At 70.6% G+C, this 56,867-nt stretch carries 52 protein-coding genes, 3 tRNA genes, 1 other RNA gene and 1 pseudogene (1 of these 57 running past the window's edge); 32 read left to right on the top strand and 25 right to left on the bottom strand.

The annotated features are described in order from the left end of the window. On the top strand, positions 1-620 hold the 3' portion of the coding sequence (locus ACFP3R_RS31355) for an NADP-dependent oxidoreductase (RefSeq protein ID WP_380641325.1). 310 nt of this gene lie to the left of the window's left edge; only the last 620 of its 930 coding nucleotides appear in the window; the start codon falls outside the window, past its left edge; its stop codon occupies positions 618-620. A 36-nt stretch (positions 621-656) separates the two neighbouring features. Here the strand turns inward: ACFP3R_RS31355 and ACFP3R_RS31350 are convergent, their stop codons facing one another. Then, positions 657-869 (bottom strand): hypothetical protein, encoded by a 213-nt coding sequence (locus tag ACFP3R_RS31350; RefSeq protein WP_380641323.1) that lies wholly within the window; start codon positions 867-869, stop codon positions 657-659. 191 nt (positions 870-1,060) lie between these two features. On the opposite strand from ACFP3R_RS31350, the gene ACFP3R_RS31345 reads away from it, so the two are divergent. Beyond that, positions 1,061-1,723 (top strand): hypothetical protein, encoded by a 663-nt coding sequence (locus ACFP3R_RS31345; RefSeq protein ID WP_380641321.1) that lies wholly within the window; start codon positions 1,061-1,063, stop codon positions 1,721-1,723. A 273-nt stretch (positions 1,724-1,996) separates the two neighbouring features. After that, the gene (locus ACFP3R_RS31340) at positions 1,997-2,710 is read left to right on the top strand and encodes a DUF6338 family protein (RefSeq protein ID WP_380641320.1); all 714 of its coding nucleotides are present in this window, start codon (positions 1,997-1,999) and stop codon (positions 2,708-2,710) included. Between the two features lie 62 nt (positions 2,711-2,772). Here ACFP3R_RS31340 and glnA read toward each other — a convergent pair whose 3' ends face one another. Beyond that, positions 2,773-4,197 (bottom strand): type I glutamate--ammonia ligase, encoded by a 1,425-nt coding sequence (gene glnA / locus ACFP3R_RS31335; protein ID WP_380641318.1) that lies wholly within the window; start codon positions 4,195-4,197, stop codon positions 2,773-2,775. A 192-nt stretch (positions 4,198-4,389) separates the two neighbouring features. Here glnA and ACFP3R_RS31330 point away from each other — a divergent pair, with 192 nt between their 5' ends. After that, entirely contained in the window at positions 4,390-4,848 is a 459-nt protein-coding gene (locus tag ACFP3R_RS31330; RefSeq protein ID WP_380641316.1) for an RDD family protein, read from the top strand. A gap of 94 nt (positions 4,849-4,942) precedes the next feature. On the opposite strand, the gene ACFP3R_RS31325 is transcribed toward ACFP3R_RS31330, so the two are convergent. Continuing rightward, positions 4,943-5,692, bottom strand: a complete 750-nt coding sequence (locus ACFP3R_RS31325) for a DUF4191 domain-containing protein (RefSeq protein ID WP_380641314.1) — start codon at positions 5,690-5,692, stop codon at positions 4,943-4,945. 63 nt (positions 5,693-5,755) lie between these two features. Here ACFP3R_RS31325 and ACFP3R_RS31320 point away from each other — a divergent pair, with 63 nt between their 5' ends. From ACFP3R_RS31320 to ACFP3R_RS31295, 6 genes are all read left to right on the top strand, one after another. Further along, complete coding sequence (locus ACFP3R_RS31320; protein ID WP_380641341.1) at positions 5,756-7,831, top strand: ATP-dependent DNA helicase UvrD2; 2,076 nt, start codon at positions 5,756-5,758, stop codon at positions 7,829-7,831. A gap of 599 nt (positions 7,832-8,430) precedes the next feature. After that, positions 8,431-8,655 (top strand): hypothetical protein, encoded by a 225-nt coding sequence (locus tag ACFP3R_RS31315; RefSeq protein WP_380641312.1) that lies wholly within the window; start codon positions 8,431-8,433, stop codon positions 8,653-8,655. 128 nt (positions 8,656-8,783) lie between these two features. After that, on the top strand, positions 8,784-9,182 hold the full coding sequence (locus tag ACFP3R_RS31310) for a WhiB family transcriptional regulator (protein WP_380641310.1): 399 nt from the start codon (positions 8,784-8,786) through the stop codon (positions 9,180-9,182). Beyond that, positions 9,179-9,403, top strand: a complete 225-nt coding sequence (locus tag ACFP3R_RS31305; RefSeq protein ID WP_380641308.1) for a hypothetical protein — start codon at positions 9,179-9,181, stop codon at positions 9,401-9,403. The genes ACFP3R_RS31310 and ACFP3R_RS31305 overlap by 4 nt, the downstream gene beginning before the upstream one ends. A 440-nt stretch (positions 9,404-9,843) precedes the next feature. After that, a complete protein-coding gene (locus ACFP3R_RS31300) occupies positions 9,844-10,764 on the top strand; it encodes a class I SAM-dependent methyltransferase (protein ID WP_380641306.1) in 921 nt (306 codons plus the stop codon). Then, complete coding sequence (locus tag ACFP3R_RS31295; RefSeq protein ID WP_380641304.1) at positions 10,761-10,952, top strand: hypothetical protein; 192 nt, start codon at positions 10,761-10,763, stop codon at positions 10,950-10,952. Before ACFP3R_RS31300 ends, ACFP3R_RS31295 begins: the two co-directional genes overlap by 4 nt. A 285-nt stretch (positions 10,953-11,237) precedes the next feature. Here the strand turns inward: ACFP3R_RS31295 and ACFP3R_RS31290 are convergent, their stop codons facing one another. From ACFP3R_RS31290 to ACFP3R_RS31275, 4 genes are all read right to left on the bottom strand, one after another. Beyond that, positions 11,238-11,795, bottom strand: a complete 558-nt coding sequence (locus ACFP3R_RS31290; protein WP_380641302.1) for a hypothetical protein — start codon at positions 11,793-11,795, stop codon at positions 11,238-11,240. Positions 11,796-11,875: 80 nt separating this feature from the next. Beyond that, complete coding sequence (locus ACFP3R_RS31285; protein ID WP_380641300.1) at positions 11,876-13,186, bottom strand: ABC1 kinase family protein; 1,311 nt, start codon at positions 13,184-13,186, stop codon at positions 11,876-11,878. A gap of 61 nt (positions 13,187-13,247) precedes the next feature. After that, complete coding sequence (locus tag ACFP3R_RS31280; RefSeq protein ID WP_380641299.1) at positions 13,248-14,282, bottom strand: ThiF family adenylyltransferase; 1,035 nt, start codon at positions 14,280-14,282, stop codon at positions 13,248-13,250. A 128-nt stretch (positions 14,283-14,410) separates the two neighbouring features. Further along, positions 14,411-14,566 (bottom strand): DUF5679 domain-containing protein, encoded by a 156-nt coding sequence (locus ACFP3R_RS31275; RefSeq protein WP_015098458.1) that lies wholly within the window; start codon positions 14,564-14,566, stop codon positions 14,411-14,413. Positions 14,567-14,762: 196 nt separating this feature from the next. Here ACFP3R_RS31275 and ACFP3R_RS31270 point away from each other — a divergent pair, with 196 nt between their 5' ends. Continuing rightward, positions 14,763-15,290, top strand: a complete 528-nt coding sequence (locus ACFP3R_RS31270) for a M48 metallopeptidase family protein (RefSeq protein WP_380641297.1) — start codon at positions 14,763-14,765, stop codon at positions 15,288-15,290. Between the two features lie 246 nt (positions 15,291-15,536). On the opposite strand, the gene ACFP3R_RS31265 is transcribed toward ACFP3R_RS31270, so the two are convergent. After that, on the bottom strand, positions 15,537-16,835 hold the full coding sequence (locus tag ACFP3R_RS31265; RefSeq protein WP_380641295.1) for a zinc-dependent metalloprotease: 1,299 nt from the start codon (positions 16,833-16,835) through the stop codon (positions 15,537-15,539). A gap of 80 nt (positions 16,836-16,915) precedes the next feature. On the opposite strand from ACFP3R_RS31265, the gene ACFP3R_RS31260 reads away from it, so the two are divergent. Next, on the top strand, positions 16,916-17,998 hold the full coding sequence (locus ACFP3R_RS31260) for a YlbL family protein (RefSeq protein WP_380641294.1): 1,083 nt from the start codon (positions 16,916-16,918) through the stop codon (positions 17,996-17,998). Positions 17,999-18,062: 64 nt separating this feature from the next. Here the strand turns inward: ACFP3R_RS31260 and ACFP3R_RS31255 are convergent, their stop codons facing one another. Next, complete coding sequence (locus ACFP3R_RS31255; RefSeq protein ID WP_380641292.1) at positions 18,063-18,605, bottom strand: PPA1309 family protein; 543 nt, start codon at positions 18,603-18,605, stop codon at positions 18,063-18,065. 106 nt (positions 18,606-18,711) lie between these two features. Between ACFP3R_RS31255 and ACFP3R_RS31250 the strand changes: the two genes are divergently transcribed. The 3 genes from ACFP3R_RS31250 to ACFP3R_RS31240 all read left to right on the top strand — a co-directional run bounded on the left by ACFP3R_RS31250 (position 18,712) and on the right by ACFP3R_RS31240 (position 22,207). Next, positions 18,712-21,702, top strand: a complete 2,991-nt coding sequence (locus ACFP3R_RS31250) for a UPF0182 family protein (protein WP_380641290.1) — start codon at positions 18,712-18,714, stop codon at positions 21,700-21,702. Between the two features lie 114 nt (positions 21,703-21,816). Continuing rightward, positions 21,817-21,890 (top strand) — tRNA-Met (locus tag ACFP3R_RS31245). Positions 21,891-22,133: 243 nt separating this feature from the next. Then, positions 22,134-22,207: transfer RNA gene (locus tag ACFP3R_RS31240), tRNA-Met, on the top strand. A gap of 42 nt (positions 22,208-22,249) precedes the next feature. Here the strand turns inward: ACFP3R_RS31240 and ACFP3R_RS31235 are convergent. After that, a complete protein-coding gene (locus ACFP3R_RS31235; protein ID WP_380641288.1) occupies positions 22,250-22,447 on the bottom strand; it encodes a hypothetical protein in 198 nt (65 codons plus the stop codon). Between the two features lie 377 nt (positions 22,448-22,824). Here ACFP3R_RS31235 and ACFP3R_RS31230 point away from each other — a divergent pair, with 377 nt between their 5' ends. From ACFP3R_RS31230 to smpB, 5 genes are all read left to right on the top strand, one after another. Beyond that, positions 22,825-23,325 (top strand): PadR family transcriptional regulator, encoded by a 501-nt coding sequence (locus tag ACFP3R_RS31230; RefSeq protein WP_380641286.1) that lies wholly within the window; start codon positions 22,825-22,827, stop codon positions 23,323-23,325. Between the two features lie 51 nt (positions 23,326-23,376). Then, entirely contained in the window at positions 23,377-24,477 is a 1,101-nt protein-coding gene (prfB, locus tag ACFP3R_RS31225; RefSeq protein WP_380641284.1) for a peptide chain release factor 2, read from the top strand. 79 nt (positions 24,478-24,556) lie between these two features. Continuing rightward, on the top strand, positions 24,557-25,246 hold the full coding sequence (ftsE, locus tag ACFP3R_RS31220; protein ID WP_380641282.1) for a cell division ATP-binding protein FtsE: 690 nt from the start codon (positions 24,557-24,559) through the stop codon (positions 25,244-25,246). A 40-nt stretch (positions 25,247-25,286) separates the two neighbouring features. Continuing rightward, entirely contained in the window at positions 25,287-26,189 is a 903-nt protein-coding gene (gene ftsX / locus ACFP3R_RS31215; RefSeq protein ID WP_380641280.1) for a permease-like cell division protein FtsX, read from the top strand. A 30-nt stretch (positions 26,190-26,219) separates the two neighbouring features. Next, a complete protein-coding gene (gene smpB / locus ACFP3R_RS31210) occupies positions 26,220-26,696 on the top strand; it encodes an SsrA-binding protein SmpB (protein ID WP_380641278.1) in 477 nt (158 codons plus the stop codon). 33 nt (positions 26,697-26,729) lie between these two features. Here the strand turns inward: smpB and ACFP3R_RS31205 are convergent, their stop codons facing one another. Both ACFP3R_RS31205 and ACFP3R_RS31200 read right to left on the bottom strand, forming a co-directional pair. Further along, the gene (locus tag ACFP3R_RS31205; RefSeq protein ID WP_380641276.1) at positions 26,730-27,374 is read right to left on the bottom strand and encodes a response regulator transcription factor; all 645 of its coding nucleotides are present in this window, start codon (positions 27,372-27,374) and stop codon (positions 26,730-26,732) included. Beyond that, positions 27,362-28,612, bottom strand: a complete 1,251-nt coding sequence (locus tag ACFP3R_RS31200) for a sensor histidine kinase (RefSeq protein ID WP_380641274.1) — start codon at positions 28,610-28,612, stop codon at positions 27,362-27,364. Before ACFP3R_RS31200 ends, ACFP3R_RS31205 begins: the two co-directional genes overlap by 13 nt. A gap of 176 nt (positions 28,613-28,788) precedes the next feature. On the opposite strand from ACFP3R_RS31200, the gene ssrA reads away from it, so the two are divergent. From ssrA to ACFP3R_RS31185, 3 genes are all read left to right on the top strand, one after another. Next, positions 28,789-29,161: a transfer-messenger RNA gene (gene ssrA / locus ACFP3R_RS31195) on the top strand. 111 nt (positions 29,162-29,272) lie between these two features. Then, positions 29,273-31,195 carry a hypothetical protein gene (locus ACFP3R_RS31190; RefSeq protein ID WP_380641272.1) on the top strand — a complete coding sequence of 641 codons (1,923 nt, stop codon included), beginning with the start codon at positions 29,273-29,275 and terminating at the stop codon, positions 31,193-31,195. A gap of 118 nt (positions 31,196-31,313) precedes the next feature. Beyond that, a complete protein-coding gene (locus tag ACFP3R_RS31185) occupies positions 31,314-32,108 on the top strand; it encodes an SDR family NAD(P)-dependent oxidoreductase (RefSeq protein WP_380641270.1) in 795 nt (264 codons plus the stop codon). Between the two features lie 100 nt (positions 32,109-32,208). On the opposite strand, the gene ACFP3R_RS31180 is transcribed toward ACFP3R_RS31185, so the two are convergent. The 3 genes from ACFP3R_RS31180 to hrpB all read right to left on the bottom strand — a co-directional run bounded on the left by ACFP3R_RS31180 (position 32,209) and on the right by hrpB (position 35,701). Continuing rightward, on the bottom strand, positions 32,209-32,838 hold the full coding sequence (locus ACFP3R_RS31180) for an alpha/beta fold hydrolase (RefSeq protein WP_380641268.1): 630 nt from the start codon (positions 32,836-32,838) through the stop codon (positions 32,209-32,211). Positions 32,839-32,862: 24 nt separating this feature from the next. Beyond that, positions 32,863-33,288, bottom strand: coding sequence for a hypothetical protein (locus tag ACFP3R_RS31175; protein ID WP_380641266.1), 426 nt, complete (start codon positions 33,286-33,288; stop codon positions 32,863-32,865). Positions 33,289-33,358: 70 nt separating this feature from the next. Beyond that, positions 33,359-35,701, bottom strand: a complete 2,343-nt coding sequence (hrpB, locus tag ACFP3R_RS31170) for an ATP-dependent helicase HrpB (protein ID WP_380641264.1) — start codon at positions 35,699-35,701, stop codon at positions 33,359-33,361. 41 nt (positions 35,702-35,742) lie between these two features. Here hrpB and ACFP3R_RS31165 point away from each other — a divergent pair, with 41 nt between their 5' ends. The 4 genes from ACFP3R_RS31165 (at position 35,743) to ACFP3R_RS31150 (ending at position 39,885) form a co-directional block, all read left to right on the top strand. Next, positions 35,743-36,843 (top strand): glycosyltransferase family 2 protein, encoded by a 1,101-nt coding sequence (locus ACFP3R_RS31165; RefSeq protein WP_380641262.1) that lies wholly within the window; start codon positions 35,743-35,745, stop codon positions 36,841-36,843. After that, positions 36,836-37,648, top strand: coding sequence for a GNAT family N-acetyltransferase (locus ACFP3R_RS31160; protein ID WP_380641260.1), 813 nt, complete (start codon positions 36,836-36,838; stop codon positions 37,646-37,648). The genes ACFP3R_RS31165 and ACFP3R_RS31160 overlap by 8 nt, the downstream gene beginning before the upstream one ends. A gap of 96 nt (positions 37,649-37,744) precedes the next feature. Then, positions 37,745-39,052 carry an MFS transporter gene (locus ACFP3R_RS31155; RefSeq protein WP_380641258.1) on the top strand — a complete coding sequence of 436 codons (1,308 nt, stop codon included), beginning with the start codon at positions 37,745-37,747 and terminating at the stop codon, positions 39,050-39,052. A 74-nt stretch (positions 39,053-39,126) separates the two neighbouring features. Then, positions 39,127-39,885: a DsbA family protein gene (locus ACFP3R_RS31150; protein WP_380641256.1), complete on the top strand. Its 759-nt coding sequence runs from the start codon at positions 39,127-39,129 to the stop codon at positions 39,883-39,885. Here the strand turns inward: ACFP3R_RS31150 and ACFP3R_RS31145 are convergent. Then, the gene (locus ACFP3R_RS31145; RefSeq protein WP_380641254.1) at positions 39,866-41,170 is read right to left on the bottom strand and encodes a phenylacetate--CoA ligase family protein; all 1,305 of its coding nucleotides are present in this window, start codon (positions 41,168-41,170) and stop codon (positions 39,866-39,868) included. The genes ACFP3R_RS31150 and ACFP3R_RS31145 overlap by 20 nt on opposite strands. A 122-nt stretch (positions 41,171-41,292) precedes the next feature. Here ACFP3R_RS31145 and ACFP3R_RS31140 point away from each other — a divergent pair. The 3 genes from ACFP3R_RS31140 (at position 41,293) to ACFP3R_RS31130 (ending at position 42,894) form a co-directional block, all read left to right on the top strand. Beyond that, a tRNA-Ala gene (locus tag ACFP3R_RS31140) sits at positions 41,293-41,365 on the top strand. A gap of 175 nt (positions 41,366-41,540) precedes the next feature. After that, positions 41,541-41,711 (top strand): hypothetical protein, encoded by a 171-nt coding sequence (locus ACFP3R_RS31135; protein WP_380641252.1) that lies wholly within the window; start codon positions 41,541-41,543, stop codon positions 41,709-41,711. 124 nt (positions 41,712-41,835) lie between these two features. Beyond that, positions 41,836-42,894, top strand: coding sequence for an IS630 family transposase (locus ACFP3R_RS31130; RefSeq protein ID WP_380641250.1), 1,059 nt, complete (start codon positions 41,836-41,838; stop codon positions 42,892-42,894). Positions 42,895-42,959: 65 nt separating this feature from the next. On the opposite strand, the gene ACFP3R_RS31125 is transcribed toward ACFP3R_RS31130, so the two are convergent. Both ACFP3R_RS31125 and ACFP3R_RS31120 read right to left on the bottom strand, forming a co-directional pair. Next, the gene (locus ACFP3R_RS31125; protein ID WP_380641248.1) at positions 42,960-43,247 is read right to left on the bottom strand and encodes a hypothetical protein; all 288 of its coding nucleotides are present in this window, start codon (positions 43,245-43,247) and stop codon (positions 42,960-42,962) included. A 156-nt stretch (positions 43,248-43,403) separates the two neighbouring features. Beyond that, positions 43,404-44,606: pseudogene (locus ACFP3R_RS31120) on the bottom strand (IS3 family transposase). A gap of 203 nt (positions 44,607-44,809) precedes the next feature. Between ACFP3R_RS31120 and ACFP3R_RS31115 the strand changes: the two are divergent. Beyond that, positions 44,810-45,049: a helix-turn-helix domain-containing protein gene (locus ACFP3R_RS31115; RefSeq protein WP_380641246.1), complete on the top strand. Its 240-nt coding sequence runs from the start codon at positions 44,810-44,812 to the stop codon at positions 45,047-45,049. Between the two features lie 187 nt (positions 45,050-45,236). On the opposite strand, the gene ACFP3R_RS31110 is transcribed toward ACFP3R_RS31115, so the two are convergent. The 7 genes from ACFP3R_RS31110 to dndB form a co-directional block, all read right to left on the bottom strand. Beyond that, complete coding sequence (locus ACFP3R_RS31110; RefSeq protein ID WP_380641244.1) at positions 45,237-47,375, bottom strand: ParB N-terminal domain-containing protein; 2,139 nt, start codon at positions 47,373-47,375, stop codon at positions 45,237-45,239. Between the two features lie 224 nt (positions 47,376-47,599). After that, on the bottom strand, positions 47,600-49,336 hold the full coding sequence (locus tag ACFP3R_RS31105) for an ATP-binding protein (protein WP_380641242.1): 1,737 nt from the start codon (positions 49,334-49,336) through the stop codon (positions 47,600-47,602). 391 nt (positions 49,337-49,727) lie between these two features. Then, the gene (locus ACFP3R_RS31100) at positions 49,728-50,198 is read right to left on the bottom strand and encodes a hypothetical protein (RefSeq protein ID WP_380641240.1); all 471 of its coding nucleotides are present in this window, start codon (positions 50,196-50,198) and stop codon (positions 49,728-49,730) included. Between the two features lie 291 nt (positions 50,199-50,489). Then, positions 50,490-50,870, bottom strand: a complete 381-nt coding sequence (gene dndE, locus ACFP3R_RS31095; protein ID WP_380641238.1) for a DNA sulfur modification protein DndE — start codon at positions 50,868-50,870, stop codon at positions 50,490-50,492. Then, positions 50,860-52,851 carry a DNA sulfur modification protein DndD gene (gene dndD, locus ACFP3R_RS31090; RefSeq protein ID WP_380641236.1) on the bottom strand — a complete coding sequence of 664 codons (1,992 nt, stop codon included), beginning with the start codon at positions 52,849-52,851 and terminating at the stop codon, positions 50,860-50,862. The genes dndE and dndD overlap by 11 nt, the downstream gene beginning before the upstream one ends. After that, positions 52,838-54,334, bottom strand: coding sequence for a DNA phosphorothioation system sulfurtransferase DndC (dndC, locus tag ACFP3R_RS31085; protein WP_380641234.1), 1,497 nt, complete (start codon positions 54,332-54,334; stop codon positions 52,838-52,840). Before dndC ends, dndD begins: the two co-directional genes overlap by 14 nt. After that, positions 54,331-55,461 (bottom strand): DNA sulfur modification protein DndB, encoded by a 1,131-nt coding sequence (gene dndB, locus ACFP3R_RS31080; RefSeq protein ID WP_380641232.1) that lies wholly within the window; start codon positions 55,459-55,461, stop codon positions 54,331-54,333. Before dndB ends, dndC begins: the two co-directional genes overlap by 4 nt. A 74-nt stretch (positions 55,462-55,535) precedes the next feature. Between dndB and dndA the strand changes: the two genes are divergently transcribed. After that, positions 55,536-56,681 carry a cysteine desulfurase DndA gene (gene dndA / locus ACFP3R_RS31075; protein WP_380641230.1) on the top strand — a complete coding sequence of 382 codons (1,146 nt, stop codon included), beginning with the start codon at positions 55,536-55,538 and terminating at the stop codon, positions 56,679-56,681. Positions 56,682-56,867: the final 186 nt, after the last annotated feature.

Below are 56,867 nucleotides of genomic sequence, written 5' to 3'. Positions count from 1 at the left end.
TGATCGCGGCGACGGAGCGGGGGCTGGCGCACAAGCCGGCGTCGCTGTCGTTCGAGCAGGCCGGTGGGCTGGCGCTGACCGGGCTGACCGCGTTGCAGTCGCTGCGCAAGGTCGGCGTCGGGCCCGGTGACGTGGTGCTGGTGCACGCCGCCGCCGGTGGGGTCGGGCACCTCGCGGTGCAGGTGGCGCGGCTGCTGGGCGCGTCGCGGGTGATCGGCACGGCGTCGCCGCGCAACCACGGGTTCCTGCGGTCGCTGGGCGCCGAGCCGGTGGCGTACGGGGACGCGCTGGTCGACAACGTGGCCGAACTGGTCGGCGGCGACGGCGAGGTGGACGTGGTGTTCGACTGCGTGGGCGGCGCGGCGCTGAACGACTCGCCGGCGCTGGTGCGCGACAACAGCCGGATCGTGTCGATCGTCGACACGAACGTGCTGGAGCTGGGCGGGCGCTACGCCTACGCCAAGCCCGTGCCGGAGGACCTGCGGTGGCTGGCCGGGCACGCGGGCGCCGGTGAGCTGGTGGTCGAGGTGCAGCGGACCTTCCCGCTGGAGCGGGCCGCCGAGGCGCACCGCCTGCTGGAGGGCAGGCACGTGCGCGGCAAGGTCGTGCTGACGGTGTGACGGGGGTGGGAGGGCCCCGGGGCGGGGCCCTCCGCCTCACTCCTCGTCGGCGGTCGGCACCGAGGTGAGGATCTCCACGACCCACTCCTCGACGAGCTCGTCGGACTCGTCCTCCGCGACGAGCCGGTTGGCGACCCGGACGCCGAGACCGAGCACGTCGGCGGCGGCGATCGCTTCGATCGCCTCGGCGGCGGAGTCGAAGATGCTGGTGGACAGGACCTGCGCGGCGATTGCGACGTCTTCAGACACGGCGCGACCCTAACCGGCTGCCACGAACGGAGCATGAACAGCCCCGCTGTAGACATCAGGTCGTCCGGCGACTACGCAGCGTCGATGAGGGGCCCTCGTCCATTGACTACGTGCCTTCGGACCACCGAAACTGACGTCGCTCGTATGGGGGATGTTCACGTTCGTACCTGTGTGCCCGGACGAAGGACGTCATGGCCGACCAGCTCCACCGCGGTTCTCACCGCGGGTCCCGTCGCCGCAGGGGCGGCGCGGCCCTCAGGATCAGCGCCGTCGTGCTCGGCGTGCTCGTGCTGCTGGGCGTGGTCCAGGCGGTCACCGCCGGCACGGTCGGCGTGGGCGCGCTGAGCGTCACCCTGAACGGGACGACCCCCACCGAGCGGACCACCACCGCTCCCCCCTCCACCGGCTCTTCCGACGACACCCCCGCCCTGAACGGCGCGCTCGCCCCCGCCACCTCCGAGACCGCACCGCCCAGCGGCCCCGCCAAGTCGGTCACCGGCTCCTGGAAGCAGACCCGCGGCCTGCTCACCGTGGAGGTCACGGAGGTCGAGGACCGGTCCGGCCGGGTGAGGGTCCACGTCACCGCGACCAACGCCAGCACCTCGAAGATGGACCTGCCGATTTCCTCGATCACGGCCGTCGACGACGCGCGGCGCGAGTACCGGGCGTCGCCGGGGGCCGGCGGGTGGTCGGCGGCGGTCGCGCGGAACTCCACCCTGAGCGGCATCGTCGAACTGGACCGCCGGCCCGCCGGGGCGGGCACGACGTTCGCGCTGACGTTCGGGGGCATCGTGGGTCAACTCGCCCCGACCGGCGGGGAGATCACGGTGCCCGGCATCCCGTTCCCGGGGTAACGCAGCGTGCGCGTCCCGCGACTCTCTCGGTAGGAAGTCCCCGAGGGAGGCCGCCGTGGGAAGCACCGAGGGCGCTGATCCGGAACCGGTCGGAAAGATCGACCGCGCGGAGGACGACGAGCGCTGCGCACCACCCGATGAACTGACGGTGCTCCCGACAGGTGGTTCCCACGGACCTCCCGGGGAGCCGACCTTCGGGAGCGGTGCGCCGCTCACCTACCTGGACTCCGAACCGACCGAGCCGCCCCCGATCCGGGGCGACACGCGCTAGTGGTGCCGCAGACCCTGGGTGCGGTGGCGTCGTTCCTGGTGATGGTCGCGCCCGGCATCGTGTTCGAGCTGCTGCGCGAGCGCAGGCGCGCGGGCTACAAGGAGTCGCCGTTCCGCGAGGCCGCGCGCGTGGCCCTGGGCAGCCTGACGTTCACGCTCCTGTCGTGCGCGCTGCTCATCGGCACCGGCGCCCTGGTCCGAGCGGTCTTCAGGACCGACGTGGTGGTACCCCTGGACCGCCTGGTCACCGAGGGCGCGGCGTACGCGCGCTCACACCTGACCCTGGTCGTCACCTCGGTGGTGGCCGAACTCGCGCTGGCCTGCGCCCTGGCCGCCCTGGCGGACCGACTCCTGGCCCACCGCGGCCGCGAGATCACCTCGGTGCGCCGGCAGACCGCGTGGCACCAGGTCTTCCGCCACGACCGCCCACCGGGCACCGTCCCCTGGGTGCACGTCCACCTGACGGACGGCACGTCCTTCTTCGGCTTCCTGCGCTCGCACACCGCGTCGGGCCCGCCGGATGAACGCGAGATCGTCCTGGAGGGCACGTCGCTGACCTACCTGGGCACACCCCTGGACGGCGGTGACGAGCACGTGGAGGAGGTCATCGGCGAACGCTGGGCCCGCGTGGTGGTCCCCGCGAACCAGATCAAGTACCTCCGCATCCAGTACCGCGACCGCGTCACGGGTGAACTGGTGGCCGTTCGGAGGGGCTGAGGAAGCCGGAGGCCCGGTGTCCCCTCGGGGGCACCGGGCCTCTCGTCACTACGCCCGATCGATCACACGTCGTAGTAGAGCGCGAACTCGTAGGGGTTCGGGCGCAGCCGCAGCGGGTCGATCTCCTGCTCACGCTTGAACGTGATCCAGGTATCGATGACGTCCGGCGTGAACACGCCGCCCTCCAGCAGGAACTCGTGGTCCGCCTCGAGGTTGTCCAGCACCGCGTCCAGCGACGCCGGCACCTGCTTGACGTCGCGGGCCTCCTCCGGCGGCAGCTCGTAGAGGTCCTTGTCGATCGGGGCCGGCGGCTCGATCTTGTTCTTCACGCCGTCCAGGCCGGCCATCACCATGGCCGAGAACGCCAGGTACGGGTTGCCCGACGAGTCGGGGCAGCGGAACTCGATGCGCTTGGCCTTCGGGTTGTTGCCGGTGATCGGGATGCGCACGCACGCCGAGCGGTTGCGCTGCGAGTACACCAGGCTGACCGGGGCCTCGTAGCCCGGCACCAGGCGGTGGTAGGAGTTCACCGTCGGGTTGGTGAACGCCAGCAGCGACGGGGCGTGGTGCAGGATGCCGCCGATGTAGTGGCGCGCCATGTCCGACAGGCCCGCGTAGCCGGACTCGTCGTGGAACAGCGGCTGGCCGTCCTTCCACAGCGACTGGTGGGTGTGCATGCCCGAGCCGTTGTCGCCGAACAGCGGCTTCGGCATGAACGTGACGGTCTTGCCGGCCTGCCACGCGGTGTTCTTGATGATGTACTTGAACAGCATCAGGTCGTCCGCGGCGTGCAGCAGCGTGTTGAACTTGTAATTGATCTCGGACTGGCCGCCGGTGCCCACCTCGTGGTGCGCGCGCTCGACGGTGAAGCCCTGGGCCTCCATGTTGAGGACCATCTTGTCGCGCAGGTCGGCGTAGTGGTCGGTCGGCGTGACCGGGAAGTAGCCGCCCTTGTACTTGACCTTGTAGCCGCGGTTGCCGCCGTCCTCGTCGCGGCCGGTGTTCCACCAGCCGGAGATCGCGTCGATCTCGTGGAAGGAGGCGTTCGCGGTGGTGTCGAAGCGGATCGAGTCGAAGATGTAGAACTCCGCCTCGGCGCCGAAGTACGCTGTGTCCGCGATACCCGACTCGGTGATGTACTGCTCGGCCTTGCGCGCGATGTTGCGCGGGTCGCGGCTGTACGCCTCACGGGTGAACGGGTCGTGCACGAAGAAGTTGACGATCAGCGTCTTCTCGATCCGGAACGGGTCGAGGCGCGCGGTGAAGAGGTCGGGCAGCAGCAGCATGTCCGACTCGTGGATGGACTGGAAGCCGCGCACGGAGGAGCCGTCGAACGCGAGACCCTCGTTGATGGCGTCCTCGTCGAACGCCGAGGCCGGCAGCGTGAAGTGCTGCATCACGCCGGGCAGGTCGCTGAAGCGGACGTCGATGAACTTCACGCCCTCGTCGGAGATGAACTTCAGGACCTCGTCGGGATTCTTGAACACCCTCGTCGACTCCTCTACTGCGTGGGGCGCGGTTGGACGCCGCTGCGTGGTGCGGCCTGCCGTCGTGGCGAAACTAAGACTGCGGTGTTGCCCAGCAGTCACCCTGGTGTTTCGCCAGTGTTAACGGGCCGCCCAGGTCGGGCAACCCGACCGCCGCTCCTCACCCGCTGAGCACGGCCTTACTCTGGTGGGGTGAGCAAGTGGACCGGTTCGTGGTTGTCTGGCCCCAACTCGGCCCTGGAGCCGGGGAACTCCCCCCAGGGGTGGAAGGGCGAGCGCCTCGGGCTGCCGCCGTCCGGGCCCGGCTCGATCGCCTCCACGGGGCGCCGCGCGGTGGCCATCCTCGTCGACTTCCTGCTCTCCGGCGGGGTCGCGGGCCTGTTCACCCTGCCCGAGCTGCCGCGCAACTGGAGCCTGCTGGCCTGGTTCGCCATCACCATCGTCGCGGTCGGCTTCTTCGGCTTCACCCCCGGTCACGCGCTGTTCGGCCTCCGGGTGGCCCGCCTGGACGGCGCCGGGACCGTCGGCCTGCCCCGGGCGGCCCTGCGGACCGCGTTGATCTTCCCCGTCATCCCGGCCGTGGTCTGGGACGCCGACGGCAGGGGCCTGCACGACAAGGCCGCGGGCACCGTCGTCATCCGGGTTCGCTGAAGCCGCCGGAACACCTCGGCACCGCGCCGCCGGGTGCGGTTCGCGGTGCCGAGGTGGATGGCCCGTCCCGCCCGAGCGGGCGGATCAGTGCTGGTCAGCGGCGGCGCATGGCGCGCTGGACGTTGCGCATCTTGGCGCCCTGGGGGAGCGGCCCCTTGGGCAGGGCGGCGCCGCGGGCGTTCCGGCCGGCGAGCGCGGCCAGGCGGTTCTCCAGGGTGTCGACCTGGGCGGCCGAGATGTTGCGCGGCAGCTTCATCAGGTGGCCCTGGAGCCTGCGCAGCGGCACCTGGTCCCCGTCCGACCCGACGATGACGTCGTAGATCGGCGTGTCGCCGACGACCCGCGCGATCCGCTTCTTCTCCTGCGCGAGCAGGCCCTTGACCCGGTGCGCCGCGCCCTCGGCGACCAGCACGACGCCCGGCCGGCCGATGACCCGGTGGACCATGTCGCCGCTGGTCGTGCCCGCGACGGCCTGCGTCACGCGCCAGCGGCCGCGCAGGTTGTCCAGCGCCCACGCCGCCGCGCCCGGCTGGCCGTCGGCCTTCGCGTACACGGTGCGCTGCACCCGCCGGCCGAACACGATGACCGCGAGCAGCGCGCCCACCGCGATGCCCATGGGCAGCAGCAGCCACTGCATGTCCCAGATGAGGCCGATCAGGAACGCCGCGGCGGTGGCGCCCAGCAGGCACAACAGCATCAGCGGCACGAGCGCCTTGTCCTCGCGGCGCTGCATCTTGAACGCCTCGAAGATCTGGCCGCGGCGCTCCTTCGATGCCGCGCGCCGCGCCTTCGACGCTTCCTTGGCCGCCGCCTTGGCGGCCGCCTTGTCCTGCTTACCAGCCATGCCGACCAGGATACGGCGCGCCGCGTCGCCCCATCACAGGAGTACGCCGTGTGCTCTGCGAGGATGCAGCGCATGGACCGGCTGCTGGAGGGACTCGACCCGGAACAGCGCGCCGCCGTGGAGGCCCCCCGCGGCCCGGTCTGCGTCCTCGCGGGCGCGGGCACCGGCAAGACCCGCACCATCACGCACCGCATCGCCCACCTGGTCCAGCGCGGGCATGTCGCCGCCGGTCAGGTGCTGGCGGTCACGTTCACCGCGCGCGCGGCGGGCGAGATGCGCACCCGGCTGCGCGCGCTCGGCGTGGCCGGCGCGCAGGCCCGCACGTTCCACGCCGCCTCGCTGCGCCAGCTCCGCTACTTCTGGCCGCGCGTGGTCGGCGGCGAGCCGTGGCAGCTGATCGACCGGAACAAGCTGCGCCTGGTCGCCCAGGCCGCCAACCGGGTCGGCCTGTCCACCGAGACGGACTCGCTGCGCGACCTCGCCGGCGAGGTCGAGTGGGCCAAGGCGTCGCTGATCGCGCCCGACGACTACCCGGCCGCGGCCGGCCGCGCCAACCGCGACACCCCGGCGCCCGCCGAGCAGGTCGTCCGCGTCTACCGCGCGTACGAGGAGCTCAAGAACAAGGCGCAGCTGCTCGACTTCGACGACCTGCTGCTGCACACCGCGGCGGCGCTGGAGGAGCACGGCGAGGTCGCCGAGGAGTTCCGCGACCGCTACCGCTGCTTCGTGGTCGACGAGTACCAGGACGTCACACCGCTCCAGCAGCGCGTGCTCGACGCGTGGCTGGGCGCCCGCGACGACCTGACCGTGGTCGGCGACGCGAACCAGACCATCTACTCCTTCGCCGGCGCCTCGCCGCGCCCGCTGCTCGACTTCCCGCGCCGCTTCGCGCACGCCACCGTGGTGCGGCTGGAACGCGACTACCGGTCGACGCCGCAGGTCGTGGGGCTGGCCAACCAGGTCATCAGCTGGGCGCGCGACCGTCCCGCCGGCTCCCGGCTGAAGCTGATCGGGCAGCGCCCCGAGGGCCCCCGACCGACGTTCACCGAGTTCGACGACGAGTCGCTGGAGGCGGCCGCCGTCGCCAGGCGGGTGAAGGAGCTGCTGGACCAGGAGGGCGTGGCGGCCAGCGGGATCGCCATCCTCTACCGGGTCAACGCGCAGTCCGAGCTCTACGAGCAGGCGCTGGCCGAGGTCGGCGTGCCGTACCAGGTGCGCGGTGGCGAGCGGTTCTTCCAGCGCGCCGAGGTGCGGCAGGCGATGGTGGCCCTGCGCGCGGCCGCGGCGCACGAGCCGTCCGGTGAGCTGCCGAAGGTCGTGCGCGAGGTGCTGTCCGGCATCGGCCTCACCGACGAGCCGCCCGCCGGCGGCGCGGCGCGGGAGAAGTGGGAGTCGCTGCTCGCGCTCGTCGAGCTGGCCGAGGAGATGGTCGGCGAGGTCGACGGCACGGACCTGCCCAGGTTCTGCGCCGAGCTGGACCTGCGCGCCGAGGCCCAGCACCCGCCGACCGTGGAGGGCGTCACGCTCGCGTCCCTGCACGCGGCCAAGGGCCTGGAGTGGGACGCGGTGTTCCTGGTGGGCCTGGTCGACGGCACCGTGCCGATCCAGCACGCGGACGGTGACGAGGCGGCGATCGAGGAGGAGCGCCGGCTGCTGTACGTGGGGGTGACGCGCGCTCGCGTGCACCTGTGGCTGTCGTGGGCGCTGGCGCGTGCCTCGGGCGGTCGGCGCTACCGGCGCCGGAGCCGGTTCCTCTACGGGCTGATCCCGGAGGACCACCCCGCGTCCCGCCTGACCGCGGCGGCCAAGCGCGAGCCGCTCCAGCGCAAGCCCAAGCCGCAGTGCCGGGTGTGCGGGTCGGCGCTGGTGGACTCGCGGGCGGTCAAGCTCGGGCGGTGCGCCTCGTGCCCGTCGGACCTGGACGAGGAGCTGCTGACCCGGCTGCGAGCGTGGCGGGCCGACCGGGCGCGGGAGCTGAAGGTGCCCGCGTACGTGGTCTTCACCGACGCGACGCTCGTGGCGATCGCCGAGCAGCGCCCGGAGGACGTCGCGGGCCTGGTCTCGATCGCCGGCATCGGCGCGGCCAAGCTCGACCGGTACGGGGAGGACGTCCTCTCCCTCGTGCGCGGCGGTCACTGAGCGGCGTTCTGCGGTGCGGCGTTCTGCGGTGCGGCGTTCTTGAGTGGCGGTTTGCTGATCGGGCCCGCGCCGGGTGGCGTTCTGCGGTGCGGCGGGCTGCTCTGCTGGGCGGGGTCGCCGGACGGCGGCCCCGAGCGGCGGCCTGCTGGTCGGCCCAGCCGGCTTCGGCTGCCGGGGCCCGCGTCGTTGGAGCGAACATGTCGTGGACCTGCCGGTCGGGCGCGCGGCCGGGCGGTTAATGCGTTGCGGCGGGGCCGCCGACGGGCCAAGGTCCGTGTGGAGCGCGTGTTCCAGGGCCCACGGGAGCCCTGGACGCGGCGCTCGCGCTGTCGACTGGACCGGGTGGTGGGCGTGGCGAACCGGTTGACCGGGGTGGGTCGCGCGGGACCGGAGTGCCCGCCGGCGGGCGAGAGCGGTGTCCGCCCCCGCAGCGCTCTGTACAGGGCAAACGAGGAAACTTCACTCGATCGACAGGTTCTTCGGAAAATAGGTTGCCCCCGTCGTGCGCAGGGTCATAACCTGCTGAGGCCGGGCGCGGAGCGCCCGCTGGGGATTCAAGAGCTGCAGTCGAGACGAGACACCCGAGGAGGTGGCCGGTTGTGAACATCCTGGTGATGTGCGAGAAGACGCCCGGTTACCCGACGATCGGTGCTGTCCCGCTGTCCGACGCCGCTCATGTCGCGGGGGAGAAGTCTGCCCGCGATCGCCGAAGCCTCGTGTGGGGTTCGAAGCGAGTTCAGCTGATCCAGGTGGCGACGCTGTTCGCCCCGACCGTTGTCCCGACTCAGAACGTTGCGCCGTCCGCGCGAGAGCGAAGTACCTGACACACCAGCTGTCAGGCCACGAAGCTCACCAAGGCCGCGGACCCGTAACCGGATCCGCGGCCTTTGTGTTTGTCCAACCCGGTTTGAGGACGAAAAACCCCGTGCAAGACCTGACAGGAGCCCACCTGATGTTGACCGCGACCGTCCCGATAAGCGGGGCGCTGTCCAACCAGTCCGACTTCAACGGAGCCGGTGTCGCCTCGCTGATCGACACCGCGCCCGAGGCCGGTCTGGACCTTCCTTGCCGCACCAACAACCCCGACCTCTGGTTCGCCGACGCTCCGGCGGAGCTGGAGGAGGCCAAGAAGTTCTGCGCCACCTGTCCCGTCATCGCCGAGTGCCTGGCCGGTGCGCTCGCTCGCCACGAGCCCTGGGGGGTCTGGGGCGGCGAGATCTTCGAGCGCGGTGCCGTGATCGCGCGGAAGCGTCCCCGTGGACGTCCCCGCAAGGACGCGGCACCTGCTGTTCCCGCGGCTCCAGCCGCGACCGTCGTCCGGGGGGCTAAGAGCCAGGAGGCCGCCGCGTGACCAGCTACCGATCCACCAGCGACGAAGCGATGATCATCGAACTGAACCCCAGGGGTAACCCCATGCTTCTCGAAGAAAACCTCGCCAGATCCCGAATGCATGAAGCGGAGATATTCGCCCAACAGCATCGGCTGGCCCACCGCCTCGTCGTCGCCCGCAGGTGGCGGTGGCTGGCCGGATGGGCCCAGCGCAAGGCCACGCTGAAGGCCCGCGCGATCTGATGCGAGACCGGCCCGCCCACCCCGTTCCGACGGGGCGGGCGGGCCGCGTCGCATCCACGACCACTGCGGAACCGCGCCTGGTGCCGGCACCACGCAGGTGTCGGGTGCCGGCACCAGGCAGGTGCCCGCGCGCCGAGCGCCTTCCCGCGCCCTGCCCTGCCCTCCGTGCTCTGCCCCCCCGTGCCCTGCCCCCCGTGCCCTGCCCCCGTTGCCCGGCCGTGCTGTGCCCTGCGCGGCCGTGGGCTGCCACGCCCGCGCTGGGACAGCCCATGTCCGGCACAGCCGGATTCACTCCAGGCCATACCCGGGACAGGGTGTGCCCAGCATCGGTCTCACTCTCGGCATCACCCCAGCTCAGTCGAATCGTGGTCGGCACCCACCGTGGCGAGTGACGTGCTTCTGGCAAGAAAGCCCGAGCGGCCGTGAGTACGGTGCGACGTGTGCCCGCTCACCCTCACCACAACCACCACCGCGCACGGACCCAGGACGGGATCGACTGGTCGTCCCGCCTGGCCTTCTTCCGGCAGGTCGACGAACTCGACGCCGAAGCGCGCCGCGTAGTCGCGCGCAGGCTCGTCCGCCCCCTGTCCGACCGCCCGACCGTGCTCGACGTCGGGTGCGGCACGGGTGGGATGGCGGTGGCGCTCGTCGAAGCGCTGTCCGCCCGAGGTGGCGGGACGCTGGTGCTCGTCGACGGGACGCCCGAGATGCTGGACGCCGCCACGACCGCCGCCCGTGCGGCGGCCACCTACGAGAGCGACACGACCACGGCTTCGGTGCGGGTGCGGCCCGTGCTGGCCGACCTGTCCACCGAGCGCCCGGTCGACCTCGCGGGTCCGGCGCAGTTGGTGTGGGCTTCGAACGTCGTGCACCACCTCCCCGATCAGCGTGCGGCGGTGGCCGGGCTGGTCGAGGCGGTCGCGCCCGGCGGTTGGTTGGCGTTGGCCGAAGGTGGTCTGGACGGCAAGTTCCTCCCCTGGGACCTGGGTGTGGGCGAGCCCGGTTTGTCGGACCGGCTGTCCGGTGCCCGCGCGCACTGGTTCGCACTGATGCGCGAGAACATCGAGGGCGCGGTCCGCCTGCCCGGTGGCTGGAACACCGTGCTGGCCGACCTCGCCATGCTCGACGTCACCGCGTTCAGCTACCTGGTCGACCACCCGGCACCACCCCAGCAGGCCGTGCGCGACTGGGCGGTGAACCAGCTCACCTGGCACCGGGACGTCGCCGGCCACCTGCTGCACCCCTCCGACCGGGAGACCGTGCGCCGGCTCCTCGACCCGCAGGACCCCGCCTACCTGGGCCTGCGCGACGACATCTTCCTGCTCACCGCCGGCACCGTCCACCTGGGGCGCAAGCCGTGACCGGTGGTGACGCGCCCGACTCCTGCGCCCGCTGCGGGCGGACCCGGGCGTCGGTCTCCGACGCCGCCGAGCTGCTGGCCTGGGTCCGCCAGCGGGAACGCGGGGTCGACCAGTGGCTGTGCCACGGGTGCGCGCGCACCCACGTGAGGGACATCGAGGGCAAACTGCCCACGGACTACTGGTTGTAGAACGCCTCGGCAGGACCTCCGGTGGTGAGGTAAGTGGTCGATCGGGCTGGGGATGGGTCGGGTCGGGTTCGGGGATGGTGACCGTCCCGCCCGGCGGGACAGCCCGGTCAACCTCGGTAGAGCAGGTCAGCTCCGACAGGACAGACCACCCCGACAGGTCAAGCCGACCTCGGCAGAGCAGGCCGACTCTGGCAGCGCGGGTCAACCTCGGAGACCAGGCAGACCAGGTCAACCCCGGCAGACCAGACCACCCCGGCAGACCAGGTCAACCACAGCGAGCGCAGGTCAGCGGAGCAGGGCTTTCAGGGTGCGCAGGGCCGCTCTCGTTGCCGCGCTGCCCCGCTTGCTGCCCGCCGCCAGTTCCACCTCCAGTCCCGCGATCGTGCACAGCCCCGAGCGCACGGTGGTGGCCAGCAGGTGGTGCCGGCGCAACGCGTGCGGCTCGCGGCGCGCGGCGTCCAGCACGGCCCGGGTCGGTTCGGCCAGGCGCAGGCCGGCGCGGACCACCGTCCCGGGTGGGCGCGTGGTGCGTTCCAGCAGGAGCTCGGTCGTGCACGCGCGGCGGCGGGCGGCGGGTTGCAGCAGGTGGATGACCGGGGCGTCGGGCAGGCCGGGCAGGCCCTGGGCGCGCAGCGCCTCGACGCCCGTCACCACGGCGCCGGGGCCGGCGTAGGCCAGGGCGGCACGCAGGCGCTGGTCACGGGAGGGCGGCGCGGCGCTGAGCAGCAGCACGCCCGGCAGGACGCGCTGCCACGGCCCGCCGGGCCGGCACTTCAGGTCGATGACGTGCCGGGGCACGCCGGTGGCTTCGAGGTCCGCGGTCTTGATCACGTCGGTGGTCATGGCTTGATCTTCGGCGGGTGGCGGGGGAGGGGCCAGGGGAGGTGCGGGATCTGTGGACAACTCGATGGGCTGTGGACAAATCAGTCCGCGAAGCCGGGCTGCCAGCGGGAGACGATGGCCCTGGCCTGCACTTTCGCGTCGAGCTGGCAGAGGATGCCGGTCGCACCGAGCGTGACCCTGTGGACAAGCAGGTACTGGGGCGGGAGGTTCAGGGACCGCCCGGTCTGCATGTCCGGGCTGCGCAGGTCGCCGACGCGCTCCGCCTGCTGCTGGAGCCAGCGGCGGGTGAAGTGGAAGGTCTCGGTGCGCAGCGGCTCCACGAACGGCGCCAGGTAGTTGAGCACGTCCTCCGCGTGCAGCTCGGTCCCCGGCCGGATGAACCCCTCCGTCCGCAGCAGCTCCTCCAGATCCGCCGACCGCCCCTCCAGCGCCAGCCTGGTCATCAGGCCCAGCGGCCTGGGCAGCCCGTCGGGCAGGCGGGCCACGGCGCCGAAGTCCAGCACCCGCAGCCGGCCGTCCCCGCCCAGCATGAAGTTGCCGGGGTGCGGGTCGGCGTGCAGGAGGCCGGACCGGCTCGGCGCGGAGAAGTGGAACTCCGACAGCAGCTGCCCGGCCAGGTCGCGCTGCTCCCGCGTCCCGTCACGGATGATCTTGGACAGCGGTGTCCCGTCGGTCCACTCGGTGACCATCACCTTCGGCGAGCTGGCCACCACCCGCGGCACGAGCACGTGCTCGTCGTCCGCGAACCCCCTGGCGAACTCCCGCTGGTTGTCCGCCTCGGTCCGGTAGTCCAGCTCCTCCAGGTACCGGTCGCGCAGCTCCTCCAGCAGCGGCTTCACCTCGGCGCCGGGCATCATCGCCTGGATCACCCGGCTGAACCGCAGCAGCTGCTTGAGGTCGGTCTCCAGCGCCTCGTCCGCGCCCGGGTACTGCACCTTCACCGCCACGTCGCGGCCGTCGTGCCACACCGCGCGGTGCACCTGCCCGATGCTGGCCGACGCGGCCGGGACGTCGTCGAAGGACCGGAACCGCTTGGCCCACCCGGAGCCCAGCTGCTCGGCCAGCACCCGGTGCACGGTGCGCGAGGGCATCGGCGGCGCGGCGGTCTGGAGCTTGGTCAGCGCTTCGCGGTAAGGCTCGGCCAGCTCGTCGGGCACCGCGGCCTCGAACACGCTCAGGGCCTGGCCGAACTTCATCGCACCGCCCTTGAGCTGCCCGAGCACCGCGAACAGCTGCTCCGCGGTCTTCGCCGACACCTCGGCGCTGACCTCGTCCGAGCTGCGGCCGGCCAGGCGCTTGCCCCAGCCGCCCACCACCCGACCGGCCACCCCGAGCGGCAGGCTGGCCAGCTTGGCGGTGCGCTGCACGGCCTTGCGCGGGATATCGCTCACCCGGTGATTCTCCCCCCGTCAGGTCGCGCCGTCGCGGCGGATGGTCCTTCTCCGACAAAAACTACACAGGCCCGCCCACCGCCGGTCGTGCGGCGGAACGGCACTCGCAGCGCGGGTGCACCGGCGCTATCCGGTGCTCGACGACCCCGGCGAACGCGTCCACCTCCAGGGTGGCGTCCCAGGTCGGGGGCCTGGTGCGGGGCTCGCGATCGCGGTCGAGCGCGAGCAGCGCCTGCCCGACCGCGATCCCGGCGGTGGCGGTGACCGCGGCCAGGTCGGCGTGCTGCGGCCGGTCCACCAGCTGCGCGGCGATCAGCGGCCACGCCCGGTCCAGGTCCGAGCTGTGCAGGTCGGCGCACCGCAGGCAGCTGCTGCGGCCGGGCACGACCAGCGGGCCCACCACGCCGAGGCCCTCGCGGACCCGCACGGCCAGGTGGGAGGTGCGCGACCGGACCAGCTCGTGCAGCAGCTCCGGGGCGGGCACCAGCGCGTCCGCCAGCACCACCAGGTCCGGGTCGCGCGGCGCCGACCGCACCCCCGGGCACGCCCGCAGCACCGCGTCCGCCGCCGCCTCCGCGCGCGGCCTGCCGACGTCCTCCTCCAGGTAACCCGAACCGGTGTCCTCGGGGCCGACGCGACCGCGCGCGTTCACCCGGACGTGGCCCACGCCGGCCGCAGCCAGGAGGGAGGCGACGGCGACCGCCAGCCGCCCCTCGCCGTGCACGACGACCGACCGCGCGGCCCGCGCGGCGGGCAGGTGCGGAGCGGGTCGGCGGGTGAGCAGCGCCCAGCACGTCGCCTCGGCGGTCAGCCGGGCGTGGGGGACGGGCACGGACTCCTCGACCAGCCCGGCGCGGGCCAGGCCGCGCAGCACGCCGAGCAGCTCGGCCGCCTGGTCGCCGTGGTGGGCGAGCCGTTCGCGCAGCTCGCGAAGGGTGTGCTGGCCGGTGAGGCCGAGCAGGAGGGACGCCATGGGGGCGGGCACGTCCTCGACGAGCACCGCGTGCCGGGGGTCGGTGCCGATCTGCACCACGTCGTCCCGGCGGCGCAGCAGCGGCAGGCCGGGCAGGACCCTGGGCCGGTTGGGTAGCTCCACACCGGCAGCGTGCCGCCGAACCCGGGAACCGCAAAACGCCTGTCCACAGGTCCGCGGGTTGTCCACAGGCGGCACGCCGGGGCTTGACGGGCGGCCGGGACCGGCGGGGCCCGGCCGCCCGCGGTTGGTCAGACCTTCGCCTTGCCGAGGATCCGGGTCACCGTGGTCCCGCAGACCGGGCACTTGCCCTTGGCCATCCTGCGGTTGTTGCTCTCGTGCACCTCGCCCGTGAAGTCGCGCTTCTCACGGCACTTGACGCAGTAGCCGTTGTAGGTCTCGGCCACGGCTTCCTCCCTTGTTCGCAAGAGTGCGGGGACCACACTCGGGGCTGCGCAGCACGCTACCTCCGGGAACGCCGACCCGCTGCACGCCGCGTCGAACGTGTCCAGCCGCCTTTCGGGGGAACCTGCCGGTCCGGGTATCCACAGGCCGCCGCTTGGCCGCCGCGGATTGTCGGCCCCTGGCCTTACCGTGAACGCCATGCCCGAACCGCAGGTGGAGGTGCGGCGCAGCGCTCGGCGCCGTCGCATGGTGAGCGCGTACCGCGAGGGGGACACCGTCGTCGTCCTGCTGCCGGCCCGCATGACGAAGAGCGAGGAGAAGCACTGGGTGGCGGAGATGCTCAGCCGCCTCCAGCGCAGCGAGACCCGTCGGCGGTCGCCCACGCGCACCTCCGACGCGGCGCTGCTCCAGCGGTGTGAGGAGCTGTCCGACCGCTACCTGGACGGCGTGCGGCCGAGCAGCGTGCGGTGGGTGCCGCCGATGCGCACCAGGTGGGCGTCCTGCACGCCCAGCGAGGGCACGATCCGGATCAGCGAACGCCTGCGCGACGTGCCCGCGTGGGTGCTCGACTACGTGCTGGTGCACGAGCTGGCGCACCTGAGGGTGCCCGGCCACGGCAAGGACTTCTGGCAGCTCGTGCACAGGTACCCGAAGGCCGAGCGGGCCGTCGGGTACCTGGAGGGGCTCTCGGCCGCGGCCGGTCTGGGGATCACCGAGGAGGACTGAACACGAGCGCACGGCGAAGGGCCCCGGGTGGCGCACCCGGGGCCCTTCGCCGTGCGCGGGCAGCCCGCGCGGAGGACATCGGGACCCACCGGGGGTCCTGAACGTGGAACTCACCCGTCCTGAGCGTTCGACACGGTGGTCCTGAGCGTTCGACTCGCGGGCTGAACGTGTGGTTCGGGGGGTCTGGACGTGTAACTCGGGGGGTCTGGGCGTACGACTCGCGAGGTCTGGGCGTACGACTCGCGGTCAGTCGTCGGGGTCCTTCTCGTCCAGGGTGCGCTGGAGCTCGGCGATCGGGTCCTCCAGGGCCTTGCGGGTCCGGCCGAACCGCTCGGCGAACTCCAGCGGGTCGTCCAGGTCCTCGGAGGTGGGCACCAGGTCCGGGTGCTCCCACACGCTCTCGCGCTGCTCGGCGCCGTACTGGTCGCCCAGGAGCTTCCACAGGGCCGCGGCCGAGCGGTGGCGGCGGGGGCGCAGCTCCAGGCCCACCAGGGTGGCGAAGGTCTGCTCGGCCGGGCCGCCCGACGCGCGCCGGCGGCGCAGGGTCTCGCGCAGCGCCTCCGCGCCCGGCAGCCGCTCGCCGACGGCCTCGTTCACCACCACGTCCACCCAGCCCTCGACCAGGGCCAACAGGGTCTCCAGGCGGGTCAGCGCGGCCTTCTGCTCGGGCGTGGTCTGGGGTTCGAGCATCCCCGACTTCATCGCTTCCTCGATGCTCGCCGGGTTGCTCGGGTCGACCTGGCCGGCCAGCTGCTCCAGCGCCGAGGTGTCGACCGTGATGCCGCGCGCGAACTCCTCCACGGTGTCCAGCAGCCGCTGCCGCAGCCACGGCACGTGGCTGAACAGCCGCTGGTGCGCCGCCTCGCGGGCGGCCAGGAACACCAGCACCTCGCTCGCCGGCCGCTCCAGGCCCTCGGTGAACTTCTCGATGTTGGCGGGCAGCAGCGCGGCCGTGCCCTCCGGACCCAGCGGCAGCCCCACCTCGGACGAGGTCAGCACCTCCGCGCCCAGCTGCGCCAGCGCGCCGCCGAGCTGCGAGCCGAACGCCATGCCGCCCATCTGCCCGAGCATCGACAGCAGGGGACCGGCGGCCTCCTTGGCCTCGGCGGGCATCGCGTCCACCCAGGCGCCCGACACCCGCCGCGCCACCGGGTCGCACAGCCGCTGCCAGGTCGGCAGCGTCCGCTCCACCCACTCCCGCGCGGTCCAGCCCTCGGCCTTGCGCGCGCCGGCGGGCAGCGTGGTCACCGGGTCGAGCCACATCTCCGCCAGGTGCACCGCGTCGGTCACGGCGCTGTTCTGGTCCGGCCCGAACCCGGTGGACGAGCCGCCCTGCGCGGCCAGCTGCTGGAGGGCGATCTGCTTGGCGAGGTCGTAGTTGACCGGCCCGGCCGACGTGCCCGCGTTGCTGAACATCGCGCCGAGCTGGCTCAACATCGCGCCGAGCTGGTTGAAGTCGAAGGGGTTCGCGCCCCCCTGGTCCTCCGGCTTGCGGCCGCGGTCGTCGGGGTCCTGGGAGCTGAACCCGAAGGGCAGGTCACTCATGCCACCACGGTACGCGGGACGGGGGTCGCGCGCGGGACCGGTTCGCCAGGGGCGTGACGCGGTGGTCGTAGGCTGGGGGCGTGAGCGAAGGCACCGCCGTGGACCAGGCACCGGCCCCCCTCCCCGCCGCGCCGCGCCGCGGCCTGACCAGGCGGACGTGGACCCTCGTGGTCAGCCTCCTGCTCGTGCTGGCCCTCGGCCTGCTCGGCGGGTTCGCCAGGGTGCCCTACGTGGCCCTGGGGCCCGGCCCGACCTACGACACGCTGGGCCAGGTCAACGGCGGTGACGTGGTGTCGATCGAGGGTCAGGGGACCTTCCCGACCGGCGGTCGGCTGACCATGACCACGGTCTCGCTCATGGACGACGTCTCGCTGTTCGGCGCGCTCGGCCTGTGGGTCAGCGGCCGGCACGCGCTCGCGCCGCGCGAGGAGTTCTTCCGGCCCGGCGAGTCGCAGGAGGACGTGCGCAACCAGAACGTCAAGGCGTTCGAGGACTCGCAGAGCAGCGCCGAGGTCGCCGCCCTGCGCTACCTGGACCACCCGGTGAAGGTCGTCGCCGCCGAGATCACCGAGAACAGCGCCGCCGACCAGGTGCTGGAGCCCAACGACCGGCTGCTGGCGGTCAACGGCCGGCCGGTGGCCACCGCCGAGGACGTGCGGCCCGCGCTGGAGGGCACCAAGCCCGGCGACCGGGTGGAGCTGACCTTCGAGCACGAGGGGGAGCGCAGGACCGCCGCGGTGACCCTGGGCACGGCCGAGGGCCGCGACACCGGCTTCCTGGGCGTGCTGCCGCTCGACCGCGCCGACGTGCCGTTCGACATCAAGATCAGCCTGAGCGACGTCGGCGGCCCGTCGGCCGGCCTGCTGTTCGCGCTGGCCATCGTCGACAAGCTCACCCCCGGCGAGCTCAACGGCGGCGAGTCCGTCGCGGGCACCGGCGAGATCAACGAGAAGGGCGAGGTCGGCCGCATCGGCGGCATCGCCTTCAAGATGGTCGCCGCGCGCGAGGGCGGCGCCACCGTCTTCCTGGTGCCCGCCGGCAACTGCGCCGAGGCCAGGCAGCAGGCGCCCGAGGGCCTCAGGCTGGTCAGGGTCGAGACCCTCGACGACGCCGTGAGCTCACTGGAGAGCCTGAACCGGGGTGGGGACGCCCCCGCCTGCTAGAGGCCGCCCGGCCGGTCACCGAGGTGACCGGCCGGGCGCGCGGGGTTCGGGGGACCGGGCCCGATCAGGGCTTGAGCGTCTCCAGCAGCGCGTGCGTCAGGTTGGGCGCCAACTCGGGGTGCGCCACGACCTCCTCGGGCACCTCCGCGGTGCCGCGCAGCCGCAGCACGCACGCCGCCGAGCCGTCCCGCAGCACCGCCGCCACCAGCCGCGCCTCGCGCCGCTCGGGGTGCTCGGCGGCGAACCGGCGCGCCGCCTCGTCGTCCAGGCCCTCCTCCGCCAGCCACGCCTCGGCCTCGGGCGGCAGCACCACGATCTCCTGGGCCAGCGCGCACCCGCGCACGACGTCGGGCCACACGATGCCGGCCAGCGCCCGGTCCAGCTCGGCGTCGGGCAGCGAGTCCTGCGCGATCGGGGTCAGCGGTGACGTCCCGGGATCGAGCTGGCCCGCCAGCTCGGGCTGCTGGGCCAGCAGCTCCGCGGTCGGCACCAGCGCGAACAGCTGGGTCGGCTGGTTCCACCCGCCGGTGGACACGAACTCCTCGACCTCGCGGGCGACCGCGGGCAGCACCACGACGGGCTTCTCATCGGCTGACACGCCCGCCATGGTCGCATCCACCCGAAACGGCGGACCGAACGGGGAACCCCGGGGACCCTCCGTAGAGTTGGACAGATCGTACGAACGCCACTACCGCGATCCAGGAGCGTGCCCCGTGGCCACACGGCCCCCGGTCGGACTGCCCAGGCTGTCCCGTCGCAGCCGGATTCTGCTCATCGTCGGTGCGGTGGTCCTGGTCGGTCTCATCACCGGTTCCAGGCTGCTCGGCACCTACGTCAACTGGCTCTGGTTCGGCGAGGTCGGCTTCCGCAGCGTCTACGGCACGGTGCTCGCGACCCGGTTCGGGTTGTTCCTCGCCGTCGGTCTGCTGGTGGGTGGCCTCGTCGCGCTCAACCTCATCCTCGCCTACCGGGCCCGCCCGGTCTTCGTGCCGATCTCCGGGCCGGACGACCCGGTGGCCCGCTACCGCGCGGTCGTCACCCACCGGATGCGGCTGTTCACCATCGGCCTGCCCGCGCTGGTCGGCCTGATCGCCGGCGCCTCGGCGCAGGGTGACTGGCAGCAGGTCCAGCTGTTCCTCAACAGCACCGAGTTCGGGGTGACCGACCCCGAGTTCGGGCACGACATCGGCTTCTACGCCTTCGAGCTGCCGTTCTTCACCTGGCTGCTGTCGTGGCTGTTCATCGCCACCGCCGTGTCGTTCGTCGGCGCGGTGGTCTCCCACTACCTGTTCGGCGGCATCCGGCTGGCCGGTCGCGGCGGGCAGCTGTCCGGCCCCGCGCGCACCCACCTGGCCATCGTCGCGGGCGTGTTCGTGCTGCTCAAGGCGGCCGCGTACTTCCTCGACCGCTACCAGCTGCTGTTCTCCGACCGGAACACCCGGTTCCAGGGCGCGAGCTACACCGACCTCAACGCGGTGCTGCCCGCCAAGCTGATCCTGCTGTTCATCGCCGTGTTCTGCGCGGTGGCCTTCTTCGCGGGCGCGGTGCTGCGCAACCTCCAGCTCCCCGCGATCGCGACCGTGCTGCTGGTGCTGTCCAGCGTCCTGGTCGGCGCGGCCTGGCCGGCCGTGCTGGAGCAGTTCTCGGTCCGGCCGAACGCCATCGAGAAGGAAGCGGAGTCGATCGGCCGCAACATCGAGGCGACCAGGCAGGCGTACGGGTTGACCGACGACAAGGTCGAGACCGAGTCGTACGCCGGCAAGCAGAACGTCTCGCTGGACGAGCTGCGCAACGACCAGGCGACGGTCGGCAACGTCCGGCTGCTCGACCCGGCGGTCATCTCCAAGACGTTCACCCAGTTCCAGCAGCTGCGGCCGTTCTACACGTTCCCGGCGAAGCTCGACGTCGACCGGTACAAAGTGGACGACCAGCTCCAGGACTACATCGTGGCGGTCCGCGAGCTGAACACCGCGGGCATCCCGCAGGCCCAGCGCGACTGGATCAACCAGCACCTGATCTACACGCACGGCAACGGCATGGTGTTCGCCGAGGCCAGCAGGGTCAACTCGGCGGTCGACGAGGGCGGCAACGGCGGCTACCCGGTGTTCGAGGCGGCCGAGGTCGGCCAGGACGGGCAGGTCAAGCCCGGTCCGTTCGGCGTGGAGCAGCCGCGGACCTACTTCGGCGAGATGGGCCAGCCCGGCGACTACGCCATCGTCGGTGGCCGGGGCGAGGGCGCGCCCGGCGAGTACGACACCGACGGCTCGTCCTACACCTACGACGGCGAGGGCGGCGTCCGCATCGGCGGGCTGTTCAACAAGCTGGTCTTCGCCGCGGCCTACGGCGAGCGGAACATCCTGTTCAACTCGGCCATCGGCGACGAGTCGCGGATCATCTTCAACCGCAACCCGCGTGACCGCGTCGAGGACGTGGCGCCGTGGCTGACCGTGGACGGCGACCCGTACCCGGCCGTGGTCGACGGCCGCATCACCTGGATCGTCGACGGCTACACCACGCTCGACAACTACCCCTACGCGCGCCGCACCGCCCTGAGCGACGCCACGAGGGACTCGCTGCCGGGTGTCGCGCAGCAGCCGAACCGGGAGATCAGCTACATCCGGAACTCGGTCAAGGCCACTGTGGACGCCTACGACGGCACGGTGAGCCTGTACGCGATGGACGAGCGCGACCCGGTGCTCAAGGCGTGGCAGGGCGTGTTCCCGGGCACGGTGAAGCCGGCCGGCGACATGTCGCCGTCGCTGCGCGAGCACCTGCGCTACCCGGAGGACCTGTTCAAGGTCCAGCGGGAGATCCTGGCCCGGTACCACGTGGACAACCCGCGCGACTTCTACTCGGGTGTCTCCTTCTGGGCCGTGCCGTCCGACCCGACCATCGACAACGCCACCACGGTCGAGGCCCAGCAGCAGCAGAGCAGCCAGCAGCGCGACCAGCAGCCGCCGTTCTACGTGCTGGCGGGCGACCCGACCGGCGACCAGAGCAAGGTCAGCTTCCAGCTGACCAGCGCCCTGGTGCGCGAGAACCGCGAGTTCATGGCCTCGTACGTGACGGTCAGGTCCGACCCGGACAACTACGGTAAGTTCAGCGTGCTCACGTTGAACAACGAGGCCAAGGGCCCGCAGCAGATCCAGACGCAGTTCCTGACCTCCGGTGAGGTCAGCAGCGAGCTGAACCTGCTCACCCAGCGGCAGACCAACGTCGTGTACGGCAACCTGCTCACCCTCCCGGTGGGCGGCGGCCTGCTCTACGTCGAGCCGATCTACATCGAGCGGGCCAGCCAGAACACCCAGTTCCCGCAGCTCTACAAGGTGCTGGTCAGCTTCGGCGACAAGGTCGGCTACGCCTCGACGCTGAGCGAGGCCCTGGAGAAGGTGCTCACCGGCGCCTCCACCCAGGTCCCCGACCAGAACAACGGCAACCAGCCGCCGTCGAACACGCCGTCGACGACGCCGACCGCGCCGCCGAACACCGGCGACGGGCAGTCCCCGACCGTCCAGCAGGCGGTCCGGGACATCCAGGCGGCGCTGGGGCAGATCAGGGCGGCGCAGTCCAGCGGCGACTTCGCCGCGCTGGGCAACGCCTACAAGGCCCTGGACGACGCCACCAGGCGGTTCGAGTCGGCCAGCGCCGCCGCGACGCAGGCCCCGTCGTCGGCGGTGCAGCCGTCGCCCACGCCGACCGGCTGAGCGCTTGACCTGCGGTAACCGCTGAACGAGCAACTGGATCGGGTGGTCCCGGACACATCGGGGCCACCCGATTTGCCTTCTGCGGCAACTCCCGCGTAGAGTAATGATTACCAACGCGGGGTGGAGCAGCTCGGTAGCTCGCTGGGCTCATAACCCAGAGGTCGCAGGTTCAAATCCTGTCCCCGCTACAAAGTTGGATGAGTCCCGTCTGCGGAGTGCGCAGACGGGACTTTTCCGCATTTACACCCGGGGTCCGACCCCCGGACCCCGGGCAGGGTGGGCTTCGCCCCCCTGCACCCCCCGGACTGTGGGGTGGGTGGGTGGTGAAGGGCTCGGGCCTGGGGGCTGGATGTGGGTTGAGCTGCGGGAATGGTGGTTTGGGACCCCCCTGGAAATGGGGGTTTTCGGGTGTGTATAGTTGTACTTGTCAACGCGGGGTGGAGCAGCTCGGTAGCTCGCTGGGCTCATAACCCAGAGGTCGCAGGTTCAAATCCTGTCCCCGCTACTGTGTGAAAGGCCCCCTCTTTCGAGGGGGCCTTTTGCTTTGTCAGGTCATGTTCTCGGCCCAGTACTGCGCGCAGGTCAGCGAGCAGACCCGGCCCTCGCCGCTGACCGTGCGGTGCCGGCGGATCTGCTTCCCGCACACCATGCACTCGTCCTTGGCCGCCTGCTCCGGGATGGTGCCGCTCGCCCACGCACGGGCGTTGCGCACGACCTTGGTCCCCGTCGTCCATTTGATGCCCACAGCTGACCTCCCAGGAATACGAACACCCGTGGTAATGGTCTCACCACCGGCCGTGTTTGCCAGATCAGGCGGCCGACATCACCGAGTTGTGCTATCGGGGACCTCGGGAGGTGGCGGGTTGTGGCTGCGCGGCGTCACCGGCGCTGCCGTTAGGGTGAACGCAATAGTGCGGTTCCACTGGGGGGCAAGGGATTCCGGCTCGGGTGGATATTTTTGGTCAAGGGGCTGAACGCGTGGTGGGGGACGGGGCGCCGGTTACGGAGCGGAGCTTCCCGTTGCTCCGCTTGGCCCAACTCCGCTAGCCCGTGATCAGCCACAATGGACGGAACGGCTGACCATTGTGGACACCGGCCGCACGGCGTGGCACGGTTGGTGGTGTGTCGGACCTGAATGCGACCGCGGCCGCCCTGCTCGGGCTGCTGCACGACGGACCCAAGACCGGTGGCCAGCTGGTGGCTGAGGCAGGGGAGCGCTTCGGAGCGTTCTTCAGCGTCACCCGCAGCCAGGTCTACCGCGAGTTGCCCGCGCTGGCGGACGCCGGCCTGCTGCGCCTCGGCAAGCAGGGACCGCGCTCCAGCCAGCAGTACGTCCTCACGGCGGCGGGCAAGAAGGCGTTCAAGAACTGGCTGCTCTCCGAGCCGGGCCCGGACCACCTTCGCAGCCCCCTGATCCTGCGGCTGGTGCACGCGGGCTCGCTGACGCCCAAGCAGCGGCAGGGCCTGATCGACTCGGCGCGCGCCACCTACGGCGCCGAGCAGGACGCCGCCCGGACCGCCGTCAAGACCGCCGAGGACGCCTACGCCAAGGCGGTGGCCGAGTTCGGCCTGGCCCACGCCAAGGCCGTGCTCAAGCTGCTCGACGCCATCCCGCACGGCTGAGGCGCGCCAACCGGTCGCGCTCCGCGACCGGTACTGGCGTAATCTTCTGCCGTGAACCCCGACGTCGAAGCAGACATCAAGGACCTCTCCGCCACGCTCGCGAGCATCGAGGCGGTGATGGACCTCGATTCGCTGCGCGCGCAGGTCGCCGGGCTGGAGGAGGCCGCGGCCCGCCCCGACCTGTGGGACGACCAGGAGGCGGCCCAGCGCGTCACCAGCCAGCTCTCGCACAAGCAGGGCGAGCTGCGGCGGATCACCGGGCTGCGCGACCGCCTGGACGACGTCGGCGTGCTCTACGAGCTGGCCGAGGACGAGGGCGACGCGGGCAGCCTCGCCGAGGCCGACACCGAGCGCGCGAAGCTCCGCGACGAGATCTCGTCGCTGGAGGTCCGCACCCTGCTGTCCGGCGAGTACGACGAGCGCAACGCGCTGGTCACCATCCGCGCCGAGGCGGGCGGCGTGGACGCGGCGGACTTCGCCGAGATGCTGCTGCGGATGTACTCGCGGTGGGCCGAGCGCCACGGCTACGGCGTGGACGTGTTCGACACCTCCTACGCGGAGGAGGCGGGCATCAAGTCCGCCACGTTCCGGGTCACCGCCCCCTACGCCTACGGCACGCTGAGCGTCGAGCAGGGCACCCACCGCCTCGTGCGCATCTCGCCGTTCGACAACCAGGGCCGCCGGCAGACCTCGTTCGCGGGCGTCGAGGTGGTGCCCGTGGTCGAGCAGTCCGACCACGTCGACATCGACGAGAAGGAGCTGCGGGTCGACGTCTACCGGTCGTCCGGCCCCGGCGGCCAGGGCGTGAACACCACCGACTCGGCGGTCCGCATCACCCACCTGCCGACCGGCATCGTCGTCTCCTGCCAGAACGAGCGGTCGCAGCTCCAGAACAAGGCCACCGCCATGGCCGTCCTCCAGGCGAAGCTGCTGGAGCGGCAGCGCCAGGAGGCGCAGGCGAAGATGGACGCGCTCAAGGACACCGGGTCCAGCTGGGGCAACCAGATGCGCTCCTACGTGCTGCACCCGTACCAGATGGTGAAGGACCTGCGCACCGAGCACGAGGTGGGCAACCCCTCCGCCGTGCTCGACGGCGAGATCGACCAGTTCCTGGAGGCCGGCATCCGCTGGCGCAAGCAGCAGCAGTCCTGATCGGTCAAGCCCCCGTCCGGCTGTGCTGCAAATGGGCGAGACGGGGGCTTTACGGCCGTGGTGAGTAGACTCGCGCCTCGTGATTCGCCTCGAACACGTGTCCAAGGTCTACAAGACCTCCTCGCGCCCCGCGCTCGACAACGTCTCCGTCGAGATCGCCAAGGGTGAGTTCGTGTTCCTCATCGGGCCGTCCGGGTCCGGCAAGTCCACGTTCCTGCGCCTGCTGCTGCGCGAAGAGGTGCCCAGCAAGGGCCGCGTGTACGTGTCCAACTTCGACGTCGCCAAGATGTCCCGGCGCCGGGTCCCCCGCCTGCGCCAGTCGATCGGGTGCGTCTTCCAGGACTTCCGGCTGCTGACCGCCAAGACCGTCGCGGAGAACGTCGCGTTCGCGCTGGAGGTCATCGGCAAGCCGCGCAACACCATCGTGAAGGTGGTGCCCGAGGTGCTCCAGCTGGTCGGCCTGGACGGCAAGGCCGACCGGATGCCGCACGAGCTCTCCGGCGGCGAGCAGCAGCGGGTCGCCATCGCCCGCGCGTTCGTCAACCGGCCCCTGGTGCTGCTCGCCGACGAGCCCACCGGGAACCTGGACCCCGACACCAGCCAGGACATCATGCTGCTGCTGGAGCGGATCAACCGCACCGGCACCACGGTCATGATGGCCACCCACGACCACTCGATCGTCGACTCCATGCGCCGCCGCGTGGTCGAGCTCGACAACGGCCGCATCATCCGCGACGACGCGCGGGGCGTGTACGGCGTGGGCCGCTGAACACCCCCTCTGACCCCCGACCCTGAGGAACGCTCCCCCGATGCGTACCAGCTTCGTGTTCAGCGAGGTCGTGACCGGCCTTCGCCGGAACGTCACGATGACGATCGCGATGGTGCTGACGACCGCGATCTCGCTCTTCCTGTTCGGCGTCGGCCTGCTGGTCGTCAACATGGTCGGCAAGATGCAGGACGACTACCTGGGCCAGCTCGAAGTGGCCGTCATGCTGACCAACGACATCAGCGCGAACGACAAGGACTGCACCCAGGAGCCGTGCCGGGGCCTGCGCACGGACCTGGAGACCATGTCGGGGGTCGACACCGTCGTCTTCGAGAACCGCGAGAAGGGCTACGAGCGGTTCCAGAAGATCTTCGAGGCCCAGCCGGAGCTGGTGAAGCTGGCCCGCCCGGAGGCCATCCCGGCCATGTTCAGGGTCAAGCTGGAGGACCCCGAGCGGTCGGACGTGATCGTGCAGGAGTTCAACGGCAAGGCCGGCGTGAAGAACGTCGACGACCAGAGCCAGGACCTCGACCGGCTGTTCGGCTTCCTCAACGGCGTGCGCGACGCGGCGCTGGCGCTGGCGCTGCTCCAGGCCGCCGCGGCGCTGCTGCTGATCTCGAACACCATCCAGGTCTCGGCGTTCACCCGGCGCACGGAGGTCGGCATCATGCGGCTGGTGGGCGCGACCCGCTGGTACACGCAGCTGCCGTTCCTCATCGAGGCGGTGGTCGCCGGTGTGATCGGCGCGATAGCCGCGATCGGCCTGCTGGTGGTGACCAAGGTGTTCCTGCTCAACCGGGTGCTGGGCGAGCTGTTCTCGTCCAACATCATCCCGGAGGTGAGCATGGTCGAGATCCTGGTCCTGGCACCCGTCCTGGTGGGGGTGGCGATCCTGATCTCGGCGCTCACCGGCTACGTCACGCTGCGTCTCTACGTGCGCCTTTAATCGCCGGCGCGGTCACGTAAGGTTGCGGTCATGGTCAAGGAGCGCGGTCAGAAGGTGATCGCGTCGAACCGCAAGGCTCGGCACGACTACACCATCCTCGACACCTACGAAGCGGGCCTCGTGCTGGTGGGCACCGAGGTGAAGAGCCTCCGCATGGGCCGGGCGTCCCTCGTGGACGCCTTCGCCCAGGTCGACGACGGCGAGATCTGGCTGCACGCGCTGCACATCCCCGAGTACGTGGCGGGCACCTGGACCAACCACGAGGTGCGCCGCAAGCGCAAGCTGCTGATGCACCGCAACGAGATCGAGCGGCTGATCGGCAAGACCAAGGAGGGCGGGCTCTCGCTGATCCCGCTCCAGATGTACTTCAAGGACGGGTACGTCAAGGTCGAGCTGGCGCTCGCGCGCGGCAAGAAGTCCTACGACAAGCGCCAGGACCTGGCCAAGCGGGACGCCCAGCGGGAGATCCAGCGGGCGCACGGGCGGGCGTTGAAGGGCCGGTACTGAGCACGGCGGCCGGCGGGCGGGGACGTCCGCCGGCTACGCCAGGTTGAGGAAGGCGAGCACGGCCCGCACGCGGCGGTGCTCGGAGGTGCTCGGCTCCAGGCCGAGCTTGGCGAAGATGTTGCCCACGTGCTTCTCGACCGCGCCGTCCGACACGACCAGCGACGCCGCGATGGCGCCGTTGGACAGGCCCTGCGCCATCAGGCCCAGCACCTCGCGCTCGCGCTGGGTGAGCGCGTCGACCGGGTTGCGCCTGGCCCGCACCATCAGCTGCATCATGACCTCGTGGTCGATGCTGGTGCCGCCCTCGGCGACCCGGCGCACCGCGGCCACGAACTCGGCCACGTCCGCCACCCGCTCCTTGAGCAGGTAGCCGACGCCGGTCGAGCCGCCGGCCAGCAGCTCGACGGCGTACCGCTCCTCCACGTACTGCGAGAGCACCAGCACCGGCAGGTCCGGCACCCGCTTGCGCGCCTCGATCGCCGCCCGCAGGCCCTCGTCGGTGAACGTCGGCGGCATCCGCACGTCCACCAGGGCCAGGTCGGGCCGGTGCTCCTCGACCGCGGCCAGCAGCGCGTCGCCGTCCTCCACGGCCGCGACGGTCTCGATGCCCTCGTCGGCCAGCAGGCGCTGCACGCCCACCCTGAGCAGCACCGAGTCCTCGGCGATCACCACGCGCACGGCAACTCCGCCCTGATCACGGTCGGCCCACCGACGGGGCTCAGCACGACCACCACGCCGTCGATCGTCGCAGCCCGGTCCGCCAGGCCCGCGAGCCCACCCCCCGGGCGGGCCTGCGCGCCGCCGCGCCCGTCGTCGACGACCTCCACGACCACGGAGTCCTCCGTGCGGGTCACGCCGACGTGCGCGGCGGTCGCCCCGGAGTGCTTGGCGAGGTTGGTCAGCGCCTCGGCGACGGTGAAGTAGGCGGTGCTCTCCACCGCCGTCGGCGGGCGCGGGTCGACGTCCACCACCACCGTCACCGGGACGGGGCACCGGGCGGCCAGCGACGACAGCGCCGCGTCCAGGCCCCGGTCGCCCAGCACCGACGGGTAGATGCCGCGGGCCAGGTCGCGCAGCTCCGAGATGGCCAGCTTGGCGTCGGCGTGCGCCTCGGCGATCAGCGCGCGGGCCGACTCGGGGTCGGTGTCGAGCTTGCCGCGCGCCCGGCCCAGGCCCATGGCCACCGCCACCAGGCGCTGCTGCGCGCCGTCGTGCAGGTCGCGCTCGATGCGCCGGCGCTCGGCCTCGGCCGCCTCCACGCCCCGCGCGCGGCTGGCCGACAGCCGCTCGGTCTCGGCGGACAGCAGGCTCGTGCGCGAGGGGCCGAGCAGCGCCTTCGCCAGCGCCGCGTGCCCCCTGGCCAGGCCCTTGACCAGCCGGGCGGCGACCAGGGCGAGCAGCACGCCGAGCACGCTCACCGGGATGGCCTTGGCGAACGTGTCGATCGCCCAGACGTCGCCCCAGGGCAGCAGCACCTCCCACGTGGCGCTGAGCCAGTGCTGGTAGAAGGGCAGGAGCGCGGTGGCCGCGACCGTCGTCCACAGGGCCAGCACGAGCGAGAACTCGATCACGCCCAGCGGCAGCATGAGCAGCCAGTAGCCGAGGTCGCGCCAGGTCGCCGGGTCCTTGACGACGGTCTTGGCGCGGTCGGCGAGGCCGGTGGCGGGCAGCCGGCGGTGCGGGTCGGGGATGTCGACGCCCAGCGCCGCGCGGACCAGCGCCCGCTCGCCGGCGGCCGCCCCGCGCGCCAGGACCAGGGTCAGCACGCCCAGCGGCAGGCCGACCCAGACGAACGCCGTGCCGACGCTCACCGCGGCCAGCGGGACCAGCAGGCAGAACCAGAAGAGGCCGGTCACCAGGTTGAGCAGGAGGTACCCGCTGGCCCGGAACACGTCAGGGCCGGTCCGCGTCGTCATGATCCCCACCTCACACCGCCGATGTACCCGACCAGCATCGCCGGTCCGGGTGACGTCGGGCCATCAGGTGCGCCGGAGAACAGCAGGTGGGGACAGCCCTACCCCCTCGTGGGCGTTATTCGGGATGAACGGGGGGTGGCGGGGCGTTATGATGGGTGGAGCAGGACCCACGACCAGGGGGTGAACGGTTTCGACTTTGTACGTTGATTCAAGGGAAGCGTGCCGGTGCAGGCGAGAGACCACCGCAAGCGTCATCGCAAACCAATAAGCGCCGAGTCTAACGACAAGCGCGCGTTCGCCCTCGCCGCCTGAGGCTAGGAGCAACGCTGTCGGCCCGGAGGTGCCTCCGCTCCGGTCGCCGGCATCAGCTAGGAGGCTCACCGCCGTCCCCGGCCACGGGGGACGGTTGGGACACCCACAGTGGCTGGGCCCGTCACGACGACTTGTCCGCGTGATCGTCGGGGTCGAGTAGAGGCATAGCGGACTGCGCACGGAGAAGCCTTGATGAGCCGGCAGAGGACCCGGGTTCGATTCCCGGCACCTCCACCACCGCGGCCCCTCCCCACCGGGGAGGGGTCGCGCTGCTTCTCGGTCGGCGTTCCGCCCCCTGTCCGCAGTTCGCGGGAGAAGGCGGGGCCGTGGCCGGCCAGGATGGGGCCGGTGAGCGACGAGGACGAGGTCCCTGACGACCTGCGGCTGATCCCCACCCACAACCACGCCTCGGGCGGCGCCTTCCAGGGGGTGCAGGCCGGCGTCGTCACCGGGGGTGTCCACTTCGGCGTCACCGCGGAGCAGGAGCTGGTCGTGCTGCGGGCGACGGAGGCAGAGCTGGACGACGTCCGGCGCCACTTCGAACCGACCGACCGCTACGCCTCGGCGCGGCGCGTCCTCCGCGAGCACGGTGTCGTCGTGCTGGCGGGTCCGGGCACCGGCCGGTCCTACACGGCGCGCCGGCTCCTGGTCGACATCGGCGCGGACGAGGTCGTGGAGGCCAACCCGGTGCGCGCGCTGGGCACTTTCGCCGGCCTGGAGACCGGCACCGGGTACATCTGGGACGTGCGCGGAGCTGCGGGGGACCGGTTCGACCGCGCCGAGTTCGAGCGGGTGTCCCGGCTGGTGCGGGCCGCGGCCTGCCACCTGGTGATCGTCCTCGACACACCCGACCAGGTGCCGGGGGGCGCGCGGGAGCACGTCGTGCGGTTGACCCCGCCGCCGGCCGCGGGCGTGGCGAGGGCCGAACTCGACCGGCTGTGCCGGGAGGACCTCGACCGCGCGGTGGCCACGCTCGAAGGCGAGTTCGCGCTGGAGGTCGACGCCGCCCCGGAGAAGGCGGTCCGCGCGGCGCGGCTCGCGGTCCGGGTCGCCCGGGGGCAGCTCGGGTGCGAGGAGGCGCTGCGCGAACTGCGCGAGGACGTCGAGCACGCCGTGGAGCGCCACCTGGCGAAGCAGTCGGACCTCCAGCTCGCGCTGTCGTTCGCGGTCGCCCTGCTGGAGAACCAGCCCTACGACGAGGTGATGGCCCAGGCGCTGCTGCTGGACGACGCCCTGCGCCGGGCGCAGGTCGGGGAGGACGGGTTCCGGCGCAACCCCTGCTTCGCCACCTCGAAGGGGCAGCTGCTGGACGCGGTGGGCGCGGCCACCGCGGTCCGCGCCCACCCGGTGCACCCGCGGCTGCGGGAGGAGACGGTCCACTTCACCCGCCAGGGGTGGGCCGGCGCGGTGCTGCGCAGGCTGTGGCGCGAGTACCCCTTGGCGCAGGAGGTGTTGTGGGGGTGGATGCGCGCCCGCGCGATGATCCGGCGCTTTCACGAGCCGGTGCTGCGGGCAGTGGTCACGATCGTCACCGAGATCCCCGCCCACGACCCGCTGAGGCTGGTCGAAGACCTGGCCCGCAAGCAGGCCGCCGACCACCAGCAGCTCGCGGCGGCGGTCGTGGCGCGCCTGGAGGAGCGGTACGGCGAACTCGCCGAGAACACCGTCGAGTCGTGGTCGCGGGGCACCGCCTACCAGCAGGCGACGGTGGTGTGGTTCAGCCTCGGGCAGGCGTCGACCCGGCCGTTGGACGACTGCCTGCGCCGCCTGGAGATCATCGCCCGGTCCGACAAGTGGACCCCGCGCAACGCGGTGGTGGCGGCGGTCCTCCAACTGCTCAGGGTCGAGGAGCACCGCACGCGGGTGCTGGACGTGGTGACCGCGTGGACGACGAACCGCCGCGTCGCCAAGGTGGGCCTGGCGGTCGCGATGTGGGCCACCGGCTACTACCCCCACGACCTGGCGGAGGAGCTGGTCGTGACCCACGCGGACCGGTTGGCGGTGCTGGCGGGCCGGGCGTTGATGGACCCGGAGACCCGCGACCCGGCACTGGCCTGCCTGGAGACCCTGGCCGACGAGGCGTGGCTGAAACCGGCGTCCGCCGACCGCCTGCTGGTGCTGGCGAACCTGCTCGCCCCCGAGTCGACGTGGCTGGGCAGGCGCAAGGCGGTGGCGGTGTTCGCCGCCGTGCACCCCGCCCAGCAGAACACGCTGCGCAACGCGCTCCGCGTGGCGCGGAGGCTCCGGACGAGGCCGGAGCGGGCCGGGTGAGGACGGGCGTTGCGCGGCCCCGAACCCGCCTGCCGGGTCTTTTTCCGCACCCGCCCCGGCGCCGGTCGCGGCCGCCCTAGGGTCCGGGGTTCCAGCGGATTCACCGGGAGAGGTGCAAGTGGACCTTCAGTTGCAGGGCAGGACCGCGTTGGTCACGGGATCCTCGGCGGGCATCGGGTACGCGATCGCCGAGGGCTTCGCCAGGGAGGGCGCCAAGGTCGTCCTCAACGGCCGTGACGGCGAGCGGCTCGCCCAGGCCGGCAAGCGGCTGGCGGCCGCCGTGCCGGGGGCCGACGTGGTCGAGGTCGTCGCGGACGTCGGCACGGCCGAGGGCTCCGACGTCGTCATCGCGGCCGCGCCCGACGTCGACGTGCTGGTCAACAACGTGTCCTCGTTCGAGCTGCGGCCGTTCCCGGAGATCTCCGACGAGGAGTGGCTGCGGTACTTCCAGACCAACGTCCTGAGCGGGGTGCGGCTGTCGCGGCACCACCTGGACCGGATGATCTCCCGCAACCGGGGCCGGATCGTCTTCATCAGCAGCGACGCCGCCGTGGACATGGCCGTGCAGATGCTGCACTACTCGGTGACCAAGACCGCGACGCTGGCGCTGGCGCGCGGGCTGGCGGAGCTGACCAAGGGCACCGCGGTCACGGTCAACACGGTGCTGCCCGGCCCCACCCTCACCGAGGGGGTCGCGGGGATGCTGGACGGCGCCTCCGCGCAGACCGGGCTGGGCCGCGACCAGCTCGAAGCCCGGTTCTTCCAGGAGAACCGGCCGACCTCGCTGATCCAGCGGTTCGCCACGCCCGACGAGGTCGCCAACCTGGTGCTCTACCTGGCCAGCCCGCTGGCCGCCATCACCAACGGCGCGGCGGTGCGGGCCGAGGGCGGTGTGGTGCGCTCGGTGCTCTGACCCCGGGGGCCGTGGTCGGGGCCCGTGCCGCCGACCACGGCCGCCGTCGGTCACCCGCGGCCGGTGGTGGGGGCCGGTGCGCCGCGGCGGCGGAGGTCCCTCACGGCAGGGGGAGGCCGGGCCGGCGGTCGTCGAGGTACCTCTCGATCACGTCGGCCACCAGCCGCGGCTGCTCGAACGCGACCGCGTGCGTGGCGTCCAGGCGCACCACCTCGACGTGGTCCGGCAGCGTGGCGAGATCGCGCTCCAGCCCCCGCCGGTAGGGCTCGAACAGCGCCTGACCGGCCATCGGCCGCGTCGCCACGGCCGGCAGCACGGGGCAGCGGACCTCGCGCAACACCTCGAAGCAGTCCAGCTCCTCCAGAGCCTCCTGGAGCTCAGGCTCCCCGTGGGCGCGGAACGCCTCGCGCAGCGCGTCGATCTCCGCCGGCGGCGCCGGGTCGAGGTACCGCCGGGCCTGCGTCGGCACGCCGTGCCCGTCGATGTCGACCACCGCCGGGCACCCGGGGTGCCGCCGCCCCCACAGCGCGGCGACCATGCCGCCCAGCGACATGCCGACCACGGCCGGGTTGTCGGTGGCGCGCGGTTCGATCCGGTCGAGCACCGACTCCCAGTCCCACGGGCCGCGCAGCTCCAGGGGCACGACCTCGTGCCCGCCCGCCATCGCCTCGACGACCGGCGCCCAGTCCGCGGGCGACCCGCCCGCGCCGTGCAGTGCCAACACCCTCATCGGGCCACCCTCATCCGTCGGGCCTCATCCGTTCAACCTCGCCCTCACCGAGTCGACGGTCACGCCGCCGCCCTCCGGGTCCCGGGCCAACTTGCCGCGCCGCACCAGGTCGTGGACGCCCTGCTTGGTGACGCCGAGCATCGCGCCGGCCACCGAGTAGGAGACCGCCCGCACCGCCGGGTGACCCATCCGCCGGGCGACGACCTGCCCGAGCGGGGTCCGCCACCAGTCGGCGGGCGGGTCGAACGGCGCGTCACCGGGGTAGAGCGCGCCGACGAGCCGCGCGATGGCGTGCCGGGCGGCCGCCTCGTCGTCGCCCAGCAGGGTCTCGGCCGTCCGCTCGGCCAGCGCCCCGACGCGGTCGGGCAGGTCGCCGACGTCGTCGAAGAGGATCTCCAGCGGGTCCAGCAGCCGGATTCGAATGATCGTGGCGATCTGCTCCGCGAGCACGGCCCACCTCCTTGACGGCTATCGTCAAGTACTTGACGGCCGGCGTCAAGGGGTGGTTGGCGACGGGTGGTCAGCGGCGGGCGGGCGCGGCGGTCATCGGGTCCTCCGGCCACCGGTGCTTCGGGTACCGGCCGCGCAGCTCGGCCCGGACCCGCGGGTACCCGGTCCGCCAGAACGACGCCAGGTCGCCGGTCACCGCGGTCGGCCGCCCGGCGGGGGACAGCAGGTGCAGCACCACCGGCACCCGGCCGCCGGCCAGGCGCGGCGTGTCGGTCCAGCCGAACACCTCCTGCACCTTCACCGGCAGCACCGGCTCGGGTCCCGAGTAGTCGACCCGGACGCGCGAGCCGGACGGCACCTCCAGCCGGTCGGGCGCCAGCTCGTCGAAGCGCGCCGCCGCGGGCCACGGCAGCAGTCGCCGCACCACCTGCTCGCCGCTGATCCGCTGGAGGTCCGCCTTCCGGCGCGCGTCGCCGAGGTCCACGACCTCCAGCAGCGCCTCGTCGTCCACCCCCGGCCACGGGTCGCCCAGCACCCGGTGCAGGAACTCCATCCGCTCGCGCGTGCGCACGCCGTCCGCGTCCCAGCGCAGCAGGCCGACGCCCTCGGCGCGCAGGCCCTCGCGCAACGCCCGCCGCACCGCGTCCGGGTCGCGCAACGGCCTGCTCGACAGCGGGATCGCGCCCAGCCTGCGCACCCGGTTGGCCACCACGTCGCCGTCCCACCGCACGTCGTCCTCCTCGACGACCAGCGCGGGCGCGGCGGCCAGGGCCAGCTCCTCGTCGGCGCGGGCGGCCAGCCGGACCCGCCCGTGCGCGCGGCCGGGCTCCCGGTCGGCGACCGCCACGGCCAGCCACTCGGCGTCGGCCAGGCGGCTGCCCGGCGGCAGCTCCACGGCGGTGCCGCCCGCCATCAGGTAGACCGGCGAGCCGGGGGCGCGCCGCCGCGCCAACCGCTCGGGGTGCGCCAGGGCCACCACCAGCGCCGGGTCGCCGCCGTCGGCGCGCCCCGGGTCGCCGGCGTCGTCCCGGACCAGCGCGGCCAGCCTGCGCGCCTCGCGCGGGTCCGCGTCGCGCACGTCCAGCTCGATCCCGGCCGACGCGCGGTCGTCGTCCAGCAGGGCCACCACCCGCGCCGCCGTGCGCGCGCCCACGGCGTCCGCGCCGTCGAGCACCTCCCGCGCCAGCCGCGGGTGCAGGCCCAGGTCGGCCATCCGCCTGCCCCGGTCCGTCGCGCCCCGGCCGGCCAGCGCGCCCAGCGCCCGCAGCACCGACCGGCCCGCGTCCAGCGCGCCCGGCGGCGGCGCGTCCCACCAGCCCAGGCCCTCGCCGTCCGGCACGCCCCAGCACGCCAGCTCCAGCGCCAACCGGGTCAGGTCGGCGGTGCGGATCTCGGGCTCCGGGTAGCGCGGCAGGGTGCCGTGCTCGTGCGCGGGCCAGCAGCGGTAGACCCGACCCGGCGCCTCGCGCCCCGCCCGGCCCGCGCGCTGGTCGGCCACGGCCGCGCTGACCCGCACCGTGGCCAGGCCCGCCAGCCCGCGCCGGTGGTCCACCCGCGGCACCCGCGCCAGCCCCGAGTCCACCACCGCGCGCACCCCCGGCACGGTCAGGCTCGACTCGGCGATCGCGGTGGCCAGCACCACGCGGCGGCGACCGCCGGGGCGCAGCGCCGCGTCCTGGGCGGACGCGGCCAGCCTGCCGTGCAGCGGGAGCACGTCCACGTCGTCGCCCAGCAGCGCCGCGCACCGCCGGATCTCCGCCACGCCGGGCAGGAACGCCAGCACGTCACCGTCCACTTCGGACAGGGCCCGGCGGGTCGCGCGGGCCACGGCCGCCTCGACGCGCTCACCGCGCGCGGGCGGCTCGTGGCTCACCTCCACCGGGAACGCGCGCGCCTCCACCCGCAGCACGGGCGCGTCGCCCAGCAGCCGCGCGAGCCGGTCGGCGGCGACCGTGGCGGAGGTGGCCAGCAGCCTCAGGTCCGGTCGCAGCCCGGCCCGCGCGTCGAGCAGCAGCGCCAGCAGCAGGTCCGCGTCCAGGTGCCGCTCGTGGCACTCGTCCAGCAGCACGGTGCCCACGCCCGCCAGCTCCGGGTCGTGCTGGAGCCGCCGCACCAGCAGGCCCGAGGTCACCACCTCGACGCGGGTGTCCCGGGAGGTCCGGCGGTCGCCGCGCACCGAGTAGCCGACGGTCCGCCCGACCGGCTCGCCCAGCAGGCTTGCCATCCGCGCGGCGGCGGCGCGGGCGGCCAGCCGGCGGGGTTCGGCGACCACGACGCGGCCCTCCAGCGCGAGCGGCACCAGCGTCGTCTTGCCCGTGCCGGGCGGCGCGACCAGCACCAGCGAGCCGTGCGCGGCCAGCGCGCCGGCGATGTCGCCGAGCAGCGGGCGGATGGGCAGGTCGGGCAGTTCCACGGCGACGAGTATCGCCCCGGCGGCTGTGCCATTGTGGACCCATGGGGAAATGGGGCGTCCTCGGCGCCGCGCTGGTCGTGGCGCGCACGGCGATCACGGTGAAGGTGTGGCGGGAGGTCGAGCGCCTGCCGGGGCAGGGGGTCCACGACGGTTCGGTGACGGTCGTCGTGCCCGCCCGGGACGAGGAGCGGACCATCGACCGCTGCCTCACCGGGCTGCGCGCGCAGGACCACCCGGACCTGCGGATCGTGGTGGTCGACGACGCCTCGACCGACCGCACCGCCGAGGTCGTGCGGCGGCACGCGGCCGAGGACCCGCGGGTGCGGCTGGTCACCGGCTCCGGTCCGCCGTCCGGCTGGGCGGGCAAGGTGCACGCGCTGCACGTGGGCAGCGCCGGCGTGGACTCGGACTGGCTGCTGTACGTGGACGCCGACACCGAGGCGGCCCCCGACCTGGTCGGCCGGCTGCTCGCGGGCGCCCGCCGCTGGGACGTCGACCTGGTGTCCACCTCCGGCCGCGGCACCCGGCCCGGCCCCGGCTGGTGGCTGCTGCTGCCGCCCACCAACCAGCTGCTGTTCGAGACGACCACGGTCGACGGGCGGCGCGGCATGGCCCTGGCCGTGGGCCACTGCATCCTGGTGCGGCGCGAGACCTGCGAGCGGGCGGGCGGCTGGGCCGCGATCGCCGGGTCCCGCGCGGACGACGTGGGCTTCGCCACCCTGGTCCGCGACTCCGGCGGGCGCACCCGGTACGCGGACGGGTCGGACTCGCTGACCACCTCGGGCCTGGACGCGTTCGGCGACGCGTGGGCGTCGATGCGCAAGAGCATGGTCGCGGGCACCGACCTGTACTCGAAGGGCCCGGCCGGCGCGTTCCTCGGGCTGGTCACCGCCGGCGTCGCGCACGTCGCGTACGGGGCGGTGCCGCTGGTCGCGGCGCTGCGCGGGTCCCGGCCGGGCCTGGTGGCGTGCCTGGCGCAGTCGGCGGCGCTGTGGGTCTTCCTGCGCCGCACCCGGCAACCGCGGGCCGCGGCGGTGCTCGGGCCGGTGGCCCCGGTGGTGTTCGGCGCGCTGTCGCTGGAGGCCGCGTGGCACGCGCTGCGCGGCACCGCCCGGTGGAAGGGGCGGGGGATGCGTGGTTGACCCGCTGCGCGACCCCGACGACCCGGAGCTGCTGGACCCGTACCGGGCCCGCGAGCTGGCCGGGCTGGTGGAGGCGGCCCGGCTCGCCTCCGGCGCGGTCCGGTACGGCAGGGTCGGCCGCGTGGGCGCGGCCCAGGTCGTGGTGAACCGGGACGACCCGCTGCCCGGCGGCAACCACGCGTGCGCGGTCTACGGCTCGTCGGCCGAGGTCGCGGGCACGCTGATGCGGTTGGAGCAGACCTTCGCCGACGTGGGTCGGGCCGAGGCGGTGCTCTACGCGTCCCCGACCACGGTCGCCGAGATCGAGGGCATTGCCGACGACACCGGGTGGCACGCGGTGGAGGAGGCGCTGGCCGTGGTGCACCGGGGTCCGGCGGTCCGGTCGCCCTCGGTGCGGCCCGCGCGGGACGCGGACCTGCCCGGCATCACCGAGCTGCTGGCCGACGACCTGGGCGTGGACGGGCCGCGGCTGCTGCGCCACCTCGGGCAGCGGCTGGACGACCCGCGGTGCGCGTTCGCGGTGGTCGACGACGGCGACCGGCTCGGCGGGTTCGCCTCCGGGTTCGGCGAGCGCGGCGTCGGTCTGGTCGAGCACGTGGTGGTGCGGCCCGCCCGGCGTCGGCGCGGGCTCGGCGGCGCGCTGGTCGCGACCGCGGTGGCGGCGCTGCGGGACGCGGGCGCGCTGCTGGTGGCCGCCCACGTGGCCGAGGGCGGCGCGGGGGAGCGGTTCGCGGAGGCGTGCGGGTTCGAGGTCGGCTACCCGGTGACCGCCTATGCACGCAGGGTGGACGAACTCCTCGATTGAGCATCTCGATTGAGTATTTAGTTGATGCAGCGCATATCCTTAGCAGGGCTAAAGGATGATGTCCTCGGGCGGGCCGAGGCAACCGGAGGGGGCGCTGTGCGGGGCAACGGCAACGAGGTGGAGCTCCGGCTGCCGAGCGAGGTGTGGGTGCTCGTGGCGGCGAGCTTCATCATCGCCCTCGGGTTCGGCATCGTGGCCCCGGTCCTGCCCGCCTTCGCCAAGAGCTTCGACGTCGGCACGTTCGCCGTGTCCGCCGTCATCAGCGCGTTCGCCCTGGTCAGGCTCGTCTTCGCGCCGCTGAGCGGCCGGTTGGTCGACCGCTTCGGCGAGCCCCGCGTCTACATCACCGGCATCCTCATCGTGGCCTTCGGCACCGGCGCCTGCGGCTTCGTCGGCTCGTACTGGCAGCTGCTGGCGTTCCGCTCCCTCGCGGGCATCGGCTCCACCATGTTCACCGTCGCCGCGGTCGGCCTGCTGATCCGGATCACGCCGCCGCCCATGCGCGGCCGGGCGTCCGGGCTGTGGGCCACCGGCTTCCTGCTCGGCAACATCGGCGGTCCGATCCTCGGCGCGGCCCTGGTCGAGATCTCGATCGAGGCCCCGTTCGTCGCCTACTCGTTCGCGCTGGTGGTCGCGGCCTTCGTGGTCTGGTGGTTCCTGCGCCGCTCCACGCTCGCCGCACTGGACAACTCGGTCAAGCAGGAGACGCTGACCGTGCGCGCGGCCGTGCGGCTGCCCGCCTACCGGGCCACGCTGGCCTCCGGCTTCACCAACGGCTGGGCGGTGTTCGGCGTGCGGATGTCGCTGGTGCCGCTGTTCGTGGTGGAGGCGCTGCGCAGCACGCCCGCCGTGGCCGGCATCTCCCTGTCGGTGTTCGCCGCGGGCAACGCCGCCACGCTCATGGTGTCCGGCCGACTGGCCGACGGCGTCGGGCGCAAACCGGTGGCCATCGCCGGGCTCGTGGTGTCCGCGCTCGGCACCACCGCGCTGGGCCTGAGCTCCACCGTGCCGATGTTCATGGTCGCCTCGCTGGTCGCGGGCGCGGGCGCGGGGCTGCTCAACCCGCCGCAGAACGCCGTGGTGGCCGACGTCATCGGCGAGAAGGCCAAGGGCGGACCGGTGCTGGCCGGGTTCCAGATGGCCGCCGACCTCGGCGCGATCGTCGGCCCGCTGCTCGCCGGCGTGCTCGTCGACGCCTTCTCCTACCAGGCCGCGTTCACCCTGACGGGTGCGATGCTCGCCCTGTCGCTGGGGTTCTGGTTCGCCGCGCCCGAGACCCTGCCGAAGAAGGCGCAGACGCACGTCGCGGCGACGGTGGCCGGCGAGTCCGGGTGCCTCGACGAGGGGCCCGAGGTGCCCACCGGCGAGCGCCTCGCCGGGCGCCCGCGTCAGCCGGAGGCGTGATCGCTCAGGTTCCGCTCAGCATCCCTCGGTAACCTGCGGACGCAGCCGACCGGGGGAAGGACGGGCGAATTCAGGTGGGTGGCGCGGAGCGCAACGCTCGGAAGAAGAAGCAGCAGGCGCAGCAGGCGACTCGCGCCGTGACGGCGGCGCGCTCCGGCGGCGACCGCAACAAGGTCGTCCTCGGCGTGGTCGTCGTGGTCGTGCTGGCGCTGGTCGTCATCGGCGGCGTCGTCTGGACCGCCCGGAGCAAGGACGACCAGGCCCTGACCCCGCCCGCCGGCATCGCGGACATCTCCGCCCCGGTCGCGCGCGAGGGCGCCGTGGTGGTCGTCGGCGAGCCCGGCGCCAAGGCCACGATCGACCTGTACGAGGACTTCCTCTGCCCGGCGTGCCGCAACTTCAAGGAGGTCTACGGCGAGCGGATGAAGAGCGAGATCGAGGCGGGCAACCTCCGCGTCCGCTACCACGCGCTGCCGTTCCTCATCCGCTACTCCGACCCCGAGGGCTACTCGCGCGACTCGTCGAACGCGGCGCTGTGCGCGGCCGACCAGGGCGAGTTCTGGGAGTACCACGAGACGCTGTTCGCCCAGCAGCCCGAGGAGGGCGGGCCCGGCTACACCAAGGAGGAACTGGTGAAGCTCGGCACGGACCTCGGCATCACCGGTGACGGGTTCAAGCAGTGCGTGGAGAGCGGCGCCCACGAGGCCGAGGCCCAGGCCGGGCTCGACGAGCTGCGCGCGGGCGGGCAGTTCAAGGGCACGCCGACGGTGATGAAGGACGGCCAGGTCATCGACTTCGGCAACGAGAACTGGCTCACCGACCTGGTCCGGTGAGCCCGGCGACCGGCGGCGGTCCCCCGTCCCACCGGACCAGCCGCCGGGCCTTGCCGGTCTCCGCGCGCGGCACCGCGCCCGCGGGGACGACGGCGACGCGGCACGTGATCCCCAGGCGTTCCCGGAGCGCGGCGGTGAGGTCGGCGACCACGTCGTGCGCGCTCTCGACCACCACGTGCAGCTCGGGCCGCCCGGCGTCCCGGCGGTCCTCGACCACCAGGTAGTGCGGCCCGACCCGGGCGTCCCCGAGGACCACCGCCTCGACCTCGGTGGGGAACACGTTGACGCCGCGCACCACCAGCATGTCGTCCCGCCGGCCCAGCAGCTTGCTCATGCGCCTGAGGGTGCGCGGACCACCGGGCACGGGCGGGGCGAGGGCGGCGACGTCGCCGGTGCGGTAGCGCAGCAGCGGCATCCCCGTCTTGGTCAACGTGGTGAACACCAGCTCACCCGGCGTGCCGTCCGGCACCGGCCGCCCGTCCCCGTCGACCGCCTCCACGAAGAAGTGGTCCTCGGCGACGTTCAGCATTCCGTCGGAGTCCAGCGACTCGCACGCCACCCCGGGCCCGATGACCTCGGACAACCCGTAGACGTCCAACGCCCTGATGCCGAGCAGCTCCTCGATCTGCCGGCGCATCCCCCCGGTCCACGGCTCGGCCCCGAAGACCCCCACCCGGAACGGCGACGTCGTCCCCGAGTCCCGCAGGGCCTCCCCGAGGTGGATCGCGTAGGACGGCGTGCAGCACAGCACATCGGGCCCCAGGTCGGCGATGAGCCGAACCTGCCGCTCCGTCATGCCACCCGACAGGGGAACCACGGTGGCCCCCAACCGCATCCCGCCGTGGTGCACCCCCAGACCGCCGGTGAACAGCCCGTACCCGTAGGCGTTGTGGATCACGCTGCTCCGCGTGACCCCGGCCCCACCGAGCGCCCGCGCCATCACCCCGGCCCACACACCGACATCGTGCGCCGTATAAGGAACGAGCGTCGGCCGCCCACCCGTCCCGGACGACCCGTGGACGCACACGATGCGGTCGTCGACCCGAAACCCGAACGGGTAGTGGTCCCACAGGTCCTGTTTGGTCACGAACGGCAGCGCCGGCAGGTCGTCCAGCCCGATCTCCTCGGCGTGCCCCACCCCGGCGTCGCGCAGCCGGGCCGCCTGCACGCCGTCGGCGTCGAGCAGTCGGGTGAGCAGCCGGCGCAACCGGCGCTCCTGGAGGGCGCGCCTCGCGGTGGGGGACATCCCCTCGGCCTCGGGTTCGACGAGCGGTACGGGACCCATGCACCCCGGTCTAGCAGGCCGGATGCCGGAGGGTACCCCCGATTTCGTCGGGACGGGGTGGGTGTTGTACGGTATTGCCACACGCGAACGGCGGGGGAACCGGCCGGGAACGTGGGGAGTACGGGGCTGTGGCGCAGCTGGTAGCGCATCACACTGGCAGTGTGAGGGTCAGGGGTTCGAGTCCCCTCAGCTCCACAAGTTAATGTAGGACCAGATTCGCCCGCTGACCTGCTGTGATGCAGGTGGCGGGCGATCTTGCTTTTCCGCCCACTGTGGACTGCGGCTGCCGGTCTGGAGCAAATCTGGAGCAGGCGGTCGCTCCACGCGAAATGTTGTCAGCGTTGTGCTCCAGGTCTCATGACCCGGCCGGGTGGATCTGCACGGTGACTTTTCTGCGGCTGTAGCGGCCCCCGTCCCTGCGCCCGAGGCCGCCGAACGCCGCTTCGAGCTCGGTGCCACCGACCGCGGCCCACTCGACGCGGACCTGGTTGACGGGCAGGTCATCACCAAGAGGTTCGCCCGCATGGCGATCTTCACCTGATCCCGTTCGATTCCGCGCCGCGGGCGAGCCGTCGGCGGATGAATACGGTGGTCGTGTTATTGAACCGAAAGTGATCGGTTGCCTGTAGGCTGACTGGGTGGTTGAGGTCGGAGGTGCGCATCGGTTGTCTCCTGCGGAGCAGGAGGTCCTGCGCCTGCGGGTGGTCGCGGCGCTGGAGTCCGGGCAGGTCGAGGGATATCGGCAGGCGGCGGAGGTGTTCAGGGTCTCGGTGCGGTCGGTGGGCACCTGGTGGCGCGCCTACCGGCGGGACGGTCGCGACGGCCTGGCGACCCGCCGGGGGCGTCCAGGTCCCGCCGAGCTGGTCAGCCCCGAGGACCGGGGCACGCTGTTCGCGGCGATGGCCGACCACAGCCCGGAAGAGTTGCTGATCGGCGGCCCGTTGTGGACCCGGCAGACGGTGGTCGAGCTGATCCGCCTGGTCGTCGGGGTCGAGATGACCGAACAGGGCGTCGGGTTGTGGCTGCGCCGCCACGGCTTCACCCCACAGCGACCCGCGCGGCGTGCCTACCGGCAGCAGCCCGCCGCGGTACGGGCCTGGCTCGACGAGGACTACCCGGCGATCGAGGCACGCGCGAAGGCCGAGGGCGCGGCGATCGCCTGGGTTGACCAGTGCGGGCTGCGCTCCGATGCCGCCCCGCCCGGCCGGTCCTGGGCGCCCCGGGGCCGCACTCCGATCGTGCGGGTGACCGGGAAACGGCTGCGGGTCAACGTCATGTCCGCGGTCGCCTCACGGGGCGCGTTGTGGTTCACCGTGTTCACCGAACGCTTCACCGCGACCGTGTTCACCGCGTTCCTCGACCGCGTCGCACGTCAGGCCGACCGGAAGGTGCACGTCATCGCCGACCGGCACCCCGTGCACCGAAGCAAGGCCGTCCGCGCCTGGCTCGAGGCCAACGCCGAAAGGATCGAGCTGCACCTGATGCCCGGCTACAGCCCCGAGCCGAACCCGGACGAGTTGCTCAACGCCGACCTGAAACGCAACGTCAACGCCTCCCGCGCCCACAACACCGACCGCCTCGCCACGAAACCCGCCGCTTCCCGCGCCGCCGCCAGCACCAGCCGCACATCGTCCGCGGCTACTTCCGTGCCCCGCACGTCCGCTACGCCATCATGTAGGAAACCGAAAACTTTCGGATCAATAAGTGAGGCTCTGCGCGCTTGATCACTTTTGGGGGTAAACGCGTCGATGCCTTACATGGTGGTCCTCGCCCCGTCCAGTAGAACGGCTCAACTCCCCGTCACCTTTCGAACTTCACCTTGTCGCGGCGGGTCGCGCCTCGCACGCCACGAAACCTTGCTGTCGGCCGGCTGGCCCTCAACAGCGACCGCGTGGAACCGGCCGAGTACTTCGATGAGCTGCTCGCGTGCCGGTGCGTCGAGCAGGACGCCGAGGCCGAGACCCGGTCGCAGGTCAACCTTCGCCGCAGGCAGGTCGATGCCGTTGAGCCGCTGCCGCAGTTCTTCGCGCCGCGTGAGGTCGTCGAAAGGCGGTCGCCTGCGGAGATCTTGGAACACGACCTCGAACTTGCCGCTCGGGTAGATGGCCGCGGGCCAAAATATTGCCGTCGGGGTGGGACTTCGCACGGGACATGAGGAAGCACGACGTCTCCAGTTCGACGCCGTAGGCAAGGTGGACCGCCCCAGCGAAGTTGGAGGCCGGATCAGTTGGCTTCAGACTGCTGCGCCGGTGTCGACGACCGTCCGGTGGAACATCTCCTCGTACTCGGCCGGAGGAGTGTTCCCGCAGAAGGAATGTAGCCTTTCCGCGTTGTATCAGGAAACCCATTCCATCGTGGCCAGTGTCACGTCCGTCGTGTTCTTCCAGTCGCCGTGGAAGTCGATGAGTTCCTTCTTGTAAAGACTGTTGAGCGATTCGGCAGCTGCATTGTCGTAGGAGTCGCCCTTGCTGCCGACAGGGCGCGCGGCGCCGATCTGGTCAAGCCGTTCGGCGTAGCGGATGGAGGTGTATTGAATACCCCTGTCGGAATGGTGGACAAGGCCGTCGACGCCACTGCGTGCCCAGATCGCCATTTCCAGGGCGTCGAGCGCGAGGTCGACGCCCAGGTGGTCGGCGACCTCCCAGCCGAGGATGCGGCGGGAGAACAGGTCCTGGACGAACGCGGTGTACACCCAGCCGACCGCGGTGGCGACGTAGGTGATGTCGGCGACCCACCACAGATCCGGCGCGTCCGCGGTGAAGTCACGTTCCATCAGGTCAGCTGGACGATTGCAGCCTGGGAGAGTCGTGCGGGGCCGCTTGCGGGACGCGGTCACGCCGCTGACGCCCAGCTCGCGCATCAGCCGCTCGACCGTGCACCGCGCCACGTCGACGCACTCCCGGTTGAGCTGCCCCCATACCTTCCGTGCCCCGTACAACCCACGCCCCGGCCCGCGCCACACCCTCAGGACCTCCTTTTTCGGCCATTCGTCCCGGACCGCATGAGCCGACGGACTCGACTCCCGCTTCTTGACCGCCCAATACGTGGACGGCGACACGCTCAGCGCAACACAGATCGGCTCCACACCGAACTGCCCGCGATGATTGTCGACGAACCCGACTAGCGCGGCGGTCTGGGGTCGAGTCCCGGCAAAATACGCCTACGCCGCTTTCAGAATGTCGTTCGCCCGCCGCAGATCACGATTCTCCCGTTCGAGCTCGGCGATGCGCTGGACATCACTCGTCGACGTCCCGGGCCGTTTCCCGCCGTCGACCTCGACCTGTCGGACCCACGTCCGCAGCGCCTCCCGATGCACCCCGAGCCGGTCCGCAACCCGAGCGATCACACCCGTCCGTTCGCCCTGCTCACGCAACTCAAAGACCAATCGAACCGCACGTTCCCGCAGCTCAGACGAGTACTTCCTCGGTGGTGCCAGAGCTCCTCACCCTTCCAGGTATCAGAGCCTCCACCCGACTCGGGACGATCCACAAGCCCACGCGCTGAACATGGACGCGCCATGCCGTTCGTATGCGGCCGGACTCGGCCGGGCTTATCAGCCTGTTCCGCACCGCGTCAGACCGAAGCTTGATCATCGCCGTCGACCATGTCGCGGCACCCGAGCACAACTGAGGAACGTCGATGGACACCGACGACGAGAATTTGCCCGTCAGCACGAGGTTGAGCACCGCTCACCGCCGTGAGCTCGGCGAGGAACTACGTCGCATCCGCCACACCGCCCGCCTGTCCTCCGCAGTCGTCGCCAAGAGCCTGGGCTGGTCGCTAGGCAAGCTCAGCAAACTCGAGACCTGCAGCCGCGGCACCGGCCCGTGGGAGATCCGATACGGCCACCTCAGGCCCTGTCCAGTGGACAAGATCTGAATGGTGGCGGCGGCGCGGGCCGGAAACCGCCTATGCCTCTTCGGTCGTCCATTCCTGAGGCGGAGACATTAGGACTGGACGACCGAAGAGGCGATCAGATGCCGCCAGGCCCTGCTGCCGTTCGGAAGAATGGTGTGACCAGTGCGGATGGGCAGACGGCCGTTCTATGGACTAGCTCAGCAAGTAGCTATTTACTGCCTGCATCTCCGCTATCGGTGGATGCGTCCCCTAGATTCAGCTCCGGCTGGACGACCCAGGGCTTCTGTCTGGTCTGCCATGCCTCGAACTCCTCGTCGGTCACCTCGAACCAGTTGCGAAGGGCCTTCTTGAGTGCGCCGGTAGCCACCTTCTCGGCCTGCTCGATACGTTTGGCTCGATCGAGCGTCGGCTGGCTGAGTTCCAGGGCTTTGCCTTGCTGCTTGATGCACAAGTGCAAGTAGAGGCGTCGAGCCTCGCCCAACCCCGCATCGAAGGCTTCCTGGTTGGTCAGCCACGGGGAAAGATGTTGCCACACCGAGGGACTGGTGAGGGCTTGCATCCAGAAGTACCGGAAGTACACCGCGTTGGGGGTGTCCATGTTGGTGATCTGGTTGAGCGGGTTGCTGCTGTCTTTGCTGAAGGCGTACCTGCGATCGCGGGCTCGGCCGCGATCGATCTGGAAAAACTCGTTCCATGCCTTGGTCAGGGCTTCAGCGAAGGCGGGAAGGTCCTTGAGGTCGGCCCCGGCGGGTTGGTTCTTGCGCAGCTCCCAGAGGGATCCGAGGGTCATCGCCATGCCGAGCTGGCAGGCGTGTGTGTTGAAGACGCTGTAAGCGGCCTTGCAGCGCCTGACTGCATCGGGCCGGGTCGATCCGAGGTACTCGTGGGCGCGGTACTTATCGAACTCGCTCTCCTGCTCCTTAAGGGCTTCCCAGGCGCGAATTACGTCGGACTTCGGCGGCTTGGGCCCGTCCTCGGAGCGGTTGGTCTGGTAGCTGTCGTAGCTGTCGCGCAGCGTCCAGTAGATCCCGACACCGCCGAACAACGCGTCGTGGGCCAGCGAGGCGTGCGTACTGGTCGTGTGCCAGCCCTCCTTGAACTTCGTGAGGCTGGCCGCGTGTGCCGCGTAGGGTGCGGTCCGAGACAGCAAAGTCAGGATGGCCTGCCCCCACGTGTCCATGAATCTGCTGGTCAGTGCCTCTGAACGGCCGAGCGGGAACCTGGTGTCCCCGATCTCGTCCCGGGTGTACGGGTATCCGCCGTCGTCGAGGTGATCCGGCAGAAGGCTGACCAAGTCCAACTGTGCGCGCATGAAGCGATCGCGCTCGTCTGCCTTCTCCCTGCCTCCGAACGGCTGGGCGAGGTTGGTGAGGTACTTGGGCGGACCGAAGATGCAGCGGTTGACCGCCATCTTGAGCAGATGGATGTTCGTCATCACCGACCACCGTGAGGGCCGGTTGGTGTTCACCTCGGGGTTGTCGTACTCCACTGCGTAGAGCGGCAGGTAGTCGCCGCTACGACTGCGCAGTGCGCTCAGCATACCGCGCGTGAGGACATTGGACAGCTCGCCGTCGGACAGCAGGATGATTCGCGACTCGCTCGGCGGACGGGCCTCCTTGTTGACGTCGACGAACAGCTTGCGCGCCGCCTCGTGTGGCCGCGCGAAGTCGCCGGTCTCGTCGGGGAACCAGCAGACGGTCACCGGCACCTCGATCTTGGCCAGGTCGACCTCGGAGACCTGGTGCTCGCTGAGCAGCTGCTCGACCTGGTGCTCGTAGAAGGGACGGAACTGTGCACCGCTGCCGTGCCACGTACGAGACAGGGTGCGCTCGATGGCCAACAGCGCCATCGCCCGGTGCTGACCGTCGAGGACGACGAGGCTCGACTCCGACTCGTTCCACCAGAGCTTCCCCAGGTTTGCCGCGTGTATCTCGCCGTCGGAGTCAAGAAGCCGGTGAACCCGGAAGGCGTTGCCGGCCCGTTCCTCCTGCCAGGGCGCGTCGTCATGGTCCACCGACTGCGGAGCGTCGAGTGCGGGGAAGGCGGTCGGCCGCTTCTTCTGGAACGGCAGGAGCACCGCGACGATCGGAGGGAAGAAAGCCGGGCCGGTGGATTTCTGTTTGAGCAGGTACGGAATCAGGTTGATCGCCACCCGGTGATCGTCCAGGTCACGTTGCAGCAGCTGGTTGAAGTCCAGGTCGCCAGCGTCCATGACCTCACGGACCGGTGCGAGGCTTTTCGTGAGCTGCCGCTCCGGCGCGTCCGCGTCACCGCCGAGCCGGGCCTTGGTCATGATGTAGTCGACCCGGCCAGCAGGGGTATCGAAGCTCCCCCACGTGCCCTGCACGTAGTCTCGGAAAGTGATCTTGGACCCTGATCCAAACATCCTGGCGTTGCCTCTCTGAGAACGGTCGTGCCGCATGGCGGCGAGGGTTGCTGTACGGGGCGCGCACCGATCGGGCCGTCGCCTGGAGAGCATCACCAGGGGCTCGTAGTCCTGCGGTCGGCGGCGCAGGTGGCGTGAGGCTGCGCCGTGACGGTGCAGTTCGTGAAGTGCACCGCCACGGGGGCTCACTTGTCCTTGAACTCCTCCCGCAGCAGTGCCTCGGTGTACATGCCCCAATAGGTACGGAGGTCGTCGAAGCGCTCCGGGTCCTCGTACATGCCCTCAGCCCTCGCGTAGCCCATGAACAGCAGGTCGATGGCCGCTTCCGCGCGACGGGCCAGGTCGGTGATCTCCTCCGGTTCCATGCCTTGCGCGCCCTCGTCGGCGACCTTCTTGATGGGTGCGTACACCCTGTCGAAGAAGGCATGACGGTGATTGAGCTTGACCACAGATTTTCCGTTGAGGTGGTGGATCACCAGGAACTCCTTGCCCGGCCACTGGGCGTCCAGGAGTGTGATGGGCCTGGAGTTGATCTGCTCGCGCAGCTTCTCGATCTTGACGGCATCGGCGTCATTGGCGGCATCCAGACCCATGTCGGCAGCGGCCTGCTGGATCACCTTCTCCTCGAACTCCGGGGTCGCTCCGCGGCCGGCGAGGCCGCTGGGGAGGGCCGGGACGACCTTCGAGGCGGTGTTCATGCTGGAGCTGTGCTCACCGTTTTCGAAGCGCTGCTGAGTTTCGGTCTCCTTCCACATGGAGCGAACCTGCCGGAGCGCCTGCTTCACCGGTGGCTTGAGCCATTCACGAACCTGGTGCCGCAACTTGTCCACGGGTTCCGCACCGCGCTTGACGTTGCGGACCTGGAAGTACTCGTCCAGTTCGGCGGGAAAGCTGATTTCGACGGCGACGTAGCGGAGAACCTTGTCGCTGCGCCCGCCTTCCAGCAGGCGCGGGATGATGTCGTAATAGATCTCGCGGCCGTTGCGGAGGATGCTGATCTTGGCGGTGTTGTCGGCGTTGATGTGGAATTCGGTGATGTCCTGGCCCTTGAAGTCCTCCTCACCGCCGGCGCCCTGCCAGGGGCGGAATTCCTTGGGTACAATGGCGACGGAGACGTGGACCTTATGGCCGTCCACCTCCAGATCGGTCTCCTCGATGAGTTCGCCGCGCGGGTCCAGCGGCTTGTAGCGAGAGATGATCCTGGGGTTGTCCCTCAGGAAGAGCGGGTCGTGCAGCGTCGTGACCTTCCCGTCCAGTTCGAACACCCGGCCGGTGTCGATGTAGGTCCGGTAAGCGCGGGCAATGAACTTCCGGAGCTCGGAGATCTTTTGCTCGAGGGAGGTGCCGTAGGTGCCTCCGCTGGCGAGCCGGTCGATCTTCCCGAACACCACGACGGTGCCGGAGGCGAAGGGGCGGTCGTCACGCCCGACCATGAGCTTGGCGGCTTCGGCCGGCCATTCCTCGGTCTCGGTGGTGGTGATGTAGCGCTGTTGGCCGTCTCGGATCTCCTGAAGGTCGATGTAGCTGTGATAGATCTTCGGGTTGCCGGTCCGCTTGCTGTAGATGTCGATGCGCTCGCCGAGGCTGAGGCCTGCGAGCTTGAGGCCAACACCGAAGCGTCCAAGTCCCTGTCGCTGCCCGTAGCGGGTGCTGTAGCCCATCGAGAGCACGTGGTGCATCTGAGTGGGATCGATGCCGATGCCATTGTCGGCGACGAGGATGCTGTCGATCGTCTTCTTGCCGCGGCCGAACACCGGCATGACGCGCATCAAGGTGGCCTCGGCCTCGATGGAGTTGTCCAGTGGCTCACCGATGGCGGCGGTCAGGTCGAAGCCTGCGTCGCGCATGGAGTCCAGCGCACGGTCCACCTGGATGAGATCGGCGCGGTGGTCGTCTGGAGAGAGAAACAGTGGCGTGGTCATCGAGGGTCCTTCGCTTGCGTCGGTGGCCGGGTGCTCCGGTCGTTCGGGGACTGGAGGTGGAGACGGGTCTGCCGGGGTAGACAGAACGCGCACGGGGTGGGGTGGAAGTCTGGCCGGTCAGGGTGGATGCGGTTGGACACCTCAGGTGCTAAGAGGTGGAAGAGGGCGCACTCAACGTCGTAGGCGCTGACTGCGGTGTGGTGCATGTCGTAGGTGAAGTAGTCGCCGTGTCTGTCGGTATAGTGGCGAAGGAGCCGGCGGCGTACGTCGGTGTCGCTCCGGCCGACATAGGTGGGTCTGCCGTCTGCGGTGTACAACACGTAAGTGCCGATCAGGCGAGGCGGTATAAGGGCGCGTACGAGCCCGGGACGCAGCCGTAAGGGCTTGGGTCTCACACCGTCTCCTCCGCGACCTGCCACAGGGCCCTGGCATGGCGGCGCGCCCGGCTGATCCGCTCGCGCATGCGGGGCAGCTCCACGCCGTGACGGCGGGCCATGGACACGGCGTCGTGTCCGCGGGCGAGTTCGTCGAGAAGAATGCGTTCGCCAGCGGCGAGGTTGGGCTCCGCCTCGAGCCACGCGAGGATCTCTACGACCGGATAGCGGGCGTCGATGTGACTACTGTCCGTGTGTTCCAGGTCGAGCGGGACGCTGGGAGCGATGGCCCGGCGGCGCTCCAACGCTTCGTAGGCGTGCCCCATGGCTGACCTCACGCGATACGGCGCGGGGCCGGCATCCTCCGTCGGGTTGCGCAGGAGTTCGTCTAGGGCACGGTCGATGCGGTCGAGCTGATAGGTGTCGCGACTGGCCAGGGCCTGCTTCTGCAAAGCCTTGACCGCCCCGGCGACGGGGTGGCTGATCATCGTTCGCTCCGGTGTCTGGTGGTGGGCCCCATGCGGTGGCACACGTCCGAAAGGTGAAGCGCGGTGTGAAGTTGTCGCCTCAGTATACGCGGCGTGACTGACAGGTGAGGGCGCCTTGCGGAATCCGATGACAGCTCCGGAGTCGAACCCCCTCACCCGGGTAGATCGGGTGGGAGGCGGAGTTGTTGCGCGCGATGCAGAAAAAATCTTGGTCGAGCGGTGGCGACTCCTGAAACCATGCAGGCCCGCTCCGTCCGGAGGATCCAGAGGGAGCGGGCCGTACGGCCTGGTCTACTCGACCGCGACGGCGATGAGGTTCTGGATGGACCGGAGATCCTGGCGTCCGGCGAGAAGGCCGATGCCACGGTGCAGGTGGACCAGCAGCGTCTTGCCCACGGCGGCGTCGGTGGGTTCCTCCCCATCCGCCGCGCACCTCTGCTTGAGCAGGGACAGGTAGATGTCCCCGTGCGCTCCGGCGAACGTCTTCCAAGCGATCTCCACGTTGGAATCCGTGGTGATCTCCCGAACGAGCGGGGGGGACGGGTCTCGCAGGGACAACGCCAGAGCCCACCGGCACAGCTCGTTCCACTGGGTTAGCCCCGTGTGACGCTTGAGCCAGGCCAGCTGGTCCTTGGCGGCTTGAGAGAGCCGGATAGTGATCTCAGACTGCATGCAGGGCTCCTTCGGCCCACCAGTAGCCCTCCGCGACGCGGGTGGTGAAGGTAGCGTCGTCGTGCACGAGAACGTAGCTGTTGGCAATGGAAGGCTTGAGTCGCCGCAAGAGGTGCTCGTCGATCTCCTCGTCCGTGGACAACAGAAGGACCTGCCGCCCGGCATTCGGGAAGTACAGGTCCACGAGGTGCTCACGGTGCCGACTGTCCAGACGCCCCAGCGGGGTGTCGATGATGGTGGGCAGGCGATTGCCAGCCACCTTCGCCAGCCCCCACAGCAGGGAGATCGCAAGGAGCTGACGTTCACCTGCGCTGAGTCGGGCGGGGTCGATGGGATCCTCGTCGTGGTTGGTCAGCGCGAGCGTGAACTTGTCGGTGTCGATCCTGAGGTCCTTGATCAGCCCCTTCTTGCGCATCAAGGTCTGGAAGCTCCGCAGCACCGCTACCTCCAGGCTGCTGATGTGCTTCCGCAGGAGAGCCGAGCCGAACCTTTCCAGGGTGGCGCGTGCCTTCTCGGCATAGGTGACGATGCGCTGGAGCTCCTCCTCGCGGATGAATGTCTGGGCCCGCTTGTCCCGCGCACGTTGAAGGTCGGCTTCAAGCCGCTCGTGGTGCGCCCGGGCATCCGCGACTAGTTGCGTGGCGTGCTCGACGGCGGCCCGGGCGACGATCACCGCCTCCACGGCCTTCTGGCGGGCGTGGAGGAGGGACTTGATCTGCTCCTCGTCGGGCACTGCTGCCAGCTGACGATCGGCCTGCTCCAGCTCGTGCACCGTCTTGTGGGCGGCCTCCATGAGTTCGCGTACGCGGATCTCATCTGCTCGCAGCACGTCGTCCAACGCGGACAGCTTCTGGGCGAGGCCGCGCGGCAGGGCAAGGTCAACCGTCAGCTCAGCGGCTGACGCACGCTTCTTCCTGTCGGCGGTCAGTTTCCTCTTCAACGCGGTACGCACCGTACCGGGCACGCTGTCGGACAGTTGATCAATCAACCACGCATCCCTAGATTCGAGAGTGCCCACGACCTGCTGCGCCTCGTGCGCCTGGTCCTCACGCACTGACTGCTCACGCAGTGCGGTGAGCTGATCGCGTACCAGCAGTAGTGGTAGCGCCCCTTCCGCGAAGCCGCGCAGAGCCTTCTGCGTCGCGGCCAGGCGGTCCGCGGTGTCCTTCTTGGCGGTTTCCAGCCCGAGACGCTCCTCGAAGAGCCGTCCGCCGGCGCGTTCGAAGTCCCGCTCGATTTTCTTGAGGCCCGCCTTGGCGCTGTCATACAGCGAGGTGGCCTGTGCCCGGTCCTGGCTGCGGTCCGACACCTCCTGGGCAGCGGCTTGTGACCTGGTCTCCAGGTTCTGAATCTGATCGAGGATCCCCTGGTCCTCCTCGGACAGCCGCTGCCGACGTTGAAGGGCGAGCAGATCGGTCCGCAGCTGTTCGACCGCTCTCACACCGAGGAGGGACTGGACTGCCGCTTCAATGACGTCCGCAGCCTGCTCGGGGTCGGCGAGCTGTTCGACCTTCTCGCCGTCGAAGAAGAAGAGCGAAGCGACTTCGAGGGGCAGGATCTCCTCGACGTGCTCGGCCCAGTTCTCACTCGTCGTGGCGTCGTACCTGCCGTCGATGGCGACGGTGAGGTTCTCCCGTGTGCTCTTGCCGTGGACGGCCCAGGTCCGAGCGACCTCGTAGGTACGGAGGCGTCCCTCCACGGTGATCGAGAACTCCAGCCGCAGCTCGGCGCCGCGGGCAGGGTCGGCCGAGCGGTTGATGCTCTCGCGCAGGTAGGTTTCGTAGGAGCGGTTGCCGCGTCCGCTGCACCGGGCGCGAGGTCCGTACAGCACGAGTTGGATCGCATCGAGCAGGGTCGTCTTGCCGCAGCCGTTGAGGCCCCCGATCAAGACGATCGGGCGCTTCGGCTTGACTCGGAGGTCCAGGTGCTGCCGGCCCTGGTAGGCGCCGAAGTCGTGGAGCGTGAGCTTATGCAGGTGCATCGGTGGTCTCTTCGTTCAACGCCAGCTGGGTCGGGTCACTCTCGCGCAGTTCTTTCAGTCTCTTCGCGAACTGCAGTGCGTCATCTGCATCCTCGTAGTAGCCCTTCTTGATGGCTTTTTCGAGGGACTCGAATAGGCCGGCTCGGCGCGCCATGGTCCGGTACTGGCGTTCGATCGCGAGGAGCTCGCGGGTCATCGAGAAGTGGATCGGATCGTCCTCGCAGGCGTCCTTGAGCAGCTCGATTTCCTCCGCTCCCAGTACGAGTTGCTCGTCCAGCGGCAGTCCTGGGAACTTCTCGCCGGTCGTCTCCTCATAGATGCGCGGCAGCGAGTCCTCGATCTCGTGCTTCTCGAACACCCAGATTCGGCGGATCTCGTGCAGCTCCGCCACCGAAATCAGTTCGATGCCACGGACATGCTCCGGGGCCTTCTGGCGAACCTTCGCCTGGGCGGCGAGGAGTTTGCGCAGCCAGTCCTCGCGTGCGGACTGCTTATAGGGCCCAGGGATGGTGCGGTCGCCGTCCCCGAGTAGCTGGACGTTGCCGTTCATCCGGCGGAAGTCCCGCGTGTGGATCTCGTTGTTGACGTCGTCGAGCTCGTTGCGGAGCTTGAGCAGTGGCCGCATCCACTGCTTCTCCTCGTCGTTGCGGATCATGGCCGTCATTGACTTGTCCTGCTCGACCAGCGTGCAGGTCCAGCAGCCGAACCGGCTGTCTCCGCACGAGGGTGTGGTGTCGTCGACGACCAGCGGGCACTCGGAGTCATCCGATGCACCCTGATACATCGTGAGCAGGTCCTTGTTCTTGTGCCCCCATGGGTTGGGGTACTGCATCAAGAACGCCCATACCTCGTCGGTCGACCAGTCCTCGATCGGGCTGTAGACCAGGGAGTTGGGAAGTTTGCCGTTGGGGGAGAGGCGGTCCCGGACTCGACGCTTCTCGTGCCGGGCCATCGCCTGCGCTCGCGCCTGGCTCTCTGCCTTGCGGATGCCCAGGACGAGGATCGCCTCACCGTGCCGACGGACGACGCGGCGGATGAAGCTGTTCGAGGGTTTGATCTTCAACCGCTCCGTGCACCACCGGAACTTCGGCCGGGGCGCCGGGTAGCCCTTGCCGATCAGGCTGACCCAGAAGGTGTCCTTGATTTCCGGCGTCAGCTTGTGGGACTCGATGGGGAGCTGTTGTTCCTGCGCGGCCGTACGCATGGTGTCCAGCGACTGACTGACCCATGCCGCGACTACGGGGTTCTCCACGAGGGTGTCCGTGCTGATCACGTGAACCGGTTTGGTGCGCCGCTCGGCCGGCAGGTCCTTCAGTGCGAGCCACACCAGTTGGAGGACGACGGTGGAGTCCTTGCCGCCGCTGTACCCGATCACCCAGGGGACATCGTCGGCGACGTAGAGCTCGCGGATCTCGTCCGCCAGTCCATCGATGACCTCTGCCAGGGTCCTGTCCTGGAACGCCGCCGCCTTCGGGGTGGTCATGCTTCTCCTCGCACGTAGGCATCTTCGACACGCTGTTCCTCGGCGCTCAGGTCGAGATTGAGGTGCTGACGCAGGTAGTTCACGGTCAATGTCAGATTCTGGTGGCTCTTGGACACCCGTCCGGCCACGAGTGCTCGCCCTTCCCAGTCGGTGTTGGCGCGCGACCAGTCCACTGACGACAGGCGTTTGAGTACTGGCGTCCAGGTCCGCGGTGTCAATGACTTCCGCAGCAGTGAGTTGCCCACCCGGCCCATCGCGTGTAGTGCGATCCCGTGGCTGTGCAGATAGTCCCTACGGACCTCTGGTGCCGACAGCTCCCGGCGCCGAACCAGCTTCCACTCCGGAATCGTTCCGTCGACCGCGGCCCAGTACTCCTCCGCCACCTCTTGCGACTGCTCCTTGGTGATCTCCAAGCCCTGCAGCAGCGACTGCGTGGCGTAGTACACCGAGCTCAAGGTGAACAGCTTGCGGGAACGCTGGGACAACGTACTCGACTCCATCTCCACATGCCCCTTGAACACGGGCGACCGCATCGCCAGCAGACGCGCGATGGCCGAGAGGTCGTCACGATGGTCGTACAGCACCCCGATCGAACGTGGTGGCCGCACGGCGTGCCGATTCAGGTCGGCGAACATCTGCTGGCAACGGGAGAGTCCGGTATCGTGGAAGAACACCACGGCGATCGTCTCCTCACCGAGATCGGGAGACTCCTTCAGCGCTTGCTCGATCGCGGCACGTCGGTGCTGACCGTCGTTGATCACGAACCGGGCGGCCATCGAGATCCGGATCTGCCCGGCACGCATCCCCACACCGCCGTCCGCGATGCCCTCGAAGCGGATGTCACCGTCGACAGAGGCAGTCAGCGCACTGAAGACGTAGTCCGTGGGGTGGTCGACGATGTAGCGGGTCAGCGCAGGCAGGCGTCCCTTGTTCAAGACCCGTTGAGCGCGCACCTCGGGGCCCAGCTCGTCCTCGTCGAAGAGGAAGATCTTCGGTATGAGCCGCAGCGGACACATGGACACGTAGAACTCGCGCCCCGCCTGGATGCCACGGATGGCCGGGAAGACGTACTCGAAACCAGCAGATGTTGCCGACTCGGCAGACTGAGAAGCAACTGAAGATCCCACCCGCTCACGCTATCGTACGTCAGGCAGATGACGTACACGACGCGCGTAATAACGGTTGAAGGTGGCTAGGTTCGATGGTGACGTATCTCGACGCGGCGGCGACCGCGCCCGTGGACCCGCGGGTGGCCGATGTCGTCCTGCACTGGATGACCGCGGAGTTCGGTAACGCAGGGAGTCGTCACGAGTACGGAACGCGTGCCAAGCGGGCAGTTGAACGGGCCCGTGAGTACCTGGCCAGCACGGTAGGGGCCGAACCCGACGAACTGATCTTCACCAGCGGTGCTACGGAGAGTAACAATATTGCACTGCTGGGGCTCGCACCTCACGGCGAGCAGACCGGGCGGCAGCACATCATCACCTCCGCCATCGAGCACAAGGCGGTCCTGGAGCCGCTGCAGCACCTGGCCGGCCGTGGATTCGAGGTGGACTTCATCGAGCCTGGCCCCTCCGGCAGGGTCGAGGTGGCGACCGTCATGGAGAAGCTGCGGCCAGACACCCTCCTTGTGTCGCTGATGCACGTGAACAACGAAACCGGGGTAGTCCAGCCGGTCGCCGATCTCGCACGTGAACTACAGAACACGGCGACGTACCTGCACGTCGACGCAGCCCAGGGGTACGGCAAGCTCCCGGCCGATCTGGTCGCACCGGTCGACTTGATCAGCATCAGTGGACACAAGATCGGCGCCCCGAAGGGCGTGGGAGCTCTCGTGACCCGCCGCCGGGAGAACCTCGACGACGAGCGGCCCCCTCTCGAGCCGATCATGTTCGGCGGTGGACAGGAGCGGAGCCTGCGTCCGGGCACTCTGCCCGTTCCCCTGATCATGGGGTTGTCAGAGGCCTCACAGATCTTCGAGAAGGAGCGGGCGCACTGGCAGGCTGCGGCCCAGAAGGTGCGGTCCCGTCTTCTTGAAGGGCTGGCTGACGTGCGTTTTCACATCAATGGTGACCAGGAGCACGTCGTCCCGCACATCCTCAACCTCTCTTTCGAGGAGATCGACTCTGAGGCGTTCCTCGTCACGCTCAAGGATCTGGTCGCGGTCGCGACCGGATCCGCGTGCACGAGCGCCTCGTACACCCCAAGCCACGTGCTCACCGCGATGGGGCTGCCAGACAACGTGGCCTCAAACGGGCTGCGGTTTTCGTGGATCCCTGCACAGGCCGAGGGGCTAGACGTCGTCGAACTCGCCCGCAGCGTTGAGAAGCTGCGTCCGAGGGCTTAAACGTCACTGTCGGGCTTGAACGAGCTGGTGCCCGCAGTCTCATCCGAGTCAAGACTTGACCTAGGAGCAATATCGGTGACTTGGGTCTGCTGCACGAGTAGGTGACAGCGGTAGTCACGCAGCCTGGCTGGCTGGCGTGGTCATGATTGCTTCGAATTCGACGGGGGTCAACCTGCCGAGGGCGGT

Origin of the sequence: Saccharothrix lopnurensis, assembly GCF_042658445.1 — a bacterium.
GTDB lineage: Bacteria > Actinomycetota > Actinomycetes > Mycobacteriales > Pseudonocardiaceae > Actinosynnema > Actinosynnema lopnurensis.
Note: the sequence above shows the minus strand (reverse complement) of the source record. Positions and strands in the feature narration are given on the sequence as shown.

Coding starts and splice junctions, on each gene's coding strand:
- ACFP3R_RS31345 (WP_380641321.1), top strand. CDS start 1,061: ATGGCCGACCAGCTCCACCGCGGTTCTCACCGCGGGTCCCGTCGCCGC.
- ACFP3R_RS31325 (WP_380641314.1), bottom strand. CDS start 5,692: ATGGCTGGTAAGCAGGACAAGGCGGCCGCCAAGGCGGCGGCCAAGGAA.
- ACFP3R_RS31320 (WP_380641341.1), top strand. CDS start 5,756: ATGCAGCGCATGGACCGGCTGCTGGAGGGACTCGACCCGGAACAGCGC.
- ACFP3R_RS31310 (WP_380641310.1), top strand. CDS start 8,784: ATGTTGACCGCGACCGTCCCGATAAGCGGGGCGCTGTCCAACCAGTCC.
- ACFP3R_RS31290 (WP_380641302.1), bottom strand. CDS start 11,795: ATGACCACCGACGTGATCAAGACCGCGGACCTCGAAGCCACCGGCGTG.
- ACFP3R_RS31270 (WP_380641297.1), top strand. CDS start 14,763: ATGCCCGAACCGCAGGTGGAGGTGCGGCGCAGCGCTCGGCGCCGTCGC.
- ACFP3R_RS31265 (WP_380641295.1), bottom strand. CDS start 16,835: ATGAGTGACCTGCCCTTCGGGTTCAGCTCCCAGGACCCCGACGACCGC.
- ACFP3R_RS31255 (WP_380641292.1), bottom strand. CDS start 18,605: ATGGCGGGCGTGTCAGCCGATGAGAAGCCCGTCGTGGTGCTGCCCGCG.
- ftsX (WP_380641280.1), top strand. CDS start 25,287: ATGCGTACCAGCTTCGTGTTCAGCGAGGTCGTGACCGGCCTTCGCCGG.
- smpB (WP_380641278.1), top strand. CDS start 26,220: ATGGTCAAGGAGCGCGGTCAGAAGGTGATCGCGTCGAACCGCAAGGCT.
- ACFP3R_RS31200 (WP_380641274.1), bottom strand. CDS start 28,612: ATGACGACGCGGACCGGCCCTGACGTGTTCCGGGCCAGCGGGTACCTC.
- ACFP3R_RS31180 (WP_380641268.1), bottom strand. CDS start 32,838: ATGAGGGTGTTGGCACTGCACGGCGCGGGCGGGTCGCCCGCGGACTGG.
- ACFP3R_RS31165 (WP_380641262.1), top strand. CDS start 35,743: ATGGGGAAATGGGGCGTCCTCGGCGCCGCGCTGGTCGTGGCGCGCACG.
- ACFP3R_RS31145 (WP_380641254.1), bottom strand. CDS start 41,170: ATGGGTCCCGTACCGCTCGTCGAACCCGAGGCCGAGGGGATGTCCCCC.
- ACFP3R_RS31115 (WP_380641246.1), top strand. CDS start 44,810: ATGGACACCGACGACGAGAATTTGCCCGTCAGCACGAGGTTGAGCACC.
- ACFP3R_RS31105 (WP_380641242.1), bottom strand. CDS start 49,336: ATGACCACGCCACTGTTTCTCTCTCCAGACGACCACCGCGCCGATCTC.
- ACFP3R_RS31100 (WP_380641240.1), bottom strand. CDS start 50,198: ATGATCAGCCACCCCGTCGCCGGGGCGGTCAAGGCTTTGCAGAAGCAG.
- dndE (WP_380641238.1), bottom strand. CDS start 50,870: ATGCAGTCTGAGATCACTATCCGGCTCTCTCAAGCCGCCAAGGACCAG.
- dndD (WP_380641236.1), bottom strand. CDS start 52,851: ATGCACCTGCATAAGCTCACGCTCCACGACTTCGGCGCCTACCAGGGC.
- dndC (WP_380641234.1), bottom strand. CDS start 54,334: ATGACCACCCCGAAGGCGGCGGCGTTCCAGGACAGGACCCTGGCAGAG.
- dndA (WP_380641230.1), top strand. CDS start 55,536: ATGGTGACGTATCTCGACGCGGCGGCGACCGCGCCCGTGGACCCGCGG.